The organism is Nesterenkonia sp. HG001 (genome assembly GCF_034438835.1).
In the GTDB taxonomy this organism is placed as follows: domain Bacteria; phylum Actinomycetota; class Actinomycetes; order Actinomycetales; family Micrococcaceae; genus Nesterenkonia; species Nesterenkonia xinjiangensis.
The window spans coordinates 1-51,378 of the sequence record NZ_JAOSZD010000013.1; the positions used below are offsets into that span (position 1 = coordinate 1).

The 51,378-nt window shown below is 69.6% G+C and carries 46 protein-coding genes, 2 tRNA genes and 1 rRNA gene; 17 read left to right on the forward strand and 32 right to left on the reverse strand.

The features are described from left to right. The coding region (locus ODE13_RS16125; protein WP_322480180.1) for an MBL fold metallo-hydrolase at window positions 1-554 on the forward strand (554 nt) is incomplete at its 5' end. A gap of 119 nt (window positions 555-673) precedes the next feature. Here the strand turns inward: ODE13_RS16125 and ODE13_RS16130 are convergent. The 7 genes from ODE13_RS16130 to ODE13_RS16160 all read right to left on the reverse strand — a co-directional run bounded on the left by ODE13_RS16130 (window position 674) and on the right by ODE13_RS16160 (window position 8,055). Further along, window positions 674-2,029, reverse strand: a complete 1,356-nt coding sequence (locus ODE13_RS16130) for an APC family permease (RefSeq protein ID WP_322480181.1) — start codon at window positions 2,027-2,029, stop codon at window positions 674-676. After that, on the reverse strand, window positions 2,026-3,657 hold the full coding sequence (locus tag ODE13_RS16135; protein WP_322480182.1) for an amidohydrolase: 1,632 nt from the start codon (window positions 3,655-3,657) through the stop codon (window positions 2,026-2,028). The genes ODE13_RS16130 and ODE13_RS16135 overlap by 4 nt, the downstream gene beginning before the upstream one ends. Before the next feature lie 95 nt (window positions 3,658-3,752). After that, entirely contained in the window at window positions 3,753-5,003 is a 1,251-nt protein-coding gene (locus tag ODE13_RS16140; protein WP_322480183.1) for an MFS transporter, read from the reverse strand. A 328-nt stretch (window positions 5,004-5,331) separates the two neighbouring features. Beyond that, window positions 5,332-5,404: transfer RNA gene (locus ODE13_RS16145), tRNA-Arg, on the reverse strand. Window positions 5,405-5,454: 50 nt separating this feature from the next. Then, window positions 5,455-5,787 carry an antibiotic biosynthesis monooxygenase gene (locus ODE13_RS16150; protein ID WP_322480184.1) on the reverse strand — a complete coding sequence of 111 codons (333 nt, stop codon included), beginning with the start codon at window positions 5,785-5,787 and terminating at the stop codon, window positions 5,455-5,457. Window positions 5,788-5,856: 69 nt separating this feature from the next. Continuing rightward, window positions 5,857-6,876, reverse strand: coding sequence for an Rv2578c family radical SAM protein (locus tag ODE13_RS16155; protein WP_322480185.1), 1,020 nt, complete (start codon window positions 6,874-6,876; stop codon window positions 5,857-5,859). A gap of 60 nt (window positions 6,877-6,936) precedes the next feature. After that, on the reverse strand, window positions 6,937-8,055 hold the full coding sequence (locus tag ODE13_RS16160; protein ID WP_322480186.1) for a YeiH family protein: 1,119 nt from the start codon (window positions 8,053-8,055) through the stop codon (window positions 6,937-6,939). Between the two features lie 203 nt (window positions 8,056-8,258). Between ODE13_RS16160 and ODE13_RS16165 the strand changes: the two genes are divergently transcribed. The 4 genes from ODE13_RS16165 to ODE13_RS16180 all read left to right on the forward strand — a co-directional run bounded on the left by ODE13_RS16165 (window position 8,259) and on the right by ODE13_RS16180 (window position 12,317). Further along, window positions 8,259-8,969, forward strand: coding sequence for an NUDIX hydrolase (locus ODE13_RS16165; RefSeq protein ID WP_322480187.1), 711 nt, complete (start codon window positions 8,259-8,261; stop codon window positions 8,967-8,969). Continuing rightward, the gene (gene nadA / locus ODE13_RS16170) at window positions 8,966-10,240 is read left to right on the forward strand and encodes a quinolinate synthase NadA (protein ID WP_322480188.1); all 1,275 of its coding nucleotides are present in this window, start codon (window positions 8,966-8,968) and stop codon (window positions 10,238-10,240) included. The genes ODE13_RS16165 and nadA overlap by 4 nt, the downstream gene beginning before the upstream one ends. 68 nt (window positions 10,241-10,308) lie before the next feature. After that, window positions 10,309-11,151 carry a carboxylating nicotinate-nucleotide diphosphorylase gene (nadC, locus tag ODE13_RS16175; RefSeq protein ID WP_322480220.1) on the forward strand — a complete coding sequence of 281 codons (843 nt, stop codon included), beginning with the start codon at window positions 10,309-10,311 and terminating at the stop codon, window positions 11,149-11,151. Between the two features lie 11 nt (window positions 11,152-11,162). Then, the gene (locus tag ODE13_RS16180) at window positions 11,163-12,317 is read left to right on the forward strand and encodes a cysteine desulfurase family protein (RefSeq protein ID WP_322480189.1); all 1,155 of its coding nucleotides are present in this window, start codon (window positions 11,163-11,165) and stop codon (window positions 12,315-12,317) included. 19 nt (window positions 12,318-12,336) lie between these two features. On the opposite strand, the gene ODE13_RS16185 is transcribed toward ODE13_RS16180, so the two are convergent. Further along, complete coding sequence (locus ODE13_RS16185) at window positions 12,337-12,882, reverse strand: hypothetical protein (protein WP_179540285.1); 546 nt, start codon at window positions 12,880-12,882, stop codon at window positions 12,337-12,339. 70 nt (window positions 12,883-12,952) lie between these two features. On the opposite strand from ODE13_RS16185, the gene mgrA reads away from it, so the two are divergent. Beyond that, window positions 12,953-14,002, forward strand: a complete 1,050-nt coding sequence (gene mgrA, locus ODE13_RS16190) for an L-glyceraldehyde 3-phosphate reductase (RefSeq protein WP_322480190.1) — start codon at window positions 12,953-12,955, stop codon at window positions 14,000-14,002. Between the two features lie 9 nt (window positions 14,003-14,011). On the opposite strand, the gene ODE13_RS16195 is transcribed toward mgrA, so the two are convergent. From ODE13_RS16195 to ODE13_RS16210, 4 genes are all read right to left on the reverse strand, one after another. After that, window positions 14,012-14,446 carry an ASCH domain-containing protein gene (locus ODE13_RS16195; RefSeq protein ID WP_322480221.1) on the reverse strand — a complete coding sequence of 145 codons (435 nt, stop codon included), beginning with the start codon at window positions 14,444-14,446 and terminating at the stop codon, window positions 14,012-14,014. 19 nt (window positions 14,447-14,465) lie between these two features. Next, on the reverse strand, window positions 14,466-15,161 hold the full coding sequence (locus ODE13_RS16200) for an HAD-IA family hydrolase (protein ID WP_322480191.1): 696 nt from the start codon (window positions 15,159-15,161) through the stop codon (window positions 14,466-14,468). Between the two features lie 69 nt (window positions 15,162-15,230). Continuing rightward, window positions 15,231-15,689, reverse strand: coding sequence for a hypothetical protein (locus tag ODE13_RS16205; RefSeq protein WP_322480192.1), 459 nt, complete (start codon window positions 15,687-15,689; stop codon window positions 15,231-15,233). A 52-nt stretch (window positions 15,690-15,741) separates the two neighbouring features. After that, window positions 15,742-17,154: an FAD-binding oxidoreductase gene (locus ODE13_RS16210; protein ID WP_322480193.1), complete on the reverse strand. Its 1,413-nt coding sequence runs from the start codon at window positions 17,152-17,154 to the stop codon at window positions 15,742-15,744. Between the two features lie 173 nt (window positions 17,155-17,327). On the opposite strand from ODE13_RS16210, the gene ODE13_RS16215 reads away from it, so the two are divergent. Then, window positions 17,328-18,506, forward strand: coding sequence for a helix-turn-helix transcriptional regulator (locus ODE13_RS16215; protein WP_322480194.1), 1,179 nt, complete (start codon window positions 17,328-17,330; stop codon window positions 18,504-18,506). Window positions 18,507-18,611: 105 nt separating this feature from the next. Here the strand turns inward: ODE13_RS16215 and ODE13_RS16220 are convergent, their stop codons facing one another. From ODE13_RS16220 to ODE13_RS16265, 10 genes are all read right to left on the reverse strand, one after another. Beyond that, window positions 18,612-19,361, reverse strand: coding sequence for an aminoglycoside phosphotransferase family protein (locus tag ODE13_RS16220; RefSeq protein ID WP_322480195.1), 750 nt, complete (start codon window positions 19,359-19,361; stop codon window positions 18,612-18,614). A gap of 87 nt (window positions 19,362-19,448) precedes the next feature. Next, a tRNA-Pro gene (locus tag ODE13_RS16225) sits at window positions 19,449-19,522 on the reverse strand. Between the two features lie 75 nt (window positions 19,523-19,597). Continuing rightward, window positions 19,598-21,142: a ribosome biogenesis GTPase Der gene (gene der / locus ODE13_RS16230; RefSeq protein ID WP_322480196.1), complete on the reverse strand. Its 1,545-nt coding sequence runs from the start codon at window positions 21,140-21,142 to the stop codon at window positions 19,598-19,600. A 120-nt stretch (window positions 21,143-21,262) separates the two neighbouring features. Then, window positions 21,263-22,012: a (d)CMP kinase gene (gene cmk / locus ODE13_RS16235; protein ID WP_322480197.1), complete on the reverse strand. Its 750-nt coding sequence runs from the start codon at window positions 22,010-22,012 to the stop codon at window positions 21,263-21,265. Next, window positions 22,009-23,169, reverse strand: a complete 1,161-nt coding sequence (locus tag ODE13_RS16240) for a prephenate dehydrogenase (RefSeq protein ID WP_322480198.1) — start codon at window positions 23,167-23,169, stop codon at window positions 22,009-22,011. The genes cmk and ODE13_RS16240 overlap by 4 nt, the downstream gene beginning before the upstream one ends. After that, window positions 23,166-24,173 (reverse strand): pseudouridine synthase, encoded by a 1,008-nt coding sequence (locus ODE13_RS16245; protein WP_322480199.1) that lies wholly within the window; start codon window positions 24,171-24,173, stop codon window positions 23,166-23,168. Before ODE13_RS16245 ends, ODE13_RS16240 begins: the two co-directional genes overlap by 4 nt. A 44-nt stretch (window positions 24,174-24,217) precedes the next feature. After that, entirely contained in the window at window positions 24,218-24,841 is a 624-nt protein-coding gene (gene scpB / locus ODE13_RS16250; RefSeq protein ID WP_322480200.1) for an SMC-Scp complex subunit ScpB, read from the reverse strand. After that, window positions 24,834-25,730, reverse strand: coding sequence for a ScpA family protein (locus ODE13_RS16255; RefSeq protein ID WP_322480201.1), 897 nt, complete (start codon window positions 25,728-25,730; stop codon window positions 24,834-24,836). Before ODE13_RS16255 ends, scpB begins: the two co-directional genes overlap by 8 nt. Before the next feature lie 17 nt (window positions 25,731-25,747). Next, entirely contained in the window at window positions 25,748-26,635 is an 888-nt protein-coding gene (locus ODE13_RS16260; RefSeq protein WP_179540307.1) for an AAA family ATPase, read from the reverse strand. Window positions 26,636-26,799: 164 nt separating this feature from the next. Continuing rightward, window positions 26,800-28,722: an AMP-binding protein gene (locus tag ODE13_RS16265; RefSeq protein ID WP_322480202.1), complete on the reverse strand. Its 1,923-nt coding sequence runs from the start codon at window positions 28,720-28,722 to the stop codon at window positions 26,800-26,802. A 188-nt stretch (window positions 28,723-28,910) separates the two neighbouring features. Between ODE13_RS16265 and ODE13_RS16270 the strand changes: the two genes are divergently transcribed. Genes ODE13_RS16270 through ODE13_RS16285 form a run of 4 tightly spaced genes read left to right on the forward strand, consistent with a single transcriptional unit; the run spans window position 28,911 to window position 33,233 of the window. Then, window positions 28,911-29,591 carry a GntR family transcriptional regulator gene (locus ODE13_RS16270; RefSeq protein ID WP_322480203.1) on the forward strand — a complete coding sequence of 227 codons (681 nt, stop codon included), beginning with the start codon at window positions 28,911-28,913 and terminating at the stop codon, window positions 29,589-29,591. 31 nt (window positions 29,592-29,622) lie between these two features. Continuing rightward, window positions 29,623-31,140: an MmgE/PrpD family protein gene (locus ODE13_RS16275; protein WP_322480204.1), complete on the forward strand. Its 1,518-nt coding sequence runs from the start codon at window positions 29,623-29,625 to the stop codon at window positions 31,138-31,140. 1 nt (window position 31,141) lies between these two features. After that, window positions 31,142-32,092 carry a methylisocitrate lyase gene (gene prpB / locus ODE13_RS16280; RefSeq protein WP_322480205.1) on the forward strand — a complete coding sequence of 317 codons (951 nt, stop codon included), beginning with the start codon at window positions 31,142-31,144 and terminating at the stop codon, window positions 32,090-32,092. Further along, window positions 32,085-33,233 carry a bifunctional 2-methylcitrate synthase/citrate synthase gene (locus ODE13_RS16285; protein WP_322480206.1) on the forward strand — a complete coding sequence of 383 codons (1,149 nt, stop codon included), beginning with the start codon at window positions 32,085-32,087 and terminating at the stop codon, window positions 33,231-33,233. The genes prpB and ODE13_RS16285 overlap by 8 nt, the downstream gene beginning before the upstream one ends. Before the next feature lie 34 nt (window positions 33,234-33,267). On the opposite strand, the gene hutH is transcribed toward ODE13_RS16285, so the two are convergent. Next, window positions 33,268-34,875, reverse strand: coding sequence for a histidine ammonia-lyase (gene hutH, locus ODE13_RS16290; RefSeq protein WP_322480207.1), 1,608 nt, complete (start codon window positions 34,873-34,875; stop codon window positions 33,268-33,270). A gap of 121 nt (window positions 34,876-34,996) precedes the next feature. Here hutH and ODE13_RS16295 point away from each other — a divergent pair, with 121 nt between their 5' ends. Genes ODE13_RS16295 through hutI form a run of 6 tightly spaced genes read left to right on the forward strand, consistent with a single transcriptional unit; the run spans window position 34,997 to window position 42,579 of the window. Continuing rightward, complete coding sequence (locus tag ODE13_RS16295; RefSeq protein ID WP_322480208.1) at window positions 34,997-35,746, forward strand: IclR family transcriptional regulator; 750 nt, start codon at window positions 34,997-34,999, stop codon at window positions 35,744-35,746. A 2-nt stretch (window positions 35,747-35,748) separates the two neighbouring features. Further along, window positions 35,749-37,461 carry a urocanate hydratase gene (locus ODE13_RS16300; RefSeq protein WP_322480209.1) on the forward strand — a complete coding sequence of 571 codons (1,713 nt, stop codon included), beginning with the start codon at window positions 35,749-35,751 and terminating at the stop codon, window positions 37,459-37,461. A 28-nt stretch (window positions 37,462-37,489) separates the two neighbouring features. Beyond that, entirely contained in the window at window positions 37,490-38,827 is a 1,338-nt protein-coding gene (locus ODE13_RS16305) for a YjiH family protein (RefSeq protein ID WP_322480210.1), read from the forward strand. Further along, window positions 38,824-40,110 (forward strand): allantoate amidohydrolase, encoded by a 1,287-nt coding sequence (locus ODE13_RS16310; protein WP_322480211.1) that lies wholly within the window; start codon window positions 38,824-38,826, stop codon window positions 40,108-40,110. Before ODE13_RS16305 ends, ODE13_RS16310 begins: the two co-directional genes overlap by 4 nt. Further along, window positions 40,107-41,381, forward strand: a complete 1,275-nt coding sequence (locus tag ODE13_RS16315; protein WP_322480212.1) for a formimidoylglutamate deiminase — start codon at window positions 40,107-40,109, stop codon at window positions 41,379-41,381. Before ODE13_RS16310 ends, ODE13_RS16315 begins: the two co-directional genes overlap by 4 nt. A 31-nt stretch (window positions 41,382-41,412) precedes the next feature. Continuing rightward, window positions 41,413-42,579, forward strand: a complete 1,167-nt coding sequence (gene hutI / locus ODE13_RS16320; protein WP_322480222.1) for an imidazolonepropionase — start codon at window positions 41,413-41,415, stop codon at window positions 42,577-42,579. Between the two features lie 46 nt (window positions 42,580-42,625). Here the strand turns inward: hutI and ODE13_RS16325 are convergent, their stop codons facing one another. The 9 genes from ODE13_RS16325 to rrf all read right to left on the reverse strand — a co-directional run bounded on the left by ODE13_RS16325 (window position 42,626) and on the right by rrf (window position 51,127). Next, window positions 42,626-43,660 carry a site-specific tyrosine recombinase XerD gene (locus ODE13_RS16325; protein WP_322480213.1) on the reverse strand — a complete coding sequence of 345 codons (1,035 nt, stop codon included), beginning with the start codon at window positions 43,658-43,660 and terminating at the stop codon, window positions 42,626-42,628. Between the two features lie 7 nt (window positions 43,661-43,667). Next, window positions 43,668-45,362: a CTP synthase gene (locus ODE13_RS16330; RefSeq protein ID WP_322480223.1), complete on the reverse strand. Its 1,695-nt coding sequence runs from the start codon at window positions 45,360-45,362 to the stop codon at window positions 43,668-43,670. A 64-nt stretch (window positions 45,363-45,426) separates the two neighbouring features. Further along, window positions 45,427-47,202, reverse strand: a complete 1,776-nt coding sequence (recN, locus tag ODE13_RS16335; protein WP_322480214.1) for a DNA repair protein RecN — start codon at window positions 47,200-47,202, stop codon at window positions 45,427-45,429. Then, complete coding sequence (locus tag ODE13_RS16340) at window positions 47,199-48,224, reverse strand: NAD kinase (RefSeq protein ID WP_322480215.1); 1,026 nt, start codon at window positions 48,222-48,224, stop codon at window positions 47,199-47,201. The genes recN and ODE13_RS16340 overlap by 4 nt, the downstream gene beginning before the upstream one ends. Before the next feature lie 17 nt (window positions 48,225-48,241). Next, window positions 48,242-49,051: a TlyA family RNA methyltransferase gene (locus ODE13_RS16345; RefSeq protein WP_322480216.1), complete on the reverse strand. Its 810-nt coding sequence runs from the start codon at window positions 49,049-49,051 to the stop codon at window positions 48,242-48,244. 25 nt (window positions 49,052-49,076) lie between these two features. After that, entirely contained in the window at window positions 49,077-49,205 is a 129-nt protein-coding gene (locus ODE13_RS16350) for a hypothetical protein (protein ID WP_322480217.1), read from the reverse strand. Continuing rightward, a complete protein-coding gene (locus tag ODE13_RS16355) occupies window positions 49,202-50,017 on the reverse strand; it encodes an HAD-IIA family hydrolase (RefSeq protein ID WP_322480218.1) in 816 nt (271 codons plus the stop codon). Before ODE13_RS16355 ends, ODE13_RS16350 begins: the two co-directional genes overlap by 4 nt. Then, on the reverse strand, window positions 50,014-50,877 hold the full coding sequence (locus tag ODE13_RS16360) for a hypothetical protein (protein ID WP_322480219.1): 864 nt from the start codon (window positions 50,875-50,877) through the stop codon (window positions 50,014-50,016). The genes ODE13_RS16355 and ODE13_RS16360 overlap by 4 nt, the downstream gene beginning before the upstream one ends. A gap of 133 nt (window positions 50,878-51,010) precedes the next feature. Next, window positions 51,011-51,127, reverse strand: a 5S ribosomal RNA gene (rrf, locus tag ODE13_RS16365). Between the last annotated feature and the right edge of the window lie 251 nt (window positions 51,128-51,378).

The window sequence follows — 51,378 nt, forward strand, 5'->3', positions numbered from 1 at the left end:
AAGTGCTCATCATCGACCCCGCCCATGACCCCGAGGCAGTGGCCCAGCAGGTCGGTGACCGCCAAGTATTGGCCATCCTGCTCACCCATGGCCATGACGATCACATCCGTGAAGTCTTCGAGGTCCAGCGCAAGGTCGGAGGCCGCATCCATCTCAACCCCGCCGACCACGTGCTCTGGGAACAGGTCCACGCCCATGCCCTGCCCGAAGTGGAGATCTCCGATGGCGATGTCTTCACCATCTCCGACACCCGCCTGACCGCCATCCACACCCCCGGACACTCCCCCGGCTCCACCTGCTTCTACGCCGAAGACCTCCCCCACACCGACGGGACCCGCGGGTCGGTGCTCTTCGCCGGGGACACCCTCTTCCAAGGAGGCCCCGGAGCCACCGGACGCTCCCACAGCAGCTTCGAGACAATCATCGAGTCCATCAGCGACCGCATCTTCGCGCAGCTACCAGAGAACACCGAGGTCCACCCCGGCCACGGAGAGTCCACCCGCATCGACAAAGAAAAGCCCCACCTCCAAGAATGGGTAGACCGCGGACACTGAATGCCGACGGCCGGGATGATCCCGGACCTCGTCGCACACGCGATCATGGCACACAGGCGTCCCCTGCGCTCCAGCACTCGAGAGCTGGTCCGCAGGGGACGCCTGTGTGTGGAGCGGCCCTAACTCCGCACGACGGAGTCCTCCGCCTCCTGCAGGTCCATGGTGGGCGCCGGCCGACGCAGACCGCGGGTGATGACCAGCAGCCAGATCACTCCGACGCCGACCCAGCCCAGCCCCACCATGAAGGCATCAGGGGCCAGTGAGGTCCACAGCCACAGGCACAGACCGACTCCGATGATGGGCAGCACCACGTGGCGGATGAGGTCTCCGCCGTGACGGCGTCCACGGTCCACCGCGTGGTACTTGATCACACTGAGGTTCACGAAGGTGAAGGCGATCAAGGCGCCGAAACTGATCATGGCGGCGGCCAGCTCCAGCGGGAACACCAGGGCCAGCAGGGAGACCGCACCGACCACCAGTGCTGCCAGATAGGGGGTCCGGAACCGCGGGTGCAGGACGGCGAAGATCCGTCCCGGCATCGCACCGTCACGGCCCATCGTGTAGAGGATCCGCGTCACGGAGACATGCGACGCCGTCGCCGAGGCCGCACCCCCGGAGATGAAGGCGGCGGTGAAGAAGGCCACCAGGAAGGCCCCACCGGCGCGTGCCATCACGTCGGTGGAGGCTGTGTCCACCGAGCTGTAGGCCGTCCAGTCCGGGAATACCAGGTGCCCCATCCAGGACAGGAAGATGAAGATGAGGCCTGCGCTGAAGGTGCAGATCAGGATGGCCCGCGGGATGGTCCGAGTGGGGTCACGGGTCTCCTCCGAGAGGGTCGAGACCGCATCGAACCCGAGGAAGGACAGGCACAGCACTGCGGCGCCGGCGATCAGCGCGGCGAACTGGAACTCCTCGTTGGCGAAGGGCGCCAACGGGTCGATGGGAGCGTCCTGAGCTGTCAGGGTCACGATGCTCATGATCACAAAGACCACGATGAAGATCACCTGGATCCCCACCAGCATGCTGTTGAATCCGGCGGCGACCTTGATGCCGAGCACGTTCATCGCGGTGACGATCACGATCGTGACCAGGATGATCAGCCACGCGGGCAGCGCGGGCACCGCCGCATGGAGGTAGAGCCCGATGATCATGAAGTTGATCATCGGCAGGAACAGGTAGTCCAGCAGCAGCGACCAGCCCACGAGGAAACCCAGGTTCGGGCCGAAGGCGTGCTGGGTGTAGGTGTAGGCCGAACCGGCGACCGGCAGCGCCCGGACCATCCGGGTATAGCTCAGAGCCGTGACCAGCATGGCGGTCAGCGTGATCACATAGGCCAAGGCCAGGTGCCCGGAGGTGATGGTGCTGACGATGCCGTAGGTGGTGAAGACGGTCAGCGGAACCATGTAGGCCAGACCGAACAGCACCGCGTAGGGCAGGCCCAGCGTCCGCTTCAGTGCGGGGTTCTCGGTGCTCACAGGGCGATCTCTCTCTCACGGTGGACGACGGTTCCTGCCACGGTGGTCAGGAGCACAGGGGTCTCGCACAGGTCATCGGGGTCGACGTCGACGGGATCCGCTGACCACAGCGCCAGGTCAGCCTGGCCGCCGGGGGCGATGGTGCCCAGGTCACGGCGACCCAGGGCTTCCGCGGCCCACCGCGTGTAGCCGAGCAGAGCCTGCAGCCCGGTCAGCCGCTGGTCAGCTTCGAAGGCCGGCGCCTCGGGTCTTCCGGGGTGTCGGCGCAGGCGGGCCCAGGCCAGGCCGATGCGTGCGTCGCTGGTGGCCACCGGCCAGTCCGAGCCCAGCGCGATCCGCCCGCCGGCGTCCAGCACGTCCTTGATGCGCCAGGCGCGGGCAGCGCGTTCCGGCCCGAGCCGGACGGCCCACGGGTCGGCTCCCCCCGTTTCTCGCCACTGCATGTGCAGCGGCTGCATGGAGGCCACGACCCCTGCGTCGACCAGCTGCTCCACGTCGCGGTCGGTCATCGTCTCCAGGTGCTCGATGCGGTGCGGTGCGGCCGCGGGGTCGCCCTGCACCAGCTCCCGGTACACCTGCGTCACGTGGTCCACTCCTGCGTCGCCGCAGGAATGGGTGGCGAGCTGGAAGCCGGCCTGATGATAGGCGGCCGCCACCTCGCGGTACCGGTCCAGCGAGGGCCAGAAGGGGTGGGCCGAATCCCCCGCCGTGTCGGGCTGATGCAACCAGGCTGTGCCGCTGTCGATGACACCGTCGATGAACATCTTGATCATGGCGACCCGGTACCGCTCACCCTCGACGCCGAACAGCGCGATCCTCTCGGCGAGGGCCGTATCGTCGTCGCCCGGGTGATGCCACAGCGCCACCTGCAGGCGCACCGGCAGACCTCCGGGCAGGGCCTCCAAGGCATCGAGGGTCGACAGAGTGGCCCGGGTGCCGTCCATGATCGTCGCTGTGGTCACTCCGGTGGCGGCCATCTCGGCCAGCTTGGCCTGGACCTTGCGGGCCAGCTCCTCCGGAGGCCCCTGGGGGACGGCGTCGAACACCAGCGTGTAGGCGGGGATCTCCCGGAGTTCACCGGTGGGGGTGCCGTCCTCCTCGACGACGACCTCGCTGGCATCCGAGAACTGCTCGGTGCCGTCGACACCCGCGCGAGCCAGGGCGACGCTGTTGGCGAGTCCGGTGTGCATGTCGAAGAAGCGCACCGCCAGGGGGCGGCCTCCCGTGACCGCGTCGAAGTGGTCTCCGCGGATCCCGGCCTCCTCGAAGGCCTTGTAGTCGAGGTTCCACCCCAGGATCCAGGCGTCGGCAGGCAGCCGGCGCGCTTCCTCGGCGATGGCCTGACGGATCGTCTCCAGGTTTGTCATGCCGCCGAAGTCGACGCCCACCGTCGATTCGCAGCCCAGCACCGGGTGACAGTGGGAGTCGATGAGCCCCGGTGTCAGGGTCGCGCCGCGGGCATCGATGATCTCGGTGTCGCCGCCGGCGAGGGCAAGGATCTCGTCGTCTTGTCCCAGCGCCGTGATCACACCTCCGGAGACGGCGACGGCGGTCTCCGCCACGGCTTCACCTCCCGTGTCAGCGGTCATCGTGCGGATCGTGGCGGAATGGATGATCAGATCGGTCATGACGGTGCTGGCTCCTCCAGGTGGAAAGGTCTCGGTGAATGAAGGCGACGTCGGCCCGAGGCTCGGTCTCGGGGCGCTCGTCGGAGGGACGGGGCTCAACGGCTCCCCCGGTCCGCGGCGCCGGACGTCGAGGTCGCGTCCTGTCCCTGCGGGAAGGTGGCCAGAGGATCGCCGGCGGCGACGTCGTGAACGCGGAGCCGGTCCCCTCCCCGCTCCGGCACGCCGCTGCGCCGAGAGATCATCAGCAGCACCAGACCTGCGACCACGCTGACTGCCGAGACCATGGTGGCGAACATCAGGGGTGACGTGTAGGTCACCAGGATCCCGCCCACGGCAGGACCCAGCGCGATGCCGATGATGTAGATGGTGGAGACGAGCACTCCGACTCGCCCCGAGACGTCCATACGAGCGGCCAGCCCCAGGACCAGCACCAGGGCCGCGCCGTAGGCCAGCCCCCAGGCGACGTTGGCGGCGAGGAAGACTGGCGCGACGGTGGAGGAGACGATGAGGAACTTCGCCGTGCTGCTGAGGACCAGGATGCCGAAGATCGACAGGGAACGTCCGATCCGTGCCAGCACCAGCGGCGCGACGACGGCGCCGGTGAGGCCACCGATGATCTGCAGGGAGATCACCACGGAGGACTGCCCCGGTGACAGCCCCACGTTCTGGACGGCGAGGATCTCGAGCATGGCGTAGACCATGTCCTCGGAGAGCGACCAGTGGCCGAAGACCGCGGCCAGCAGGATCGCGGCCGGGGTGAAGGGCCGGAGCCTGCCGGTGGGCTTCTCCTGGACGGGCAGGTTCGGCAGGCCTCCGGCGGCGAACAGGCCCCCTGCCCCCAGCAGTGCGAGCACGGTCAGCAGGTGCTGCAGGTCGTTGCCCAGCAGGGGCACGACCGCCAGAAGGAGGGCCGCGCCGGCGCGATTGACGATCGTGACCATGGTGGTGGTCTTGTCCGGATTCATCGTGACGGCGGTGGAGGCAATGCCGGCCGCCATCACCACCCCGCAGCTGATGCCGCCGATGATGACACCGACCTGCACCACGGAGGGGGTCAGCACCGCCGCCGCGCTGCCGAAGCCGATCACCATTCCTGCCAGCCCCGTGCGAGCGACCGTGGCGCGATCTCCGCGGGCGACGAACCTGTTGGCGGCGAAGAGCCCGGCGGCCGTGCCCAGGGACATCAGGGTCACGAGATTGCCCGCATGAGCCACTGTGAAGCCCAGGTCGTTCACCAGCGCACCGATCAGGACCGGCACGAGGTTGGCGGCCAGGTAGGCCAGGACAAGGGTGCCGATGAACGACACGACCACTCGTGGAGCCAGCCGGGGCGCGGATGCAGACATGCGGGTCTCCTCGAACGATGGGCCCCATTAAATGAACGGGATTCGTTATCTTTGTAACCCGGGTCACATCGGCCTGTCAAGCGGCAGAACCTGGAGGCGGAGCACAGTCGGGCTCGAGGCAGCACCCGACTCTGCGCATACGCAGGGTCAGATGTCGGAGGGTCAGATGTCGGAGAGTCAGATGTCGCAGAGGCGAGGGAGTCCAGCGCGCGAGGGGCGGCGGGGACCAGTGCCGTCGTCGCACATCAGAGATGAGGGACGAGCACCGCCCCCGGAGACAAAAAAGTGCTGGGACATCGACGAATCGATGTCCCAGCACTTCCACAGGTGCCCCCTGCAGGATTCGAACCTGCGGCCTTCTGCTCCGGAGGCAGACGCTCTATCCCCTGAGCTAAGGAGGCGGGGCCAGGCCAGCATTGCTGACGTTCTGACCTCGCTAGATTACCAGTCCTCAGCCGGTGACCGAAATCTGATAGGTCCACAGCTCAGAGGACATACCCACCGCCGGACGCGCCTGCTCGCCTTCATCGCTGGAGTCAGCGTCGCCGCCCTGGGCATGGGAGCGCCGGAAGTGCGCGGAGCTCCGCCAATTCTCGAAGTCCTCCTCAGAGGCCCACCGAGTGACCACGAGCCACACGTGTCGACCGTCGGTCGGCTGGAGCAGCTCGAAGCCTTCGAATCCGGGAGTGCCCTCCATGGACCCGTGGCGGGCGGCAAAACGGTGACCGAGCTCCTCTCCGGAGTCCTCGGGCACGGTGATCGCGTTGATCTTGATGACGCTCATGCGCCCATTGTGGCAGCAGATCGTCGCACCCGTTCGCAGATGTCACCCAAAACTCCCCGAATCTCGACTTCAGAACAGCACAGGCTGACGGGGGCCCGGGTCCGCGGCGGGCAGGTCCGGCACCGTGCGCTCGCGCCACATCGGATCCTGTCGCCATTCGAACCCGTGCCGGCGCCGCGCCTCCTTGGCTCGGGCCCCCAACCATTTCCGGTACTCGCTGGAAGCATAGGATCCGCCTCGGTAGATCCGCCGATAGCGTGCGACCAGCTCGGGGTACTCTCGGGCGAGCCACTGCATGTACCACTCGCGAGCCCCGGGCCGCAGGTGCAGAGCTCCCGTGGTGACGTCCACCGCCCCCGCCTCCGCCAAAGCACGGTGGAGGGCATCGAGGTGCTCCTCGGTGTCTGAGAGCCACGGCAGGATCGGCATCGCCAGCACGGTGCACTCCAGGCCGGCGTCCACGACGGACCGGATCAGGTTGAGCCGCGCCCGTGGATCCGGAGTGCCCGGCTCCACCCGTTGCTGCAGCTGCGGGTCCACCATGGCCAGCGAGACGGCCACGGACACGGGAACGTGCTGAGCAGCCTCCGTCAGCAGCGGCAGATCTCGCTTCAGCAGCGGCCCCTTGGTGAGGATGGAGAACGGTGTGCCGGATTCGGCCAGGGCGCGGATGATCCCCGGCATGATCCGGTAACGACCCTCGGCGCGCATGTATGGATCCGAGTTCGCTCCCAACGCCACATGGTCACGCCCCCAGCTGGGCCTGGCCAACTCGGCCCGCAGGACCTCCACGACGTTGGTCTTCACCACGATCTGGGTGTCGAAGTCCTCCCCGGAGTCGAAGTCCAGGTACCCCTGGGTCTTCCGCGCGAAGCAGTAGACGCAGCGATGCAGGCATCCACGTGTGGGGTTGATCGTCCAGCCGAACGGCATGTTCGAACCGGCCGGCACGCGGTTCAGTGCCGAACGGCTGGCGATCTCGTGGAAGGTCACGCCCTCAAACTCCGGGGTACGCACCGTGCGCAGCAGGCCCTTCATCGGCAGCAGCGCGCCGCCGTCGTCGTCGACCTTCTGACCCTGCCATCGCATGACAGTCATTCGAACACAGATTCGAACGAGTGTCGAGGGGGCACTCGCTCTGCCCTCGGCTCAGAGGAGCAGGACCACTCCGATCAGCGAGACTCCCAGTGCGACCACGGTGCCGAACGCTCCCACGGCCAGGGCCGGCCCGCCTCGTCGCAGCAGCTGAGGCAGGTGGACTCCCGCGCCGATCCCCACCATGGCCATGGTCATCAGCAGAGTCGTGATGGTCCGCGCGGGGTCGAGCAGGTCAGCCGGCAGATCGACCAGGGAGGCCAGCGCGGCGGCGGCCAGGAATCCCAGGATGAAGCCCGGCAGCAGCGGAGGGCGGCGCCGCCCCGGGCCCGGAGTCTCATCGCTCGTGCGGGGGCCGCGACGCTCGCCCAGTCCGATCAGCACGATGATCGGGGCCAGCAGCACCACGCGGGCCAGCTTCACCATCACGGCGACCGCGAGCGCAGTGGCACCCACCATGCCGCCGGCGGCCACGACCTGGCCGACCTCATGGACTCCTGCACCGATCCAGATCCCGGCCGAGCGCTCGTCCAGTCCGAGCGGCTCGGCCAGCAGCGGCAGCGCCAACATGACCAGGGTGCCGTAGAAGGTGACCACCGCGATCGCCATGGCCGCCGCCGAGTCCACCGGCCTGCCTGACCGGTCGCGCCCATCCCCACGATCCACGGCGGCTGCCGCCGCGGCGACGGCGGAGGCTCCGCAGATGGCGGTGCCCGTGGCGAGCATGACCGACTCCCCGCGCGGAGTCCCCAGCGCCCGAGCTCCCAGCAGCGTGCCCAGAAAGGTCAGCACCACGGTGCCGACGACGATGACCACCACCTCCCAGCCCAACGCGAGCATGTCCCCGAGCACGAGCTGAAGCCCCAGGAGCACGATGCTGGTGCGCAGCAGAGTCTTGGCCGCGAAGCCGAGGCCCGCCTCGAACGGGCGCGGTATCCAGCCCAGGGCACGCAGACCGATTCCCCCCAGGATCGCCAGCAGGAGCCCGGAGACCCCGGGAAGCAGCCCGCCGCCGAGATGGGCTGCGGTGGCGACGAGCAGCGCGAGGGCGACTCCCGGCATCAGCCGGCGCAGGCGCGAAGCCGCGCCCGGGCCTCGCAAGGAACCGCGGGCGGCGGAGCTGGAGCTGGCCGAGAGGCCGGCACGGCGTCGGCGTCGGGCGGGGGTGGTCACCGCGACAGTCTATGCCGCTGCGCAGGTGTCGATCCGGCACCCCCTGGCACCACTTCAGGTTGACATGACATTATGAGGCGGAGCATAGTGTCAGAGACACCAGAAGGAGGGAGGCCGCTGTGACGGGTCCTGCAGAAAGCTCCACGGACACGACCGCTCGCCCCGCGTGGTCCACGCCGGACGCGTTCGCGTCGCCTGATGCGGTGAACCAGCATCTGGAACTGGCCGTGTCCACCGTGGTGTTCGCCCTGCGGCCGCACCCTGAAGCCGAGCGCCCCACTCTGTGGCTCCCCCTGGTGCGCCGCATCCGCGAGCCCTTCCGTGGCCGCTGGGCGCTGCCGGGCGGCCCGCTGGAGGACCACCATGATCTGGCCGCCTCAGCTCGCGAGACCCTGAAGGCCACCACCGGTCTGGAACCGCGCCACCTGGAGCAGCTCTACGCGTTCGGCGACGTCGACCGCTCCCCCCAGACTGACCACCGTGTGGTCTCCATCGTCTATTGGGCACTGGTCCGCCCCGATGAGGACGCGGATGCCCATCACGGGCAGAACGTCCAGTGGTTCCCGGCCGACGAGACCCTGGCCCGACATGAGGACGGCACCGCCCCGCTGGCCTTCGACCACGGGGTGATCCTCCGGTATGCCGTGCAGCGTCTGCGGGCGAAGATCACCTACTCCCCCATCGCCCATGCCTTCCTGCCCGAGGAGTTCCCGCTGACCCGGCTCCGCGAGGTCTACGAGGCGATCCTCGGACGCGACCTGGATCCCTCCAACTTCCGCCGACAGGTGCTGGCCCAGGGTTCCGTGGAGAGCACCGGTCGTCGTATGACCGGCACCCACCACCGCCCGCCGGTGCTGTACCGCTCGGCCCCGAACCGTTCCCGCTACACGCTCACCATCGAGGAGAACCCATGAGCCTGTCCGTCCACGACCGCATCGAGCTCAAGCCCAAGGATTCCTGCAGCACCTCGCTGCCGGAGGGCCCGTGGGAGTTCGACGCCGCACCCGGCTACGGTCCGGGCGCCTCCCAGGCCGATCCCACCCCGGACCGCACCGTGCGTCCGGGACAGCTTCCCCAGCTCTACCGGGAGCTCGACGACGCCGACGTCCACGCCCGCATCCGTGCGGCCAAGGAGACTTTGGGCGAGAAGCTGGTGATCCTGGGCCATTTCTACCAGCGCGATGAGGTCGTCCAGTACGCCGACTTCGTGGGCGACTCCTTCCAGCTCGCCAACGCCGCGCTCACCAAGCCGGAGGCCGAGACCATCGTGTTCTGCGGTGTGCATTTCATGGCCGAGACCGCCGACATCCTCTCCTCTGCCGAGCAGCGGGTCATCCTGCCCAACCTGGCCGCCGGCTGCTCGATGGCCGACATGGCCGACGAAGAGTCCGTCGAGGAGGCCTGGGAGGACATCGCCGAGGTCTACAGCTTCGACCCCGAGGATCCTCAGCCCGACGCCGAGGGGAAGCTGCCGGTGATCCCGGTGACCTACATGAACTCCTCCGCGGCCCTGAAGGCCTTCTGCGGCCGCCATGGTGGGATCGTGTGCACCTCCTCCAACGCCGCCACCGTGCTGGAATGGGCCTTCGCACGCGCCCATCGGGTGCTGTTCTTCCCCGATCAGCATCTGGGTCGCAACACTGCCAAGGCCATGGGAGTGCCGCTGGAGCAGATGCCGATGTGGAACCCCCGCCAGCCGCTGGGCGGCAACAGCGAACAGGATCTGCTGCAGGGCAAGGTGCTGCTATGGCATGGGTTCTGCTCCGTACACCGGCGCTTCACCGTGGACCAGATCGAGCAGGCCCGCGCCGAACACCCCGGGGTCAGGGTCATCGTCCATCCCGAGTGCCCGATGCCGGTGGTCGACGCCGCCGACGCCGCAGGCTCCACCGATGCGATCCAGAAGTTCATCGCAGCCTCCGCCCCCGGCGACACCATCGCCGTGGGCACGGAGATCAACATGGTCAACCGATTGGCCGCGGAGTATCCGGACCGTACGATCTTCTGCCTGGACCCGGTGATCTGCCCCTGCTCGACGATGTACCGCATCCACCCCGGATACCTCGCCTGGGTGCTGGACGAGCTCGTCGCCGGCCGGGTGGAGAACCAGATCGTGGTCGAGAGCGACGTCGCCGTCGAGGCCAAGGTCGCCCTGGACCGCATGCTCGCTGCGAAGCCGAAGTGAACACGGACATGAACTCCGTCCTGAGCTCCCCGCCCACGGCCGTGGCCCCTGTCGTCGCAGCGGATCCCTTGCTCTCCCCGACCCAGATCGAGAAGGTGGTGCGCCTCGCACTCGAGGAGGACGTGCCGGCAGGCGACCTGACCTGCTGGGCATTCGTGCCGCAGGACGCCGTCGCCGAGGCCGCCCTGGTGGCCCGTCAGCCCGGGGTGCTCAGCGGTGCAGAGGTCTTCCGCACCGCGATGACAGCACTCTCTCCTGAGGTGAACGTGACCCTCCACCGGCACGACGGCGCCCGCTTCAGCTCTGGTGACCGCCTCGCCTCAGTGCGCGGCCCGGCTCGGGCGGTGCTGACCGCGGAGCGTGTGGCATTGAACCTGGTGCAGCGGATGACTGCGGTGGCGACCCTGACCGCCCGCTACGTGGACGCCGTCGCCGGCACCGGCGCCCGGATCACCGACACCCGGAAGACCACCCCGGGCCTGCGCGCCCTGGAGCGTCATGCGGTGCGCTGCGGAGGCGGCCACAATCATCGCTTCAGCCTCTCCGACGCCGTGATGGCCAAGGACAACCACATCGGCCTGGTCGAGGACCTCTCCGCCGCCGTCGCCGGGGCCCGAGCCCGCCTGCCGCACACCACCCACATCGAGGTGGAGGTGGACCGGATCGATCAGATCGAACCGGCGCTCGCCGGAGGCGCGGACACCGTCATGCTGGACAACTTCTCCGCTGCGGACCTGCGCCGCGGAGTGGAGATCATCGGCGGACGAGCCGTGGTGGAGGCCTCGGGCGGAGTGCATCTGGACACTGTGGGCGAGATCGCCGCGACCGGCGTCGACGTCATCAGCGTCGGTGCACTGACACATGGCGTGCCAGCAGTGGATCTCGGCCTTGACCTGACCACGCAGCTCTGAGGGACCTGTTCATGACGCAGATCGCCGACTCCACGGCTCAGCTCTCCGCCGACGTCTACCTCGACTCCGCGGCCTCGGCCCCGGTACGTCGTGCGGTGCTCGAGGCCATGTGGCCCCATCTGTCGGGTGAGCATGCCAATCCGTCCAGCCGCCACGAGCCCGGCATGACCGCCGGCCGGGCTCTGGAGCACGCTCGGACACGGGTCGCACACTGCCTGGGTGGCCGCCCCGGAGAGGTCATCTTCACCTCCGGCGGCACTGAGGCTGACAACGCGGCGATCAAGGGCATCGCCCTGGCCTCGCCCCGCGGCCGCCATGTGCTCATCTCCGCTCTCGAGCACCCGGCGGTCTCCGAGTCGGCGGCCTGGCTGGGCCGCCTGGGCTATGAGATGGAGGTCCTGCCCGTCGACGCTGACGGACGAGTAGACCCCGCGGAGCTGCGCCACCGCCTGCGGGAGGACACCACGCTGGTCAGCGTGCAGGCCGCCAGCAACGAGGTCGGCACTGTGCAGGACATCACGGCGCTGGCCGCGATCACGGCGGAGGCGGGCGCCCCGTTCCACACCGATGCCGTCCAGGCCGCGGGCACGGAGGCATTGGACGTCCGACGTCTCGGGGTCCAGGCCCTCACTCTGGCCGGGCACAAGCTGGGCACTCCCAAAGGGGTCGGGGTGCTCTGGCTGCGGCGGCGCACGCCCTTCGAACCGCTGATCCACGGCGGGGGCCAGCAGCGCGGCCGCCGTTCCGGGACCGAGGACGTCGCCGGCGCCGTCGGCATGGCTACCGCTCTGGAGCTCGCCCGGGATGACGACGTCGCCGCGCTTCGAGCCAGGAGGGACGCCTTCATCACGGCCGTGGAGCACAGCGTGCCCGGCGCTCGACTGCTCGGGCACCGGAACCGACGCTTGGCCGGCCATGCCGCCTTCGTCCTGCCCGGTCGCAGCGGCGAAGCCGTGCTGCTCGACCTGGAACGAGAAGGCGTCTACTGCTCCTCCGGCTCGGCCTGCGCCGCCGGGTCCGACGAGCCCAGCCCTGCCCTCATGGCGATGGGCATCCCTTCGGAGCTCGCCCAGACCGCGGTGCGCTTCACCTTCGGCACCGAGGTCAGCGAGGCGGACCTGCTCCGCGCCGCGGAGGCGCTGAGCCGCAGCGCGGGTCCGCGATGACGGGCTTCTCCGTGGGTACTCAGAGCTCGGCGAGCAGCGCCTTCCAGAACGGCTTCCACTGGTCGATCTCCTCGGGAGACTCCAACTTGGTGTGCTCTAATCCCAGAGTCACGCGGTCCTCCCCCTTGGCGGTGATGCCGAGGCCCACCCGGGTGCCGTCAGAGAGCTTCACCCGCCAGTAGAGCCACTTCGGCGTGCGGGAGGTCGATGCCGGTTCCTCGACCAGGACACCGTTGAACTCCTCACGGTCCGCCACCAGGTTCAGCCAGGCTTCCATGGCCTCGTCCCGGCTTCCGCGATAGGTCTTGCTCGCCGACGCATGGAAGCTTCCGTCGCTGGACTGCCCGGGGATGCGCAGGCCGTGCTCCTGCTCGTAGGCCACGGCGACGCCCTGGGCCCACCAACCGGCGTTGTCCAGGTCCGCGGGCATGCGTGCCTCCGCCAGCTCGGCGATCTGCGGGTGCTTCATCGTCTGCGCACCCGCGTCGTCGAGCTCCTGGACCCAGCTATGCCATTCACGTGCCGTCGCCCGAGCGATGGCGGCAGTGTTCTGTGACTTCACCATGTCCTGATCGTAGTCGGCGCCCAGGCTCAGGAGTAGGCTTGTCAGCGCCAGCCGTCACGACAGGAGACCCATGAGCCACGCCCGTCATCTCGCCGCCGAGGATCGCTACGAGCACCTGGACTACCGCCGGGTCGGTCGGTCAGGGCTGGTGCTTCCGCCGCTGTCCCTGGGGCTGTGGCACAACTTCGGCGACGACGTCGCCTTCCAGCGTCAGCGCGACATCGTCCGGTTCGCCTTCGACTCCGGGATCACCCATTTCGATCTGGCGAACAACTACGGCCCGCCTCCGGGGTCGGCGGAGGTCAACTTCGGGCGCCTGATGCGCGAGGACCTCTCCCCATACCGGGACGAGCTGATCATCTCCACCAAGGCCGGCTGGAGCATGCATCCAGGACCGTACGGAGGCCCAGGCGGAAGCCGCAAATATCTGCTCTCCAGCCTGGACGCCTCTCTGGAGCGGATGGGCCTGGACTATGTGGACGTCTTCTACTCCCACCGGCCGGATGCAGAGACCCCGCTCGAGGAGTCCATGGCCGCGCTGGACACGGCTGTCCGCTCCGGCAGGGCGCTGTATGCAGGCATCTCCTCCTATTCGCCGGAGGACACGCGCCGGGCCACGGCCATCCTCCGGGACCTCGGCACCCCGCTGCTGATCCACCAGCCCTCGTATTCCATGTTCAACCGCTGGATCGAGCACGACGGACTGCTGGACACCGTGGAGGACGAGGGCGTGGGCGTGATCGCCTTCAGTGCTCTGGCCCAGGGCATGCTCACCGAGAAGTATCTCGACGGGGTCCCCTCGGACTCCCGCGCGGCGACGAAGCCCTCGTTCCGAGACGGGTTCCTCAGCCAGGAGAACCTCACGCGGATCCGCGCTCTGCACGAGATCGCTCAGCGGCGCGGCCAGTCGCTCGCCCAGATGGCGCTGGCCTGGGCACTGCGCGACGAGCGGGTCACCTCCCTGGTGATCGGCGCCAGCCGGGTGGAGCAGCTGCAGCAGAATCTGGCGGCGCTGCGGTCCCCTGCGTTCAGTCAGGAGGAGCTGGCCGAGATCGACCAGCACGCCGTCGACGCAGGCATCGACATCTGGGGCGACGCGCGGCGCAGCACCGCCTCCTGACCTGGAGTCTCAGCGCAGCCGGAAACCGACGACGTCGACGAGGGCGTCATCGGTGATGTGCGGATAGTGCGTGCGCAGACCTGCGTGCAGCGCCTCCAGGCTGGGCGCGTTCTCACGGCGAACGTCCTCAGGCGTCAGCTCGCCGAAGGTTCTCTGCTCGATGGTCTCGACCACGCCGTGCAGGATGCGGTAGCCCTCGGCCTCCGCGTCCTCGAAGACCATGGTCACCGGCCCGATCCGCTGGGGATCGTCGAGCCGGACCGTGACGGTCTTCCGACCTGCGGCCACGTCGTCGTGATACTGGGCGGCGAAGTGGAGGACGTTGACTCCGGTGGGGATCCGCCCGGAGACGTCGATCGCGGCGGAGGCCACGGTATGGGTGCTGTCAGGACCGAGTACGGAGGCGGCGTCATGGGCGGCCTCGAGCACCCGGCGATCGTTCATGGTCAGCACATACGGAAGTCTATTGCACCTCGTGGGCGCTGGGCCCGTCGTCCAGCAAGACGGTGAAGCCGCCGTCGTCCTCCACGGTGATCCGCAGATCGGTGAGGTCCTCCACCGCGCACGTGGGGCCGTGGGCAGCCGCGTGGGCCCCGACGCCGACGACAGGCATGCCTGCGGCGAGCCCAGCCTCCACGCCGGCTTGCGAGTCTTCGAAGACCACACACTCTCCCGGCGCCACGCCGAGCCGCTCAGCTGCCAGGAGGAAGCCCTCAGGCGAGGGCTTGCTCGCGGTCACGTCCTCAGCGGTGATGCGGTGCACCGGCACCCGCAGCCCGGCAGCCTCCATCCGGGCGATGGCCAGGCGCGCGTCGGCCGAGGTCACCAGCGCGTGCGGCAGCTCCTGCAGCGCGTCCAAAAGCTCGGCCGCACCACCGATGGAGATGATTCCGCCGGTGTCGACGGATTCGGTGGCCAGCATCTGCTGGTTCTCGCGATGGTTCTCCTCCGCGGAGCGATCCGGAAGCAGGATCGCCATGGACTCGTGGCCCTGCCGCCCGTGGACGGTCCGCAGCACCGTGTCATGGTCCAGCCCGTGCTGGTCCGCCCAGCGCAGCCACAGCTTCTCCACGACCGCACGGGAATCCACGAGCGTCCCGTCCATGTCCAGCAGCGCGGCGCGGGCGGTGATGACGAGTGAGGTGCCGGCGGCAGCCATGGGTTCTCCTGGGGTCGAGCGGGTGAGGCGACAACGGCCATGTTCGTCACCACCCTATCCGTCTCGTGCTCAGCAGCGGACGTTCGGATTCGTGGGGGCGAAGATCCCGTCCGGGTTGCCCTGCCAGACCCACACGTGCAGGGTGTGGAACGGCGGTCCGCCATGGGGGTGCGGCGGATCGAACGCGGTGCCGAACAGTTCCGCCTCCTCGTCCCAGGTGGCGTACTCCACCGCCACCAGTTTGTTCCTCCCGTTCGGCAGCGGGGCGTAGACGAGGATCTCCGGGTTCAGCGGGTCGAGGTCCTCGGCGGTGGCGGCCACTCCGCGCTGATAGTGATACCCCATGTTCGGCACGCAGTCAGACACCTGCGCGTACCCGGCGCCCATCGCGGTTCCCAGGTCGTGGTATGCGGCTGTCGCTGATCGGACCTGAGCCAGGTCCGCCTGTCCAGTCGCATCCGCCGGACCGACGGTCGCCGCCGCCAGCAGGGCGGCGGATCCCAGCGCCATCGCTAGTCGTCGTCTCATGACCGTGTTCCTTTCCACTCGTGACGGTGCCTCCCTCACGGGTCCTCCTGCCTCAGCCCGGGCCCGCGAGCGGGATCCCGTGGCGAAACAGGTCGTGCGGGTCGAATCGACGTTTCGCAGCTCGTAGGCGATCGAGCGTGTCGGCGTCGAACGCGTGGCGAGAGGCCTGGACCCGTTCGTGCCCCTCGACGAAGTTCAGGTATCCGGGCAGCGGGGCGAGGTGCTCTCTGAGCCGCCGCCAGACCGTGGCGAAACGGTGCTCCAGGTCCGCGTCCGCCAGAGGATCGGTGATCAGCCCCACCAGTTCGAGCATCCGGTCGCCGTCCCGGGCACCGAAGCTGACCTCCGGATTGTCGCGCCGGATCGCGCCTCCGGCGTGCCGGGCCTCCGCGAAGAGGATCGGTGAGGGACCTTCGCCCCCGCAGACGGCTTCAACCATGGCGTCCAACACGATGCGGTCGAGCCGACTGAGCCAACGCCCGCTGGAGGCCGCCGGCAGCGGATCGACCGGGTCCATCGAGATCTCGGCCGCACGGGCAAAGGGGATGCTCGTCCAGGTGTCCATGAGAGGCGGCTTCCACGCACGCCAGGTGTCCAGCTGTCGCGGCCCCGCGTCAGCATCCGACCCAGGTGCTCCAGCCCAGCAGCCGCGCACGATCACGAAGGTCTGCCCCTGAAGAGGTGGCGGCACGATGTCCAGAGCGGGGAACGCGGTGATGTTGAACGCACTGGTCAGTTCGGCAGGCGCCTGTCCTGACCAGTCGAGGTAGCGGTCGAACACCTCGCCGGCGGCGTCAAGCGGATAGAAGAGATTCCCGGCGTACACCTCCTCCACTGGCACCAGCGCGGTCGTCATCTCCACGACGACGCCGAGGCCGCTGCCCGCAGTCCCGCACATCGCCCAGAACAGCTCGGGCTCCTCCGCGGGCGAGGTGGTGACGATCCGGCCATCGGCGAGGACCACACGCATCGACCGGACGGCGTCCACGGCGAGACCGTGCTTGCGCGCGAGCCAGCCGAAGCCGCCACCGAGGCTGTACCCCACGGTGCCGACATGCGGGGCGGATCCCAGCAGGGGTGCCAGGCCCTGCCGCTGCGCATCCGCGAGCACCGGATTCCACGTGGTCCCCCCGCCGACCGTCGCAGTCTGCGTCTGAGGATCGACGAAGACCCGATCGAGGCCACCGGTGACGATGAGCAGGGTGCGCTCGTCGGCAGGCACGGTGACGCTGTGCCCGGTATTCTGCACCGCCACAGTGAGATCGTGGTCGGCGGCATAGCGCACGGCGTGGACGACGTCGCCTTCTGAAGTCGCGCCGACCAGGACCGCCGGACGCTGGGTCCAGGCGACGTTCCACCCGGAACACGCCTCGAGGTATTCCGTCCCGTCAGTCGGCAGCCGGACGACGCCCCGGCAGGACGCGGCGAGATGCTCGACGTCTCTGACAAAAGAATGGATGGTCATGGCGGTCCCCTGACAGTTCGGCGGAGATGTCGTGCCCCGAGCGGTGGAGGGATCCGCTGGCTCGCGGCACCTCAAGCATGGGCTCACTCCGCCCCGAGGACCATCCCCGGCCAGGAGGCGTTCTGACGGACCGCACCCCCTCATCTGAGGGATGTTCTCGAGGAGCACCATCAGTGCTTGACAGCACACTCCCGCAGGATCACACTCAGGCCATGGTGCTCCTCGACACCACTCCCACCACCGCCGTCCCTCGCGGAAGGCACCGGGACAGCGCCGCCAGGCGGGTCCGGGAGGTCTGTTGCGACGCGCCGAGCACGGCAGAGCTCATCAAGGGCCTGCGCACACCGCTCCATGACGCCCTGGGGATGTCGGGGATGCTGCTGAGCGCGAACGACCCGGACACGCTCGTCCTCTCCACCGCAGCCGTCATCGAAAACCTGCCCGAGGCGATGTGTGCACCGTGGATGCACAATGAGTTCCTTGAGGCGGACTTCAACAAGTTCGCGGACCTGCACCGCAGCGCCGCCAAGGCCACGACCCTGCACCGCGTCACTCAGGGCAACCCCGAGCTGAGCCCTCGCCACAGGGACCTCAACGGCCCCATGGGCTTCGGCGCCGAGCTGCGCACCACGTTCTCCCGGCGCGGGGTCTGCTGGGGCGTGGGCAATTTCCTTCGGGAGCGCCGCGAAGAGGACTTCGCACCAGAGGATCTGGCCTGGCTGGAGCGTCTGCGTCCGGTGATCGCCGCAGGGCTTCAACGCTGCACCGTTCTCGACCTGCGATCCGACGGAGTCGACTGCGCTCCCGGAGTCGTGACGCTCGACCCGCTGGGTCAGGTGGTCTCGATGAACGACAGCGCGCCTCAGCTTCTCGCTGAGCTCTGGGCGCACGCGATCGACGCCGGCCCTCAGACCAAGCTGCCGGGCGAGGCCTACATGATCGCCACGCTGACCCGCGCCCGGGCTCGGGGACATCCGAGGACCGGGCCCCCGGTGACAAGGTTGCACGGTCGGTCCGGACGGTGGCTGACGATCCGAGGCGATCACACGCTGACTCCGGATGGACGACTCTCCGGCATCGTCCTCGTCATCGAACCGTCACGGCCCACTGAGGTCATGCCCCTGGTGGTCGCAGCCTATGGCCTCACCGCGCGCGAGCAGGAGGTGCTCGCCGAGCTGTCGAACGGCCGGCCCACCGGCGAGATCGCCACGCGGCTCTTCATCTCTGAGCATACGGTGCGCGATCACATCAGGTCTGTGCTCTCCAAGACCGGCACCGCCTCACGCGGGGAGCTGCTGAGCCTGCTGTACCACCATCATGCCGCCCCGGCCACGCAGTTCACCCACGCCTGACTCGATGAGATCTGCCCGGACCAGGGACGCACACAGTGGAGCGGAACTCTCACGACGGGAAGGTGTGCCCGACAAAGCCATCACGTGGCCGGTGGCGTCCGGAGCTCAGGAGTCCAGCATCCGGGCTCGGAGCACGTCGAACTCGCACCCCGGCGCGTTCGGATCGAAGCCGTGCTCGGTCAGCCAGCGCGACGCCGTCAGGCTCCGCAGAGACCACCAGGCGCGGATCACCTCGCGATCCACATCGGCGGTGCCGTAGCCGGCAAGCAGGTCGTCCAGCCGTTCCTCGTGTCCGAGCGTCAGGATGGCGAGGTCGAACATGGCATCGCCGGGGGCGGCCTCGGACCAGTCGATGACTCCGGTGACCTCATCGCCGTCGACGAACACGTGGTCGAGCTGAAGATCACCGTGGATGAACACCGGCTTCCGCGGACTCAGAGCGGGCTCTGCGATCTCGCGGTTGCGCCGGACCACCTCGGCCGGCAGCACACCGTTGTCCAGCAGCCACGCACATTCCCGGTCTAGCCGGTCCGCCACATCGTCGAGCCTGCGACCCGGCCACGGCGGCAGCGGCGCCTCGTGCAGCCGACGAACGGCGGCGCCCGCCGCAGACCACGCCGCCTGCGACGCAGGCGATGGTTCGCCGAGGACGCCGAGGGCAGCGCCCGGCACAGCGGCGATGGCAAGCACCGGAGACTCATGCCAGAGGACCCGCGGGGTGGGGATCGGTGCCATCGCCATCGCACGGATCTCGACGTCGGCGTGCTCCGAGTCGCCGTCGACCTTCAGGTAGACGTCTCCGACGCGCAGCGTGGCGCGTTCGTTGTGGGAGACGACCACCTCGACCTCGTCCATGCCGGCCATTCTTGCAGAGGACGATGACTCCGCGCCGGACATGAGGAAGCCCCGGCGAGGTGATCCTCGCCGGGGCTTCTCGAACCGTCGGGATGACAGGATTTGAACCTGCGACCCCCTGACCCCCAGTCAGGTGCGCTACCAAGCTGCGCCACATCCCGATTCATCGTGGCCGTTCCGGCCACCACGAGAGTCTACAACAACTCACGCGCCGATGCCGCATCGCCGGCCGGCTCTCATTTCTTCCGTCGGCGCTTCTCGCGGACCCGCATGGTCACCTCGATGGGCGTGCCGCTGAAGTCGAAGGTCTCGCGCAGCCGCCGCACGATGAACCGCCGATATCCGGGGTCCAGGAAGCCGGTGGTGAACAGCACGAATCGCGGAGGTCTGCTCGAAGGCTGGGTGGCGAAGAGGATCCTGGGCTGCTTGCCGCTCCGCACCGGATGCGGATGGGCGGCGACGAGCTCACCGAGGAAGGCGTTGAGCCTGCCCGTGGAGATCCGCTGCTCCCAGTTGGTCAGGGAGGTCTCCAGCGCCGGAGCCAGCTTGTCTTTGTGCCAACCGGTCTGTGCCGAGACGTTGACCCGCGGCGCCCAGGCGACGTGGGCCAGATCGCGCTGGATCTCCCGTTCCAGGTAGTAGCGGCGCTCCTCCTCGAGGAGGTCCCACTTGTTGCAGGCGATCACCAGCGCCCGGCCGGAGTCCACCGCCAGCTGGACGATGCGCACGTCCTGCTCCGAGATCGGTTCGTCCACGGCCAGCAGCACGACGGCGACCTCGGCCTTGTCCAGCGCCCGCTGAGTGCGCAGCATCGCATAGTACTCCGAGCCCTGCGCCATGTGCTGTCGCCGCCGGATCCCCGCCGTGTCGACGAACCGCCAGCTCTGTCCGCCGAGCTCCACCAGTTCGTCCACCGGGTCCCGAGTGGTGCCGGCGACATCATCGACGACGACGCGCTCCGAGCCTGCCAGCTTGTTCAGCAGCGAGGACTTACCCACGTTGGGACGTCCCACCAGCGCCACACGACGGGGGCCGCCCAGCGGTACCAGCCCGCCATGCTGCGCAGTCTCCGGCATGGCCTTCACCGCGGCGTCCAGCAGATCACCGGTGCCGGTGCCGTGAAGTGCGGAGACCGGGTGAGGCTCCCCCAGCCCGAGGTTCCACAGCCCATAGACCTCAGCCATCTGCGCCTGCGAGTCGACCTTGTTGGCCACCAGCAGCACCGGCTTCTTCTTCCTCCGGAGCATGCGCACCACAGCTTCGTCCACGGCGGTGGCGCCGACGAGCCCGTCGACGACGAAGACCACCGCATCGGCCTCCTCCACCGCCACTTCGGCCTGCTCGGCCACGCGCTGATGCAGACCCCGGGCGTCCTTCTCCCAGCCGCCGGTGTCCACGATGGTGAACTCTTTGCCGTTCCACTCGGCGTCGTAGGAGACACGGTCCCGGGTCACCCCAGGCACGTCCTCCACCACCGCCTGCTTGGACCGGATGATCCGGTTGACCAGGGTGGATTTGCCCACGTTGGGCCGACCGACGATCGCCAGCACCGGCGGCGCCGGCACGGACGGGACGCCGTCGTCGTCGTGGTCCTCCTCGGTGAGCAGCGCCGAGTCCTCGTCCTCGAGCTCGTAGTCCTCCAGCCCGGCGCGCAGCGCGGCGGCCCGGGCTTCGGCCTCCTCCTCGCTGATCGCGGCGAGCCGCTCGGCCAGGCGGTCGTCCTCGACGGCAGGGCTGAACTCCTCGTCGGCCTGAGGGGTCGCGTCATCGTGTCGGGCCATTGCTGCTCCTGGTCTGTGGGAGGTCCGTCGGGAAAGTGTCTGTCGGGGACGAGTCCCCGGGTGGATGTCCTGCGGTCGCGCAGGTCGGTGCGGCGTCGCAGGCCGTCGCCGGATGCCGGCTCAGCGTACGGACTCCACACGGGAGACCAGCGCGTCCACGGTCTCCTCGAAGGTCAGGTCGGACGAGTCCAGCACGGCGACCCCGTCAGCCGCCTCGGTGAAGTTCACCGCGGTGGAGTCCTTGGCGTCCCTGGCCAGGACCTGGCGCTGCAGGGCCTCGGCCGACTGAGTGCCGCCCATCTGCAGCCCCCGGCGCGCCAGCCGGGCCTCGGCCGACGCCGTGAGGAGCACCCGCACCTGCGCGTCAGGGGCCACCACGGTGGTGATGTCCCGCCCTTCGGCGACGACGAACCCGGCTTCGTCGACGAGCCTGCGCTGGGCGGCGACCAGCAGGGCACGAGCCTCACGGTTGGTGGCGATCGCCGAGACGCGCTCGGAGATCCGGGCCTCCCGAATCGCCTCGGTGACGTCAGCCTGACCGACCGTCACCGTCTGGTGGTCCGGGTCCGTGGACAGGGACAGCGGCAGGTCTTCGACGGCGAGTGCGACGGCGCCCTCGTCGTCCAGGTCGACCCCGCGGTCGAGGCAGTACCAGGTCGCCGCCCGGTACATCGCCCCCGTGTCCAGGTAGGCCGCGCGGAGCCGCCTGGCGGCGGCCCGGCACACGCTGGATTTTCCGGAACCCGAGGGCCCGTCGACGGCGACGACGAGCCGCCTGGCCTGGTGGGCGTGCGCCTGGTCCGTCGGGTGGTCCTCCGCGAGCGGGTCTGACGCACTGGTGACGGTGCGGTCGGCCGCGCCTGCAGTCATGATTGGACCACCTTCCATCCGAGTTCGGTCAGCGCCTCGGCCAGCTCTTCGCACCGGCCGGGCAGCACGGACAGCTCCACCATACCGACCTGATGGCCGGCCGAGTGGTCCATGCGCATGTCTTCCACGTTGACGCCCACCTTCGCCACATCGTTGAGCACCGCGGCGATCTGACCTGGACGGTCGTCCACGATGACGATGAGACGGGCGAAGGACTGAGGCGGGGCGCCGTGTTTGCCCGGCACCCGCGCTCTGCCGGAGTTTCCTTCGGAGATCAGCTGGGCAATGTCGGCCTGCCTGCCTGGGGCCCGAGGGTCCTCCAGGGTGCGGATCAGCCGGACGACGTCGTCGCGCAGGCCGTGGAGGATCTCCACCACCGGCGCGGCGTTGGCCGCGAGGATCTGCACCCACAGGTTGGGATCCGAGGCGGCGATGCGGGTGACGTCACGCAGCCCGTTGCCGGCCAGCGCCAGCGCGGAGGTGGGCGCGTCCTGCAGTCGCGAGGCGATCAGCGAGGCGGCGATCTGCGGCAGATGGGAGATCAGCGCCACCGAGGCGTCGTGCTCCTGCGGGTCCATATAGTGCACCGTGGCGCCGCAGCGGCGGGCGATCTCCTCAGCCCACGCCACGGCGGACGGGGAGGGGATCTGCTCGCCGGTGGCGGGATCGTGGGCGGGTGTGATGACCCACGGCATGGAGGTGAACAGCTCACCGCGGGCGGCCACCGGGCCGGACTGTTCGCGCCCGGCCATCGGATGGGTGCCCACGTAGCGGGTGAGGTCAGCCGGGCTGAGGTCATGGCCTGGGCTCAGCGCGAGCTCGCGCAGCTCACGCAGCACCTCGGCCTTGACCGAGGCGACGTCGAGCACGACCGACTCGGGGAACTCCACCAGTGCGTCCGCCGCCTCGGCGGCGGTGACCTCCGGCGGGGCGGCGACGACGACGATCTCCGGGTCAGGATCGCCAGCCTCTCGGATCTGACCGGCGCCGATGTCACGAGCGATGGACTCGGCCGTCCCGGAGGGGTCGGAGAGCTGGACCGTGTGGCCGTCGGCGCTGAGCCGGATCCCGATGCTGGCGCCGAGCAGTCCGGTGCCGCGGACGAGCACCCGGGGCCTCTGACGGCCGGCGTCCGGTGCGGTGCTCAGCGGGTTCACCGATGTCCTCCCCGGTGAGTGCTGTCATCGCCCTGAGTGGTGCCGTCTGGGGCGATGCCGTCTGCGCTGGTGCCTTCCGGTGCGGCGCTGGTGAGGTCCAACAGATGGCCCAGCTCCTGCTTGCCCAGGTCCCGGACCGTGCCCTGCGGCTGGTCTCCGATGGTGATCGCGCCGATCGCGGTGCGCACCAGGCGTGTGACGGAGTGGCCGACGTGGTCGAAGATCCGCCGCACGATCCGGTTCCGGCCGGAGTGCAGGGTCACCTCCACCATGCTGCGTCCCTGGGCGCTGCCCAGCTGACGGCAGGAGTCGACGGCGATCGGGCCGTCCTCCAGAGTGATTCCGTCCATGAGCGTGCGGCTCAGGGACTTCGGGACGCGCCCGGAGACCTCCACCAGGTAGGTCTTGGGGACCTCGTAGGAGGGGTGGGTCAGGCGGTGTGCCAGCTCGCCGTCATTGGTGAGCAGCAGCAGACCTTCGGTCTCCCGGTCGAGCCGGCCCACGTGCACCAGTCGGGCGGCGATCATCTCGGGGTCCAGGTAGTCGCCGATGCTGCGGCGGCCCTGCGGGTCGTCCATGGTGGTGACCACGCCTGCCGGCTTGTTGAACATCACGTAGCGATGTTCGACGTCAAGGCTCAGCCGCACGCCGTCCACGTGGATGGTCACCCGATCCGGGACCACCCGCACGCCGGGCTCGACGACGACCAGTCCGTTCAGCTGCACGCGCCCTTCGGCGATGAGGTCCTCACAGACGCGTCGTGAGGCGACTCCCGCCTGAGCGAGGACCTTCTGCAGGCGCACCCCAGCAGGGTCATGGACAGCGGTGAAGTTCTCCTCGGCCTCGCTCAGCCGCGGCTTGTCGCGCCGGGGCCGTCCGGAGATCAGACGCTGCGGATTCTCGTCGGAGAAGGGCCCGCCGGACTCCCCTGCCCGAGGTGTGCGAGGGGCCCGCACCGCGCGCGGCTCTCTGGGCGCTCCAGGGCGCTTCCCGGAAGAAGTCATGAGCTCCATTCTACGGGCGCGCGCAAACCGGACCGACCCACGGCTCAGGCGTCCTCACCGTGCCCCTCGGCCGCCTCCACTCCCGGCAGATGGGGTGACAGCCGGGGCAGCTCCTCGAGAGAGCCCACCCCCAGCTTCTCCAGGAACATCCGAGTGGTCGTATACAGCGTGGCGCCGGTGACCGGGTCCGCCCCGGCGGTGTCCACCAGGCCGCGGTGGACCAGGGTGCGCACCACTCCGTCCACGTTCACCCCGCGGATGGCCGCCACCTGCGAGCGCGCCACCGGCTGCCGATAGGCGATGATCGCCAGAGTCTCCAGCGCCGCCTGGGACAGCCGCGCGGTCTGCCCTCCCAGTACGAAGGCCGAGACCTGGTCGGCGTAGTCCATCCGTGAGTAATAGCGATGTCCGCCGGCGACCTCGCGCAGCTCGAAGCCGCGGCGGCGGCCTCCGCCGGCGCCGTCGGCCTCGGCCCGCAGCTCGTCGAGGAGCGAGACCACCTGGTGCTCGGGGATCTTCACCGCGGCGGAGAGCTCCGCTGGGGTCACCGGCTCCTCGGCCACCATGAGGACCGCCTCCACGGCTCCCAGGAAGTCCTCGTGGGCGACCAGCTGCACGCCCTCCGCCGACTCCAACGCCGGCGCCTGCTGCTCCTCCGGTTCAGCCATCGTGCTCCTCCAGCTCGTCATCCCATTCGGCCGCAGCGCGCTCGGCCGCCTCCGTCTCACCCTGATCGGACCCGGTCCAGCTCACGGTCAGCTCCCCCAGGGGAGAGTCCTGGCGCAGCTCGACATCGCGGTCCCGGAAGAGCTCCAGCAGACCCAGGAACCGGACGACGACGACCAGTCGGCTCTCCGCGTCACGGACGAGCTCCGAAAAGGTCAGGGTGCCGGTGTCGCGCAGCCTGACGGTCATCGTGGCCATCTCCTCACGGACGGTGACCACGGGGGCGTGCAGATGCTCCAGGCGGACGTCGTCGGGCTCCATGGCGGGCCGGGCGAAGGCCTTCTCCGCGATGGCGCGCAGATCCTCCAGCGAGGTGCGCCAGACCAGCTCCGGCAGCAGGCCGGCCAGCTGGGGGTCGGTGCCGGGCTGGCGAGGGTGACGTCCGGAGTTCTCGTCGAAGGTGGCCTGCACCTGGGAGGCGATCTCCTTGAACGCCCGGTACTGCAGCAGCCGGGCGAAGAGCAGATCCCGGGCCTCCAGGGCGGCGATGTCCTCCTCGGACTCGACCTCGCCGCTGGGCAGCAGCTGAGCGGCCTTGAGGTCCAGCAGGGTGGCCGCCACCAAGATGAAGTTCGACGACTCGTCGAGAGCCTGAGGGCTGAAGTACCCCTCTTCGGCACCCGCCTCGGCGGAGAGCCGACGCACGTAGGCGACGAACTCGTCGGTGACCGCGGCCAGCGCCACCGCCGTGACGTCCATCTGGCGCTTGGCGATCAGCCCGAGCAGCAGGTCGAAGGGACCGTCGAAGTTCTCCAGGCTCACGGTAAACCCGCTGGTGCCCTCGACCTCGGCGGCGGTCTCCGCGACGGTGTCGGCAGCGATCTCGCTCACGGGAGGCTCCGCAGGGGTCAGGGCGCTCCGCCGCGGGCCACAAGCTCCCGGGCCAGCTGGCGGTAGGCCTTGGCGCCCTCGTGCTTATAGGCGTAGGTCGTGATCGGCTCGGCGGCGACCGTGGCGTCCGGGAACTTCACGGTGCGTTTGATGACGGTCTCGAAGACCTTGTCCCCGAAGGCCTCCACGATGCGTGAGATCACCTCGCGGCTGTGCAGCGTGCGGGTGTCGACCATGGTGGCCACCACCCCGTCGATCTCCAGGTCCGGGTTGAGCCGGTCCTGGACCTTCTCGATGGTGTCCACCAGCAGTGCGACCGCGCGCAGCGCGAAGAACTCGGCCACCAGCGGGATGATGACCCCGTGGGCGGCGGTGAGCGCGTTGACGGTCAGCAGGCCCAACGAGGGCTGGCAGTCGATGATGATGACGTCGTAGTCGTCGCGGACGGGCCGCAGAGCGCGCTCCAGGACCTGCTCCCGGGCGACCTCGTTGACCAGCTGCACTTCGGCGGCCGAGAGGTCGATGTTGGCCGGCAGCAGATCGACCCCGGGCACATGGGTGGTGAGGATGGCGTCTCGGGCGGTGACGTCGCGTTCCATCATCACGTTGTACACGGAGGTCTCCAGCTCATGCGGGCTGGTGCCCAGGCCGGCCGAGAGGGCGCCCTGGGGGTCGAAGTCGACCATGAGGACCCTGCGGCCGTACTCGGCGAGCGCCGCACCCAGGTTGATCGCGGAGGTGGTCTTGCCCACCCCGCCCTTCTGGTTGACCATCGCGATCGTGCGGGCCGGTCCGGTGCTCTGCAGGGGGTCGGGGACGGCGAACTCGTGCTTGGGACGGCCGGTGGGGCCGATGATCGCTTCACCGTGGATGGTGAAGAGCTCGGTCGGCTGGTCGTTGCTCACTGACTCCCTCGCTTCTCCGTCGCGCCGTCGTCTCGTGTGTCGTCACCTGTCCCGCCGCCCATCAGGCGCTGCAGGCGGGCAGAACCCGACCAGACTACCCCCGACCCGGCGCCGACCACACGCTGACTGTTCATCCCGAGATTGAAGGACGGGCCGCCGGGGACTCAGCGGCTTCGTCTCAGCACCGGGATGAGCTCCTCGAGCACCGAGAGGTCCTCGATGGTGGAAGGCACCCGGTGTTCCTGGCCGTCGGCGATCTGCCGCATGGTCTTGCGCAGGATCTTCCCGGAACGGGTCTTGGGCAGCGCAGGCACCACGGCGACGTCCTTGAAGTCGGCCACCGGGCCGATGGTGCGGCGCACCAGAGAGGTGAGCTCCTCCCGCAGGACCTCGACGTCGACCTCGTGGCCGGACTTGAGCACCACGTAGCCTCCGGCACGCTGCCCCTTGAGCTCGTCTGCCAGACCGATGACGGCGCACTCGGCCACCGCCGGATGGGCGGCCACCACGGCTTCGATCGCCCCCGTGGAGAGCCGGTGCCCCGCGACGTTGATGACGTCGTCGGTGCGGCCCATGACGAACAGATAGCCGTCCTCGTCCAGGAAGCCGGAGTCCCCGGTGGTGTAGAAGCCCGGGAAGACGGAGAGGTACGAATCGATGTAGCGCTGGTCATCGCCCCACAGGGTGGGCAGGGTCCCCGGCGGCAGGGGCAGCCGCAGCGCGATGTTGCCCTCCTGGCCGGCCGGGAGCTCCTCGCCGAGGGGGTCCAGCACGACGACGTCGTACCCGGCCATCGGCACGGTCGCCGACCCTTCCTTGACCGGCAGTGCCTCGATCCCCACCGGGTTCGCAGCGATCGGCCAGCCCGTCTCGGTCTGCCACCAGTTGTCGATCACCGGCACCGCGAGAGCCTTCCCGATCCACCGCTGAGTCTCGGGATCCAGCCGCTCCCCGGCGGCGAAGAGGTGCTTCAGGGACGAGATGTCATATTCACCCACCAGCGCCGCGTCGGGATCGGCCTTGCGGATGGCGCGCAGCGCCGTCGGTGCCGTGAAGAGCGCGCTGACGCCGTGCTCGGCGACCATCCGCCAGAACACCCCGGCGTCGGGGGTCCCCACCGGCTTGCCCTCGTAGAGGACGGTGGTCGCCCCCACCAGCAGCGGCCCGTAGACGATGTAGGAATGGCCGACCACCCAGCCGACGTCGGAGGCGGTGAGCATCGTCTGGCCCGGCCCGATGTCGAAGACCGCGGCCATCGACCAGCTGAGCGCCACGGCGGTGCCGCCCTGGTCCCGGACCACGCCCTTGGGGCGCCCTGTGGTCCCGGAGGTGTAGAGCACGTAGAGCGGATCCGTGGCTGGTACCGAGACCGGGGCCGCGGCAGGCGCCTGGTCGATGAGCAGGCCCCAGTCCTGCCAGCGGGCCGCGGAGTCCGCGGCGACGTCCTCGATGTCATGCACGAAGCCTTCACGATGCTGGACGACCACCTCACGGACCGGATGCCGGGCCAGCGCGACGGCCTCCGCGACGGTGGGCAGATACTCCACCCGCCGGGCGGGCTCGATGCCTCCGGAGGAGGTGAGCACGACGTCGGGGGTCGCGTCGTCGATGCGTGAGGCGAGCTCGGCGGCGGCGAATCCGCCGAAGACCACCGAGTGGACGGCGCCGAGCCGGGCGCAGGCGAGCATCGCGATGGGAGCCTGCGGGATCATGGGGAGGTAGATGATGACCCGGTCTCCTCGGCCGACTCCCAGCTCGGCGAGCATGCCGGCACAGCGGGCGACCTCCTCGGTGAGCTCGGCGTAGGTGTAGCGCCGCACCCTCCCGGTGACCGCCGAGTCATGGATGAGGGCGACGTCTCCGCCGCGACCGGCCTCGAGGTGCCGATCCAGACAGTTGCGGCTGAGGTTCAGCCGGGCGTCGGGGAACCATCGATAGATCGGGGCCGCAGAGTCGTCCACGGCACGATCCGGGCTGCGGTCCCAGTCCACGCACTGCGCGGCGTGCAGCCAGAAGTCCTCCCGATCGCGCAGGGAATGCTCGTGGATCTTTCGGTAATCTCCGCGCAGCGTGTGCTCGGCACCCATATCGGTCCTCCTGGTCCTGCCCTGATCGGCCCTGTCCTGGTCACCCGGCGGCGGCTCGCACCCCACCCTTCCCCAGGGTATGACGCACCTCACAGCAGGTAAAGGGTTCTGTATACAGAGATTGTCGTTCTCCGCGACTTCACCTCTGGGTCTCGTACTTACGCCCTCTCGCTGTATACACTGCTGGTATGCGTGCCAGTGATCGCGCCTATCAGAGGCTGCGGAACGAGATCCTCGAGGGGACCCTCGCGGCGGGGACGCTGCTCGGCGAGGTCGAGCAGGCCGAACGGCTCGGTGTCTCCCGCACGCCGCTGCGCGAGGCGCTCTCCCGGCTCGCCGCGGACGGCCTGGCCGATCAGACCCAGGGTCGCGGCACGGTGGTCAGCTCCGTCTCCCTGGACGACGTAGACCTGCTCTTCGAGCTTCGCCTGCCCCTGGAGGTCCAGGCCGCTCGGCTGGCCGCGCAGCGCGGCGACGCGGAGCGGTTCACGGCTCTGGCCGAACGCTTCTCCCAGGTCGAAGAGGCCCTGGCCGCTCCGGACGGGGCAGGACGCGAGGACCAGGAGGCCCGGTGCTACGACCTCGCCGAGGAGCTCGATGAGGCCATCGCCGAGGCCGTGGACAACTCCTATCTGACCGGCACGCTGCGAGGCCTGCGCGTCCACCTGGTACGGGTCCGCCGTCTGGCCCGCGACGAGCCGGCCCGCCTGGTCGAGTCGGCCCGCGAGCATCGTACGGTCTGCACCGCCATCGCCTCGGCGGACGGTGAGACCGCCGCCGCGGCGATGCTCATCCATCTGCGCCGCAGCCTCGCCTACATCACCGACCGTTCCGCCGCATCGGCGGACGACCCGAAGACCAGACCCTGAGAAACCCCTGTCCTGAGAGGAACACCGACACATGATCACCCACCACGTGAGGGTCCGCCGCAGCGAGGAGAACCTGCCCCGCGAGGAGCAGCTGGCCTGGAGGATCGCCCAGGTCGCCGCGGACCCCGTGTCCGTGGATCCGGAGGTCACCGACATGGTGATCAACCGCATCATCGACAACGCCTCGGTGGCCGTGGCCTCGTTGAACCGCGCCCCGATCGTCGCCGCCCGCGCCCAGGCCCTGGACCACCCGGTCTCCGCCTCGGGTTCCGGAGCGTCCATCTTCGGCATCGCGGAGAAGTCCAGTCCCGAATGGGCCACCTGGGCCAACGGGGTGGCCGTCCGCGAGCTCGACTACCACGACACCTTCCTGGCCGCCGACTACTCGCACCCGGGCGACAACATCCCGGCCCTGCTCGCCGTGGCCCAGCACACCGGCCGTTCCGGAGCCCAGCTGATCCGCGGCATCGCCACCGGCTATGAGATCCAGGTGGACCTGGTCAAAGCCATCTGTCTGCACCAGCACAAGATCGACCACGTCGCTCACCTGGGTCCCTCCGCGGCCGCGGGCCTGGGCACCCTCCTGGGCCTCGACACCGAGACGATCTTCCAGGCCGTGGGACAGGCGCTGCACACCACCACCGCGACCCGACAGTCCCGCAAGGGGGAGATCTCCACCTGGAAGGCCCATGCCCCGGCCTTCGCCGGGAAGATGGCCGTCGAAGCTGTGGACCGGGCGATGCGCGGCCAGACCTCCCCGGTGCCGATCTACGAAGGCGAGGACGGCGTCATCGCCTGGATGCTCGACGGCCCCGAGGCCTCCTACGAGGTGCCGCTGCCGGCCACCGGCGAGTCCAAGCAGGCGATCCTGGACACCTACACCAAGGAGCACTCGGCCGAGTACCAGGCCCAGGCGTGGATCGATCTGGCACGGAAGCTGCACCAGGAGCACCCCGAGGTCACGGATCCCCGCCAGGTGGAGTCGGTGCTGATCCGCACCAGCCACCACACGCACTACGTGATCGGCTCCGGGGCCAACGACCCGCAGAAATACGACCCCACCGCCTCCCGCGAGACGCTGGACCACTCGATCCCCTACATCTTCACCGTCGCGCTGCAGGACGGATCCTGGCACCACGTGGACTCCTATGCCCCGGAGCGTGCCGCACGCGAGGACACCGTGGCGCTGTGGCACAAGGTCACCACCGAGGAGGACCAGGAGTGGACCCGCCGGTACCACTCGCTGGACATCGCCGAGAAAGCCTTCGGCGGCTCCGTGGAGATCCGGCTGACCGACGGACGCACCATCACCGACGAGATCGCCGTGGCCGACGCCCATCCGCTGGGCGCCCGCCCCTTCGCCCGCGAGCAGTACATCGGGAAATTCCGCTCCCTGGCCGCCGGCATCATCGCCGAGCAGGAGATCGAGCGCTTCCTCGACGTCGTCCAGGGACTGGAGTCGCTGCCGGCCGGTGAGCTGGACCGGCTCAACGTCCAGGCCGCCGAGGGCGTCATCGATCCCACCGCCGGGCCGAAGGGACTCTTCTGAGATGTTGTACTCGACCACCACGCCCCAGCAGAAGCGCCGGGCGCTGCGCGAGATGCTCGTCCCCGGGGCGGCCCGCCAGTTCCCGGGGACCTTCACCCCGCTCTCGGCCCCGCTGATCGAGGAGAAGGGCTTCGACGGCATCTACATCTCCGGTGCGGTGCTGGCCAACGAGCTCGGCCTTCCCGACGTCGGCCTGACCACCCTGACCGAGGTCACGCAGCGGGCCGGGCAGATCGCCCGAGCCACGAACCTTCCCGCCCTGGTCGACGCCGACACCGGCTTCGGCGAGCCGATGAACGTGGCCCGCACCGTCCAGGAGCTCGAGGACGCCGGCCTGGCCGGCTGCCACATCGAGGACCAGTTCAACCCCAAACGTTGCGGACACCTCGACGGCAAGAACATGGTGGATCTGCAGACCGCCACACAGCGCATCGCGGCGGCCGCCCAGGGACGCCGCGACGAGGACTTCCTCATCATGGCCCGCACCGACCTGCGCGCCGTCGAGGGCCTCGATGCCGCCGTCGACCGAGCCAAGGCGCTCGTCGACGCCGGCGCGGACGCCATCTTCCCCGAAGCGATGAAGGATCTCGGCGAATTCGCCACGGTCTGCGACGCGGTGGACGTCCCGGTGCTGGCCAACATGACAGAGTTCGGGAAGTCCGCCCTGTTCACCCGCGAGCAGCTCGCCTCCGTCGGCGTCGCGATGGTCATCTACCCGGTGACCTCGCTGCGTTCAGCCATGGGTGCCATCGAACGGACCCTGGACACCCTGTCCGCCGACGGCACCCAGGAGGCAGCCGTGAGTCAGATGATGACCCGCGCCCGTCTCTACGAGCTGGTGGACTATGCGGGATACAACTCCTTCGACGCCGGCATCTTCAACTTCGAGGTGCCTCAGGTGCACCGCAGGAACGAGCCGAACACCCGACCCGAGGAGGTCACCGATGTCTGACAACCACGACGCCGAACAGGTCCGCAAGGGACTGGCCGGCGTGATCGCCGACCACACTGCGGTCTCCAAGGTGAATCCGGAGACGAACTCCCTGCTCTACCGCGGCTATCCGGTCCAGCAGCTGGCCGCCCAACTGTCCTTCGAGGAGGTGGCCCTGCTGCTCTGGACCGGCGATCTCCCGACCGAGTCCCAACGGGCGGAGTTCAGCGCCTTCGAGCGCTCCCACCGGGCGCTCGACGCCCGGGTGAAGGCCGCGATCGACCTGCTGCCCACCGACTGCCACCCGATGGACGTCGGACGCACGGCCGTCTCGGTCCTGGGGGCCAACCACCCGCAGTCCGAGAACTCCTCCCCCGAGGCGGAGCAGGCCAAGGCCCGGGAGCTCTTCGCCGCGTTCCCCGCCGTGGTCGCCTATGACCAGCGCCGCCGCCGCGGCCTCGACGTCGTCGAACCGCGCGAGGACCTGGACTACTCGCAGAACTTCCTCTGGATGACCTTCGGCGAGGAGCAGGCCGCCGAGGTGGTCGACGCGTTCCGCGTCTCGATGGTGCTCTACGCCGAGCACTCCTTCAACGCCTCGACCTTCACCGCACGTGTGGTCACCTCCACGCTGGCGGATCTTCACTCCGCGGTCACCGCGGCGGTCGGTGCGCTGAAGGGCCCGCTGCACGGCGGCGCCAACGAGGCGGTGATGCACACCTTCGAGGAGATCGGCATCGACCCGCAGGAGACCCGTGCCGAAGCTGCCACCCGCGCCAAGGCCTGGATGGAGGAGGCTCTGCTCGAGAAGCGGAAGGTGATGGGCTTCGGCCACCGGGTCTATAAGAACGGCGACTCCCGGGTGCCGACTATGAAGCAGGCCCTCGACGCCATGGTGGCCCACTACGGACGGGGCGAGCTGATGGGCCTCTACGACGGGCTGGAAGCAGCGATGGACGAGGCCAAGGGCATCAAGCCCAACCTCGACTACCCCGCCGGCCCGACGTACCACCTGATGGGCTTCGACACCGAGATGTTCACCCCGCTGTTCATCGCCTCCCGGATCACCGGGTGGACGGCCCACATCATGGAGCAGCGCGCCGAGAATGCGCTGATCCGCCCGTTGAGCGCCTACAACGGACCCGACGAGCGGAGCCTCTAGCCCGCTCTTCCTGGCCCCGGTCAGACCAGCCGGGTCAGGCCAGCGGAGCGTCCAGCGCCTCGTCCGCGGCGGCGACGATCTCGCCGTCGCGGACCAGCGCGACGACCTCCTCGATCTCCGGGGCGAGATACCGGTCCGTGCCCGGCCCCTCGACCCGTGAACGCACCGCCCGACGCACGGCGGTGACCGCCGGCGCGGTGCGCGCCGCCAGCACCCCACCGTCCCGCATGTCCAGGCCGCGGGCCGCGGTGAGGATCTCCACCGCCAGTACCCGGGTGATGCCGTCCACGGCGCGGCGCAGCTTCAGCCCGGCGGCCCAACCCATGGAGACGTGGTCCTCCTGCATCGCGGAGCTGGGGATCGAGTCCACCGAGGCGGGCACGGCGAGCCGCTTCATCTCCGAGACGATGCCGGCCTGGGTGTACTGGGCGATCATGTGCCCGGAGTCCACCCCCGGGTCATCGGCGAGGAAGGCGTTCAGCCCGTGGCTGCGGGAGGTGTCGAGCATCCGATCGGTGCGCCGTTCGGACATCGAGGCGCAGTCCGCCGCAGCGATCGCCAGGAAGTCCAGCACATAGCCGACCGGTGCGCCGTGGAAGTTTCCGTTGGACTCCACCCGACCGTCGATGGTCACCACCGGGTTGTCGATGGCCGAGGCGAGCTCGTAGCCCGCCACCGCCTCCGCATGCGACAGCGTGGAGCGGACCGCACCGTGGACCTGAGGGGCGCAGCGCAGCGAGTAGGCGTCCTGGACGCGGGTCTGCCGGTGGTCACCGCCGCGGGTCTCCGCGATCATCTCGGAGCCTGCCAGCAGTCGGCGCAGGTTCGCCGCGGAGTCAGCCTGGCCCGGCTGGGGCCGCAGCGTGTGCAGGTCCGCGGAGAAGACGGCGTCGGTGCCGCGCAGCGCCTCGACGGTCAGGGCTGTGGCGACATCCGCGGTGCGCACGAGTCTGCGCAGGTCGGTGACGGCCATCAGTAGCATCCCGAGCATGCCGTCCGTGCCGTTGATCAGCGCCAGGCCCTCCTTCTCCTGAAGCTCGATCGGGTCGACGCCGGCCTCAGCCAGCACGTCGGCGGCCGGCCGGCGGGCACCGGCGGCGTCGAAGACCTCCCCCTCGCCCATCACCGCGAGCGCGCAGTGGGACAGCGGCGCCAGGTCTCCGGAGCAGCCCAGCGAGCCGTACTCCCCGACCACCGGAGTGATCCCGGCGTTGAGCAGCGCCGCGTACCGCTGGGCGACCTCGGGCCGCACCCCGGTGCGGCCGGTGGCCATCGTGGAGAGCCGGTTGAGCATCAGCGAGCGGATGACCTCCCGGTCCACCGGCGCGCCGGAGGAGGAGGCGTGGGAGCGGACCAGCGAGCGCTGCAGCTGACGTCGGCGCTGGGGCGGGATCTGTTTGACCGCGAGCGCACCGAATCCGGTGGAGACCCCGTAGTGCGGCAGCGGATCCTCAGCCAGGGACTCGATCACTCCGCGGGAGAGGCGCATGGCCTCGACCGCACTCTCCCCCAGCACGACGTCGACACCATGCCGCGCGACGGCGACGACATCCTCCGGGCGCAGGGGCCCTGTCTCCACGGTGATCCTGGCGGGTCCGCTCCGCTGGAGCCTGTCCGATGCCGCTGTCTTCGACGATGTCATGAACTGAACCTTCCGGTGTTGCCATCTACTGAAATTCGCGTTTCAATAAGTGAAACGCACTCTCGCCGTCTTGGCAAGGCCCGCCGCACGGGCCGGGAACAGAAGAGGAGATGCCCACAGCATGGCTGAACCGTCGACACGCACTGTGGCCCGCGCGCTGGAGCTGCTGGCCGCCGTCTGCGATGCCGGGGACCTTCCGCTGGCCGACGCGGCCCGCCGGACCGAGCTCTCCTCCTCCACCGCGCTGCGCCTGCTGCGGACCTTGGAGGGGGCCGGCTTCGTGCGCCGCGACCCGGACGGGACGTTCCGACCCGGGCTGCGGATCATGCAGCTCGGCGCCCAGGCGCTCAGCTCGGAGTCACTGGTGTCGCTGGCCGCGGACCCGCTGCGCCGCCTCGTCGAAGCCACCGGAGAGTCCTGCTACCTCAGCGTGCCGCATCTGCGGGGCGCTCGGGACGGGCACGGGATCTACCTGGCCATGGAGGAGGGCACCCATTCGGTGCGCCACACCTCATGGGTGGGCCGGACCGTGCCGTTGGACGGCACCGCCGTGGGCGCGGTGCTGCGCGGCGAGGCCCCGACGGACGGGCCGGAGGCCGGCTACGTGGTGGTCGAAGACGCCGTCGAATCCGACGTGACCGCCATCGCCGCGCCGGTGCGCGTGGCCACCTCGGCAGAGACCGGTCCCGAGGCCGGCGCCATCGTGGCCGCGCTGTCCATCGTCGCCCCCTCCTACCGGATGAGTCCCCAGCGTGCCGCTGACCATGGCCGACTGGTCGCCCAGGAGGCTCGCGGCATCCTGCATGCCGCCGAGGACCACACACCTCAGGACCACACACCTCAGATCCACCTCGAAGAAAGGGATCGCTGATCATGACCGACGCGACCACCGCTCGCCACGACCCGACCCGACGGATCCGTGCCGCCCGCGGCTCGGAGCTGACCGCGAAGAGCTGGCAGACCGAAGCACCGCTGCGCATGCTGATGAACAACCTCGACCCCGAGGTCGCCGAGCGCCCCGAAGATCTGGTCGTCTACGGAGGCACCGGTCGCGCCGCCCGCAGCTGGGAGGCCTATGACGCCATCGTCTCCACCCTGGCCGACCTCGAGGAGGACGAGACCCTGCTGGTCCAGTCCGGCAAGCCTGTGGGAGTCCTGCGCACCCACCGCTGGGCGCCGCGGGTGCTGCTGGCCAACTCGAACCTGGTCGGCGACTGGGCGAACTGGCCCGAATTCCGCCGGCTCGAGGCCGAGGGCCTGATGATGTACGGCCAGATGACAGCCGGCTCCTGGATCTACATCGCGACCCAGGGCATTCTGCAGGGCACCTACGAGACTTTCTCCGCCGTCACGAAGAAGATGCACGCCGAGGGCCGGATCACCGAGCCGACGCTCGCCGGCACGCTCACCGTCACCGGCGGCTGCGGCGGTATGGGCGGAGCCCAGCCGCTGGCCGTAACGCTCAACGGGGGCTCCTGCCTCATCGTCGACGTGGACGAGACCCGGCTGCGCCGCCGTCAGGCCAAGCGCTACCTGGACGACGTCGAGACAGACCTGGACGCGGCCCTGGGGAAGGTCGTCTCCGCGCAGCAGGAGCGCCGTCCGCTCTCCGTGGGCTACGTCGGCAACGCCGCCGACGTCTTCCCGGAGCTGCTGCGCCGCCACCGTGCCGGAGAGCTCAGCGTCGACATCGTCACCGACCAGACCTCCGCCCATGACCCCCTGTCCTATCTGCCGGTGGAGCACACGGTGGGCGACTGGGCCGCCGAGGCCGAGGCCGACCCGGTGGGCTTCACCAAGAAGTCCCAGGCCTCCATGGCCCGCCAGGTCGAAGCGATGGTCGGCTTCCAGGACGACGGCGCCGAGGTCTTCGACTACGGCAACTCCATCCGCGACGAGGCCCGCCACGCCGGCTACGAGCGCGCCTTCGAGTTCCCCGGATTCGTCCCGGCCTACATCCGCCCGCTGTTCTGCGAGGGCCTCGGGCCGTTCCGCTGGGTGGCGCTCTCCGGCGACCCCGAGGACATCCGGATCACCGACGAGGCCATCAAGGAGCTCTTCCCGGAGAACGAGCACCTGCACCGCTGGATCGACGCCGCACAGAAGCACGTAGAGTTCGAGGGCCTGCCGGCACGCATCTGCTGGCTCGGCTACGGCGAACGCCACCAGGCCGGCCTGCTCTTCAACCGCCTCGTCGCCGAGGGGAAAGTCTCCGCGCCGATAGTGATCGGCCGTGACCACCTCGACTCCGGCTCCGTGGCCTCCCCGTACCGGGAGACCGAAGCCATGGCCGACGGGTCGGACGCCGTCGCGGACTGGCCGCTACTCAACGCGCTCACCTCCACCAGCTCCGGCGCCACCTGGGTCTCCATCCACCACGGCGGCGGAGTCGGCATGGGCCGCTCCATCCACGCCGGTCAGGTGGGCCTGGCCGACGGCACCGACCTGGCGGCGGAGAAGCTCGAGCGGCTGCTCACCAACGACCCCGCCATGGGCGTGATCCGCCATGTCGACGCCGGCTACGACCGCGCCGACGAGGTGGCCGCCGAGCGTGGCGTCCGGGTCCCGATGCGTCCCCGCGGCTGACCGCAGGGACTCGCGGAAGGCTCATCCCATGGACCGCACAGACGCCACGCACCGGACAGCGCCGCCCCGGCCACGAGGCCGCTGGAGGTTCTTCCTGTACAGCGGGATCGGGATCGTCATGTTCTTCGTGCCGGTCACCCTCGGCGAGACCACCACGATCCCCCTGGACCACCTCGTCTCCGGGCTGCAGGAGCTGCTCGGAGGCGCCACGGCCTACGTCGCCCTGGCGATCATCCTGGCGGGCACCGTCCGACCCTTCGTGACGGGACGGTGGCGGCAGTCCCCGGCGCGCACGGTGTTCGCACTGCTGAACATCCTCGGACTGGCCACCAGCATCATGATCGTCACCGGCGCCGGACCGGAGTTCCTCTTCGCCCCGGACCTGGGACCGTTCCTCTATGAGGCCCTGGTGATCCCGGTCGGCCTGCTGGTCCCGGTGGGCGCCATCTTCCTGGCGCTGCTGGTCGGCTACGGGCTGATGGAGTACCTGGGGGTCCTGATGCAGCCGGTGATGCGCCCGCTGTGGCGCACCCCGGGCCGATCGGCCATCGACGCGGTCGCCTCCTTCGTGGGCAGCTACTCGCTGGGACTGCTGATCACCAACCGGGTGTACACCTCGGGCCAGTACACCGGACGTGAGGCGGCGATCATCGCCACCGGGTTCTCCACGGTCTCGGCGACCTTCATGGTCGTGGTCGCCCGCACTCTGGACCTGATGCATCTGTGGCTGTGGTACTTCTTCCTGACGTTGGTGGTGACCTATGCGGTGACGGTGCTCGTGGTGCGCCTACCGCCGATCAGCCGGATCCCCGAGGAATACTTCCCGGGGGCTACCCCGCAGCCGGAGGAGCGGATCAGCTCAGGGCGGCTCCGCGCCGCCTGGCGCGCCTCCGGAGAGTCTCTGGAGGCCGCCCCGGGTGTGGTCCGCAACATGAGCAGGAGTTTCCTCGACGGCCTGCTCATGGCGATGCAGATCCTGCCCTCGATCATGTCGATCGGACTGATCGGACTGATTCTGGCCACCTTCACACCCGTCTTCGAATGGCTCGGCTACCTGTTCCTGCCGCTGACCTGGGCCCTGCAGCTTCCCGACCCGCAGCTGGCCGCCACCGCCTCCGCCCTGGGGATCGCGGAGATGTTCCTGCCCGCCACCCTGGTGGCCGGCCACGAGTCGGAGCTGCTGCGCCTGGTCATCGGCGTGGTCTGCGTCTCGGGCATCATCTTCTTCTCCGCCCTGGTGCCCTCCGTGCTCGCCACCGAGATCCCGGTGAAGATCTGGCAGCTGGTCGTCATCTGGGTGCAGCGGGTGCTGCTGACCCTGCTCTTCGCCACTCCCCTGGCCGCACTGATCATAGGAGTCACATGACTGAGACCTCATCCGCCGTCAACTCACTGATGGCCGCCATCGCCGACGTCGGCGCCGATCCACGTCGCGGAGGCTACAGCCGGCCGGTGTGGTCACCGGCCGAGAAGGACCTGCGCGCCTGGTTCCTGCAGGAGGCCCACGCACGGGGCCTGGACACCGAGGAGGATCGCAACGGGATCCTCTGGGCCTGGTGGGACCTGCCCGCCCCGGCGCGTGCAGAATCCCTGGAGGGCTCGAGGCGCGGCGCCCTGGTGACCGGCTCCCACCTGGACTCGGTCCCCGGCGGGGGCGCCTTCGACGGTCCCCTCGGAGTCGCGTCGGCACTGGCCGCCGTGGATGTGCTGCGCACCCGGGAGGCCACCGGCACGCTGCGCCGCCGTCGGGCGCTGGCCGTGGCCGTCTTCCCCGAGGAGGAGGGCTCCCGCTTCGGCGTGGCCTGCCTCGGGTCCCGACTGCTGACCGGCGCCATCTCCACGCAGAAGGCCCTGGCGCTGCGTGACGCCGACGGCGTCACCTTCGGCGAGGCGGCCCGCGCCGAGGGGCTGGATCCCGCCCACATGGGAGTCGACCCCGAGGCCCTGGCCCGCATCGGGCAGTTCGTGGAGCTGCACGTGGAGCAGGGACGCGGGCTCAACACCCCTGATCATCTCCCCGACGGCGCCCCCGCCCTCGCGGTGGGCTCCACCATCCTGGGCCACGGCCGCTGGCGGATCAGCTTCTACGGTCAGGGCAACCACGCCGGCACCACTCTGATGGCGGATCGCTCCGACCCGATGGTCGCCGCCTCGGAGACGGTGCTCGACGTCCGTCGGCTGGCCAGGACCCAGCCCCAGGCGCGCGCCACCGTGGGGCGGCTGGAGCCGGTGCCCGGGGGCACCAACGTCATCGCCTCCAGGGTGGACCTGTGGATGGACGTGCGCCACCCCGACGACGCCGTGACAGCGGGCCTGGTAGAGGACATCTGGCGCCACGCCCAGCAGGCTGCGCTCGGCGAGGGCTGCACTGCGGAGCTGACCGAGGAGTCCTTCTCCGGGACCGTGCACTTCGACCCGCAGCTGGCCGCCACGCTGACCGAGTCGGTCCGACGCACCGCCCCCACGGCGCCGCTGCTCCCCACCGGCGCCGGCCACGATGCCGGAGTGCTGGCCTCGGCGGTGCCCACCGGGATGATCTACGTGCGCAACCCCAGCGGCATCAGCCACGCCCCGGAGGAGCATGTCGAGGATGACGACGCCACCCTCGGCGTCCAGGCTCTCGCCGACGCCCTGGAGGACTTGCTGTGAACATCGCCGACCGCACGACCCTCACCATGCCCGGGCCCGTCAACGCGCACTCCCATGCCTTCCACCGGCTGCTGCGCGGGCGCACCCACGCCGGCCCGCACGGCGCCCCCGGGGACTTCTGGCGCTGGCGGGAGGAGATGTACCGGTCCGCCGAATCCCTGACCCCGGAGACCATGGAGCGGCTGGCCACCGCCGTCTATGCGGAGATGGCCGCCGCCGGCTGGACCGCCGTGGGCGAGTTCCACTACCTGCACCACGGTCTCGACGGCACCCCCTACGGGGCCGACGACGCCGGCGAGCACGCCATGGAGCGGGCCCTGGCCCGGGCCGCCCGGACCGTGGGCCTGCGCCTGGTCCTGCTGGACACCTGCTATCTGCGCGGCGGGCTCTCCCCCGCCGGGGAGCAGCTGGAGCTCAGCCCTGTGCAGCGTCGCTACGCCGATGCCGACGTCGGCGCCTGGGCCTCGCGCTGGGGGCGCCTGCGTGCCGCTCTCGCCGAAGAGGACGCCGGTGCCGGACTGGTCAGCCTGGGCGCGGCGGTGCACTCGCTGCGCGCCGTGGACGCCGGTCAGCTCCGCGAGATCGCCGGCTGGGCCGCGGAGCACCCCGAGGTGCCGCTGCACATCCACCTCTCGGAGCAGCCGGCGGAGAACGCTGCGGTGCAGGCCGCCCAGGGGATGAGCCCGACCCGGCTGCTGCACGAGCACGGGCTGCTCAGCCCGCGGCTCTCAGCGGTCCACGCCACCCATCTCAGCGAGGAGGACGTATCCCTGCTCGGGGAGGCCCGGGCCACCGTGGTGATGTGCCCGACCACCGAGGCCGACCTCGGCGACGGCATCGGTCCGGCCCGAGAGCTCGCCGATGCCGGCGCGGTGATCGCCCTCGGTTCGGACCAGCATGCCGTGGTGGATCCCTTCCTGGAGATGCGGGCCCTGGAGCACGGCGAGCGGCTGCGCAGCGGCGAGCGCGGACGGTTCAGTCCGGCCCAGCTGGTCCGGGCCTCCTCGGACGCCGGACGACGCAGCCTTGGACTGCCGGAAGATGCCGCGGAGGCGGAATGCGCTGACGATGCCGTCGTGGTGGACTGCAGCTCGGCCCGCACAGCCGGCGGGCGCCCAGAGCAGCTGGCGCTGAGCGCCACCGCGGCGGATGTGCTCTCCGTACGCGTGGGCGGTGAGGAGATCGCCCGTGAAGGCCGGCACCTGCGGCTCGGGGACCCGGCTGAGCTGTACCACGCTCTGTTCACCGACCATCCCGAGCTGAGGAGCTGAGATGACCAGCACCGACCCGTCCGGCACCGACCTGTCCAGCACCACCCCGGCCAGCACTGTGATCACCGGCATCGGTGAGCTCACCACCGTCGACCCCGACCACCGAGTGCTCCAGGATGCCGCCGTGGCGATCGAGAACGGCCGGATCGCCTGGATCGGACCCACGCGGCAAGCTCCGGCGGCCGACGTCCGCTGGGACGCCGGTGGCCGTGCCGTGCTGCCCGGCTGGGTGGACTCCCACACGCACCTGGTCTTCGCCGGGGACCGTGGGGCCGAGTTCGAGGCTCGCATGGCCGGGGAGTCCTACAGTGCCGGCGGCATCGGGGTCACCATGGCCGCGACCCGCGCCGCATACGACGCCGAGCTCGCCAGGCTGCTCGCCGCCCGAGTGGCGGAGGCTCGGGCGGGCGGCACGACCTTCCTGGAGACCAAGACCGGCTATGGGCTCAGCGTGGACGAGGAGGTGCGGCACGCCCGACTGGCCGGCGAGGCCGCCGACGTCGTCACCTTCCTCGGGGCGCATCTGGTGCCGCCGGGCGCGGAGGCCGACGAGTATCTCGACCAGGTGTGCGGCCCCATGCTGCAGGCGGTGAAGGACCATGTGCAGTGGGCCGATGTGTTCTGCGAGCGCGGCGCCTTCGACGAGGACGCCTCCCGGCGGGTGCTCCTGGCCTGCCGAGAGGCCGGGCTCGGGCTGCGCGTGCACGGCAACCAGCTCGGCCCCGGCCCTGGAGTGCGGCTGGCCGTGGAGCTGGGCGCGGCCAGCGTGGACCATGTCAACCACCTCGAGGACGCCGACGTGGAGGCTCTTGCCGGCTCCTCCACTGTGGCGACCTGTCTGCCGGCCTGTGACCTCTCCACCCGGCAGCCGCTGGCGCCGGGACGGCGTCTCCTCGATGCCGGAGCGGAGATCGCTCTGGCGTCGAACTGCAACCCGGGCACCAGTTACACCACGGCGATGGGCTTCTGTGTGGCCACCGCTGTGCTGCAGATGGAGCTGAGCCTGCATGAGGCGGTGCGCGCGGCCACGATGGGCGGAGCTCAAGCGCTGCGCGTGGCCGAGGAGGTCGGTTCCGTGGAGCTCGGCAAGCGCGCCGACCTGCAGGTGCTCGACGCCCCGGCGGCGATCCACCTGGCCTACCGGCCGGGGATGCCGCTGACCCACACGGTGTTCAAGGACGGCCGGCCCGACATCTGAGGCCAGCCGCCTGAGACCTGAGGCCGGGACGAGAGCCCGGGTGCGGTCAGAGGGCCCGCGGGTGGGCCGAGGCATAGCTCTCCTGGAGCGCCTCCGCGGTGACCTTGGTGTAGATCTGGGTGGTCGTCACCGAGGCGTGGCCCAGCATCTCCTGGACCATGCGTATTCCGGCCCCGCCTTCGAGCATATGGGTCGCGCAGGAGTGCCGCAGCGTGTGCGGCGACACCTCGGTCTCGATCCCCGCTGTCTCCGCATGGCGCCGCAGCACCGTCCAGGCTGACTGTCGCGAGAGCCGCCCGCCACGCTGGTTGAGGAACAGCGCCGGGGAGGAGGCTCGCCGTCGTGCCGCCCGAGCCACCGCCTCGGCCAGCGCGGGGCGTCCGGCGGTCAGGTAGTCCGCCACCGCCTGCTGCGCGTAGCTGCCCACCGGCACCACCCGTTGCTTGTCCCCCTTGCCCGTGACCCGCACCACGACCAGCCCGTCCTGGGAGCGGGTGCCGGCCTCGCGCAGCTCCACGAGGTCGTCGACATCGAGGCTGACGGCTTCGGTGATGCGCGCCCCGGTGGCGTAGAGGAACTCCAGCAGGGCCCGGTCCCGCAGGCCCAGCTCCGTCGTGCGGTCCGGGGCCTCCAGCAGGCGGTGCACCTGATCCACGGTGAGCGCCTTGGGCAGGGACTGTCGGGGTTTGGGGGCCGAGACCTGCGCGGCGGGGTCCCCCGGACTCCGCCCTTCAGCGGCCCAGTGCCGGTGCAGTCCGCGCACGGCGGCCAGCACCCGGGCCATCGACCGCTGGGAGAGCATGGAGCCGCCGTCGGCGCCGGTGCTCAGCCCCCGCAGGAAGGCGGCGACCGTCTCCTCCTGGACCTGGCGCGGGGCGGTGATGCCCTCTCCGAGCAGGTGCGCGCCATAGCGCAGCAGGTCACGTCGGTAGGACGCCAAGGTGTTGGCGGAGGACCCGCGCTCGATGCGCAGATGCGTCAGGTAGTCCTGGATCTCCCGGCCCACCGGGCTCTCCGGCACCGCCTCGCGCAGTCGGCGATGACGGTCCCGGAGCTCGTCGGCGTCGCCGGTCTGCTCCACCTGGTGCTCAGCCGCGGCGATCCAGCCCGGCCTTGATGAGCCCGGCGAACAGCGGGTGCGCATTGGTCGGCCGGGACTTCAGCTCCGGGTGGGCCTGGGTGGAGACGTAGTAGGGGTGGGTCTCCCGGGGCAGCTCCACGAACTCGACCAGGCGCCCGTCGGGAGAGGTCCCGGAGAACACCAGGCCCGCCTCGGTGAGCTGCTCACGGTAGGCGTTGTTGACCTCGTAGCGGTGCCGGTGGCGCTCAGAGATCTCAGACGCGCCGTAGGTCTCAGCCACCACGCTGCCGTCGGCGAGGACGGCGTCGTAGGCGCCCAGCCGCATGGTGCCGCCCAGATCCCCGTCGCCGGAGACGATGTCCTTCTGCTCTGCCATCGTGGCGATCACCGGGTAGGCGGTGTCCGGGTCGAACTCCGTGGAGTTCGCCTCGGAGAGTCCTGCCACGTTGCGCGCGTACTCCATGACCATGGTCTGCAGTCCCAGGCACAGGCCCAGGGCCGGGATGCCGCGCTCACGAGCGTGACGGAAGGCGCCGATCTTGCCGTCGAGTCCGCGCACCCCGAAGCCTCCGGGCACGCAGATGGCGTCCACGCCCTCCAGCGCCTTCGCCGCACCCTCCTCGGAGGCGCACAGGTCGGAGGCCACCCACCGGATCTTGGTCTTGGCCCGGTGGGCGAAGCCACCGGCGCGCAGCGCCTCCGTCACCGAGAGGTAGGCATCGGGCAGGTCGATGTACTTGCCGACCAGCGCGACCTCGACCTCATGGTCTGGGTGATGGACGACGGCGAGCAGACGGTTCCACTTGGACCAGTCGACGTCTTTGAACTTCAGGTCCATCTTCTGCACCACATAGGCGTCGATGGCCTGCTTGTGCAGGATGCGCGGGATGTCGTAGATGCTCGGCGCGTCTGCACAGGTGATGACCGCGTCGTTGTCGACGTCGCACATCCGCGAGATCTTCCCGCGGACGTCCTGGGGCAGCTCCCGGTCGGAGCGCAGCACGATGCCGTCGGGCTGGATGCCCAGGCTGCGCAGGGCGGCCACGGAGTGCTGGGTCGGCTTGGTCTTCAGCTCCTGGCTGGGGCCGATGTAGGGCACCAGGGAGACGTGCAGGAAGAAGACGTTCTCCCGGCCCACGTCCTGGCGGACCTGGCGGGCGGCCTCCAGGAACGGCTGGGACTCGATGTCACCGACGGTGCCGCCGATCTCGGTGATGATGACGTCTGGGACCTCGCGGTCGTCCTCGGCCTCAGCGGGCAGGCGCATGCGGCGCTTGATCTCGTCGGTGATGTGCGGGATGACCTGGACGGTGTCGCCCAGGTAGTCGCCGCGGCGCTCGCGCTCGATCACCGCAGAGTAGATCTGCCCTGTGGTGACGTTGTTGAGGCCGTCGAGGTTCTCGTCGAGGAAACGCTCGTAGTGGCCGATGTCCAGGTCGGTCTCGGCACCGTCCTCGGTGACGAAGACCTCGCCGTGCTGGAAGGGATTCATCGTGCCCGGATCCACGTTCAGATAGGGATCGAGCTTCTGCATCACGACGGAGAGCCCGCGTGCCCGGAGCAGATGCCCCAGGGATGAGGCGGTGAGCCCCTTGCCGAGAGAGGAGACGACACCACCGGTCACGAAGATCTGACGAGGCGTCTGGGGACTGGACTGGTTCCGGGAACTGTTTCGATGCACCACGGAGTTCAAGGCTATCAGGCCCGCACCTCCGGCAGTAGTCCTGGAGGGGATCGCCGGTGTGCGATCTCCCTCACCTGCGGAATCAGCCGGCGCCGGCCGCCTCGAGCAGCTCCTTGGCGTGGGCGCGGGCGGAGGCCGAGTCCTCCTGCCCGGCGAGCATCCGCGCCAGCTCGCTGACCCGCTCCTCCTCGTCCAGCGCGCGGACGTCGGAGGCGGTGAACCCCCCGGCGGAGGAGGCGTCCTCCACGGAGGACTTGTAGACCCGGATGTGGTTCTGCGCCCAGGCGGCGACCTGCGGCAGGTGAGTCACCACGATGACCTGCACGTGCTCGGCCAGCATCGCGAGCCTGCGGCCGATCTGCACAGCGGCCTTGCCGCCGACACCGGCATCGACCTCGTCGAAGATGAAGGTCCCGGCGGAGTCGTGGGCCGCCAGCACCACCTCGATCGCGAGCATCACCCGGGAGAGCTCACCGCCGGAGGCCCCCTTGCCCAGCGGCAGCGGCTCGGCGCCGGCGTGCGGGGCCAGGAGCATGGCGACGACGTCGGCCCCGTGGGGCCCCAGCTCCTCGGTCTCGGTGACGTCCACGACCATCCGGGCGTGCGGCATAGCCAGGGCTGCGAGCTCCTCCCCCACGGCTTCGGCGAGCCGATGGCCGGCCTCGGTCCGCCGGCGGCGCAGCTCGGAGGCCTGGTCCTGGAGGGCCTGCTCGAGCTGGCCGATCTCGGCGGTGAGCCGGGTGATCCGGTCGTCGTCGCTCTGCAGCGTGTTGAGCCGGTGTCGGGCCTCCTCGGCCCAGGCCAGCACAGCATCGACGTCGGGTCCGTAGAGTCTGGACAGCCGGTCCAGGTCCGCGCGGCGCTGGTGCACCTCGCCCAGCCGTTCAGGGCCGGACTCATCGAGGTTCGCCGCGTAGATGCCCAGCTGGGAAGCCGCGTCGTCAAGCAAGGAGGAGACGGAGGCGATCTGCTCGGCGATGTCGGCCAGCTCCTCGTCCTGGTCCTGCACGGGGGCCAGGGCTGTGGAGGACGCCTCGACCAGTTCGACCGCATGGGGCCCTTCGGAGAGCGTCTCAGCCGCATCCGGGCCGGAGAGCGCGTGCTGGGCCGTGCGTGCCGCCTCCCGGAGAGCCTCGACGTTCTCGAGCTTGAGGGACTCGGCCTTGAGCCGTTCATCCTCACCGGGCTGCGGGTCGACCTCGTCGATCTGTTCGAGCGCCTGCTGGAGCTGCTCGGCCTCGAGCCGGCGCTCGCGCTCATGGGTGGTGATCTCCTCCAGCTCGGCGCGTCGGGCCTGGTATTCCTCGAAACGAGCGCGGTACTCCCGTGCCAGGGCGGCGAACTCCTCACCGGCGTAGCTGTCCAGCGCCCGCCGCTGCGCGGCGACGGACTTCAGACGCAGCTGGTCCGTCTGGCCGTGGACGGTGACCAGTGCGGAGCCGATCTCTCCGAGCAGCGAGATGGGCACGCTCCGTCCGGAGACGCTCGCACGGCTGCGACCTTTGGCGCTGACCGCACGGCCGAGAAGCAGCGCGGCCTTCTCCACACCCGCCCGCTCCGAGCCCGTCGCATCTGTCTCGTCGTGGTCGGCGTCGTCCATCCAGGCTCCCGCCTCGCGGGCGAGACGCATGGATCGGTGATCGGAGGCGACCCGCAGCTCGGCATCGACGGCAGCACGGGGAGCCCCGCTGCGCACGGCGCTGGCCTCGGCCCGGGAGCCCAGCAGGAGGCCGAGGGCGGTCACGACCATGGTCTTGCCCGCTCCGGTCTCACCGGTGACGACGTTGAGCCCCGGGTCCAGCTCGAGCTCGGCACGTTCGATGACACCGAGGTCGCTGATGGTCACGTGCTCGATCATGGGGCGTCTCCCTGCGTGTCTCCCGGAGTGCCCGCCGTCATCTCTGAACCCATCGGGTGGGGCGTCGGGCGTTCGCCCGTGGTGACGGTGTTGCTCGCGTCCACCGGGCCGCGCCAGCCGGAGGTCGGAAGGTTGAACTTGTCCACGAGCCGCTCGGAGAACGGCGTCTGGTGGACCCGGGCGAGCAGGACGGGCTCGTCCGATCGGGTGACCTCCACCCGGGAGCCGGCGGGCAGCTCGGTGGAGCGACGTCCGTCGCACCACAGCACGCCCTGTTCGTCCTCACGCTGAAGGACCTCGACGGCTAGGACCGAGTCCGGGGCCACGACCAGGGGGCGTGCGAACAGCGCGTGGGCGGAGATGGGCACCATGACCAGCGCCTCGACCTCGGGCCAGACCACCGGCCCCCCTGCGGAGAACGCATAGGCGGTGGATCCGGTGGGGGTCGCCATCACGACGCCGTCACAGCCGAAGGCGGAGATGGGCCGTCCGTCGACCTCCACGACGAGGTCGACCATGCGTTCCCGGGAGTGCTTCTCCACACTGGCCTCGTTGAGCGCCCAAGTGCTGCCGACATGTTCGCCGGCGTGCCAGACCTGCACATCGATGGCCATCCGGCGCTCCACCGTGTAGTCCTGATCAACCACCCATTCGACCGAGGAGTCCAGCTCGGTGCGCTCGGATTCGGCGAGGAAACCCACATGGCCCAGGTTGACGCCCATCAGAGGAAGCTCAGCGCCCCGGACCAGCTCGGCTGCCCGGAGGATGGAACCGTCCCCGCCCAGGACCATGCCCACCTCACATCGGGACAGCGGGACCTCTTTTCCTGCGACGGCGAGGGGGACGTCCCGCAGCCGGTCCCCCACGACCTGGGCGAGGGACTCGATGTCCCGGGCGAGCATGACTGGGGTCAGACCGGCCTGATGGAGCCTCTCGGCGACAGTCGCGGCGGCGTCCACGGCGTCGTGGCGCCCGGTATGGGCCAGCACCAGGATCTCCCGCCTGCGGTCCGCCTCCGTCATGGCACCTCCAGTGTGGTTCAGTCGTGGTAGTCGAGCTGTTCCAGCCTAGCGGCCAGGACCGACGCGCCGCTGCACGGCTCCCCCGAGCCGCCCTCGGGGCGACGCAGATGGAGGAAGAACTCGAGGTTGCCGTCCTGGCCGGGCAGCTGGGAGCGATGGGCGGCGAGCAGGCGCAGCCCATTCTCCTCCGCGGAGTCCACCACACCGATCACCGCCTCCCGTCGCAGGTCAGGGCTGGTGACCACGCCGGTGCGGGAGAGCCGCTCACGGCCCACCTCGAACTGCGGCTTGACCATCAGCAGCAGGTCCGCGCCGACGGCGGCCTGGGCGGCGAGCTGAGCCATCACCAGGCGCAGCGAGATGAAGGAGAGGTCGGCGACGATCAGCGCGAACGGCTCCCCGAGAGCACCCGGCTCCAAATGCCTCAGGTTCAGCCCCTCGTAGTTCTCCACCCGGGGGTCCTCGCGCAGTCCCACGGCGAGCTGGTCATGTCCGACGTCGACGGCGACCACCCGAGCGGCACCACGGTCCAGGAGGACCTGGGTGAATCCTCCGGTCGAGGCACCAGCGTCCAGACAGCGCCGACCGGCCACGACGATATCGGGGCGGGCCTTCAGGGCGCCGAGCAGCTTATGCGCCGCTCGGCTCACCCAGGGGTCTGTGACGGTGACCTTCACCGACTGGTCCGGCCGCACGGCGGCTGAAGGCTTGGTGACGGTGCGTCCGTCCAGGGTCACGGCGCCGGCGCTGATCAGCTGCCCCGCGCGGGTGCGGCTGGCCGCCAGTCCCCGGGCGACCAGGGCACGGTCGAGTCGTTCGGTGGGCATCGGGTGGCGTCGCTCCTCAGCCAGTTCAGTCCCGAGCCGTGGCCTCGAGCCGGGCCGACAGGTCACGATGCAGCTGCTCGGCGGCACCGATGTGCTCCTCGAGATCCTCCTGGGTCATGCCCTGGGGGTCCTCCTGAGGGGGCGTATGCGTCATGTCACGGCTCCTGCGGGATCCTCGGCGAACAGCTCGGACAGCGAATCGATCACATGGTCCGGGCGGTGGGCGGCGTCGGCTGCGGCGGCGTTCTCCCGAGAGTCGATGCCGGTCAGCACCAGGACTGTGGTGAAACGGGCACGGTTGCCGCCGAGGATGTCGGTGTCTAGCCGGTCGCCGATGACCAGCGGCGCCTGGAGCCCCAGAGACTCGGCGGCCTGCTGGAACAGCAGCGGCTCCGGCTTCCCTGCCGCAGTGGGGATCGTCCCGGTGGCCCGGGCGATGGTCTCGACGAGCGCTCCGTTGCCGGGGGCGATGCCGTGTTCGCGCGGGATGGTCATGTCCAGATTGGTGGCGAACCAGCGGGCGCCGTCGTTGACGGCGAACGCCGCCTCAGCCAGATCCGTCCAGCGCAGCTCGGGGTCGAAGCCTTGGATGACCGCGGCGGGACGAGCGGCGGCGGAGTCCACGACGCGATAACCCGCCGCCTCGACCAGCTGACGCAGGTAGGCGCTTCCCGTGACCATGACCTTCGCCCCTGCGGGGACCTCCCGGCCCATCAGAGCCACGCCCGCGGGCGCGGAGCCGAAGACCTCACTGGCCGAGGCCACCATGCCCAGGTCGTTCAGATGCGCGGCGATCTCCTCGGCGGAACGAGAGGCGTTGTTGGTCACGAAGCCGCAGGGGGTCTCTCTGCGCCGCAGCTCCTCGAGAGCAGACACCGCCCCGTCGACGGCCCGGGGCCCGGCGTAGAGCACACCATCGAGGTCGAAGAGGACACCGTCGTGCTGGTCCATCAGGCTTCGGCTCATGCCTCGCCCTCCGCGCGCTGCTCCTTGTCCGGAGTTCCCATGACGTCCTTCACCTTGGGCAACGCGGCAGGTTCGTCATCGAAGTCCATGATCTCCGGCGACTCGAACGCGCCGGTGCCCAGAGCCTGCTCCGCCACGAACGACTGACGGCGCCACTGCTGGGCCTCGTCCTGCCGTCCCACGTGCTCCAGCGCCTCGGCGTAAGCCGAGAAGAGCCGCGGGGAAAAGCTGAAGGCCCGGTCCTTCTGCAGCTCCGGAACCTCCAGGGCCCTGACGGCGGACGCATGATCGCCCAGGTCCGCATGCGCGCCGGCGAGGACGATCGCCAGTTCCGCGCGGATCGGGCCCTTGAGCTGACGCGCCTCTTCGCTCTCTCCGAGCTCGACGGCCTTCTCAGGACGGCCGAGCCCGCGTTCACAGTCCGCCTGGACCGGCAGGTGCGCCTGGTCCCCACTGATGCGGCGGTAGGTGCGCAGCTCACGCACGGCCTCGGCATAGTCGCCGGCGGCATAGGAGGTGAGCCCCACGGCCTCTCGCACCAGCGCGAGGCGACCCCCACGACGGGACGCCGCCAGGGCGTGCTCCTGAGCGAGGGCGGGATCGACGTCGATCAGCCTGCCCGCCATCACCAAATGCTTGGCGACCAGCTTCCGATTGTTGTCATTGAGGGTGCCCAACTGCCGGGAGGCCTCACGGTCGAGCTCACGGCCGGTGACGTCCTCGTCGATCTCCGGCGACCGCGCACGGTCCTCGCGATTGGAGCGGCGCATGTCGTGCGGCCGCCGCGAGGGGCGCTGGTCGTGGCGCTCGGGCCGGCCGCGGTACGGCCCCCGGGGTCGATCGTCGTCTCGAGAGTTCACTGATCCAGGATACCTTTCCGGACGGAGTCGGCGGCTCAGGGGAGCTGCGGACTCTCATGGTCCGCACACACGACAAGAGCCGAGGCGGAGAATCATCGTTGACTCTCCGACTCGGCTCTTGCACTGAAGTGGTGTCCGGCGGTGACCTACTCTCCCACACACTCCCGTGTGCAGTACCATCGGCGCTGTGGGTCTTAGCTTCCGGGTTCGGGATGGGACCGGGCGTTTCCCCCACGCTATGACCGCCGTAACTCTCTCAACCCAACCACACACCACTGATGGCGTATGACGGGTAAACCTGTTACGAAACACTGTTCAATTCTCACCACCCACCCACACCACAACAACCTCATGCGTATGTGCGTGTGTGTGTGGGGGGGGGTAGGGCTTATTGGTCAGGGACCGCCTAGTGGACGCGAGCACGCTAGTGTTCTCAAAAGATTCTTGCAGAGCACCCATACCAGACACACGAAGCATGCGTATCAAGTATGTAGGTGGTGT

Bases quoted from the DNA above. Each gene is read 5' to 3' on its own strand.
- ODE13_RS16135 (WP_322480182.1), bottom strand. From the start codon at position 3,657: ATGACCGATCTGATCATCCATTCCGCCACGATCCGCACGATGACCGCT.
- ODE13_RS16140 (WP_322480183.1), bottom strand. From the start codon at position 5,003: ATGTCTGCATCCGCGCCCCGGCTGGCTCCACGAGTGGTCGTGTCGTTC.
- ODE13_RS16150 (WP_322480184.1), bottom strand. From the start codon at position 5,787: ATGAGCGTCATCAAGATCAACGCGATCACCGTGCCCGAGGACTCCGGA.
- ODE13_RS16155 (WP_322480185.1), bottom strand. From the start codon at position 6,876: ATGCGATGGCAGGGTCAGAAGGTCGACGACGACGGCGGCGCGCTGCTG.
- nadA (WP_322480188.1), top strand. From the start codon at position 8,966: ATGAGCCTGTCCGTCCACGACCGCATCGAGCTCAAGCCCAAGGATTCC.
- ODE13_RS16180 (WP_322480189.1), top strand. From the start codon at position 11,163: ATGACGCAGATCGCCGACTCCACGGCTCAGCTCTCCGCCGACGTCTAC.
- ODE13_RS16185 (WP_179540285.1), bottom strand. From the start codon at position 12,882: ATGGTGAAGTCACAGAACACTGCCGCCATCGCTCGGGCGACGGCACGT.
- mgrA (WP_322480190.1), top strand. From the start codon at position 12,953: ATGAGCCACGCCCGTCATCTCGCCGCCGAGGATCGCTACGAGCACCTG.
- ODE13_RS16195 (WP_322480221.1), bottom strand. From the start codon at position 14,446: ATGAACGATCGCCGGGTGCTCGAGGCCGCCCATGACGCCGCCTCCGTA.
- ODE13_RS16200 (WP_322480191.1), bottom strand. From the start codon at position 15,161: ATGGCTGCCGCCGGCACCTCACTCGTCATCACCGCCCGCGCCGCGCTG.
- ODE13_RS16205 (WP_322480192.1), bottom strand. From the start codon at position 15,689: ATGAGACGACGACTAGCGATGGCGCTGGGATCCGCCGCCCTGCTGGCG.
- ODE13_RS16210 (WP_322480193.1), bottom strand. From the start codon at position 17,154: ATGACCATCCATTCTTTTGTCAGAGACGTCGAGCATCTCGCCGCGTCC.
- ODE13_RS16220 (WP_322480195.1), bottom strand. From the start codon at position 19,361: ATGGACGAGGTCGAGGTGGTCGTCTCCCACAACGAACGCGCCACGCTG.
- der (WP_322480196.1), bottom strand. From the start codon at position 21,142: ATGGCCCGACACGATGACGCGACCCCTCAGGCCGACGAGGAGTTCAGC.
- cmk (WP_322480197.1), bottom strand. From the start codon at position 22,012: ATGACTGCAGGCGCGGCCGACCGCACCGTCACCAGTGCGTCAGACCCG.
- ODE13_RS16245 (WP_322480199.1), bottom strand. From the start codon at position 24,173: ATGACTTCTTCCGGGAAGCGCCCTGGAGCGCCCAGAGAGCCGCGCGCG.
- scpB (WP_322480200.1), bottom strand. From the start codon at position 24,841: ATGGCTGAACCGGAGGAGCAGCAGGCGCCGGCGTTGGAGTCGGCGGAG.
- ODE13_RS16265 (WP_322480202.1), bottom strand. From the start codon at position 28,722: ATGGGTGCCGAGCACACGCTGCGCGGAGATTACCGAAAGATCCACGAG.
- ODE13_RS16270 (WP_322480203.1), top strand. From the start codon at position 28,911: ATGCGTGCCAGTGATCGCGCCTATCAGAGGCTGCGGAACGAGATCCTC.
- ODE13_RS16275 (WP_322480204.1), top strand. From the start codon at position 29,623: ATGATCACCCACCACGTGAGGGTCCGCCGCAGCGAGGAGAACCTGCCC.
- prpB (WP_322480205.1), top strand. From the start codon at position 31,142: ATGTTGTACTCGACCACCACGCCCCAGCAGAAGCGCCGGGCGCTGCGC.
- ODE13_RS16285 (WP_322480206.1), top strand. From the start codon at position 32,085: ATGTCTGACAACCACGACGCCGAACAGGTCCGCAAGGGACTGGCCGGC.
- hutH (WP_322480207.1), bottom strand. From the start codon at position 34,875: ATGACATCGTCGAAGACAGCGGCATCGGACAGGCTCCAGCGGAGCGGA.
- ODE13_RS16295 (WP_322480208.1), top strand. From the start codon at position 34,997: ATGGCTGAACCGTCGACACGCACTGTGGCCCGCGCGCTGGAGCTGCTG.
- ODE13_RS16300 (WP_322480209.1), top strand. From the start codon at position 35,749: ATGACCGACGCGACCACCGCTCGCCACGACCCGACCCGACGGATCCGT.
- ODE13_RS16305 (WP_322480210.1), top strand. From the start codon at position 37,490: ATGGACCGCACAGACGCCACGCACCGGACAGCGCCGCCCCGGCCACGA.
- ODE13_RS16310 (WP_322480211.1), top strand. From the start codon at position 38,824: ATGACTGAGACCTCATCCGCCGTCAACTCACTGATGGCCGCCATCGCC.
- recN (WP_322480214.1), bottom strand. From the start codon at position 47,202: ATGATCGAGCACGTGACCATCAGCGACCTCGGTGTCATCGAACGTGCC.
- ODE13_RS16340 (WP_322480215.1), bottom strand. From the start codon at position 48,224: ATGACGGAGGCGGACCGCAGGCGGGAGATCCTGGTGCTGGCCCATACC.
- ODE13_RS16345 (WP_322480216.1), bottom strand. From the start codon at position 49,051: ATGCCCACCGAACGACTCGACCGTGCCCTGGTCGCCCGGGGACTGGCG.
- ODE13_RS16350 (WP_322480217.1), bottom strand. From the start codon at position 49,205: ATGACGCATACGCCCCCTCAGGAGGACCCCCAGGGCATGACCCAGGAG.
- ODE13_RS16355 (WP_322480218.1), bottom strand. From the start codon at position 50,017: ATGAGCCGAAGCCTGATGGACCAGCACGACGGTGTCCTCTTCGACCTC.